General features: G+C 74.0%; 35 protein-coding genes (1 of these 35 cut by a window edge). 18 read left to right on the forward strand and 17 right to left on the reverse strand.

The genetic code is table 11. The annotated features are described in order from the left end of the window. From LPU43_RS14200 to LPU43_RS14220, 5 genes are all read left to right on the forward strand, one after another. Positions 1–2,860 carry the 3' portion of a S8 family serine peptidase gene (locus tag LPU43_RS14200; protein ID WP_229400870.1) on the forward strand. Its footprint begins 29 nt before the window's first position, so the window shows 2,860 of its 2,889 coding nt (coding positions 30–2,889); its start codon lies off the left edge, out of view; the stop codon is at positions 2,858–2,860. 18 nt (positions 2,861–2,878) lie between these two features. Beyond that, positions 2,879–3,844 (forward strand): ricin-type beta-trefoil lectin domain protein, encoded by a 966-nt coding sequence (locus LPU43_RS14205; protein WP_255685939.1) that lies wholly within the window; start codon positions 2,879–2,881, stop codon positions 3,842–3,844. Between the two features lie 132 nt (positions 3,845–3,976). Then, a complete protein-coding gene (locus LPU43_RS14210) occupies positions 3,977–5,596 on the forward strand; it encodes a sigma-70 family RNA polymerase sigma factor (protein WP_229400872.1) in 1,620 nt (539 codons plus the stop codon). A gap of 139 nt (positions 5,597–5,735) precedes the next feature. Continuing rightward, on the forward strand, positions 5,736–6,302 hold the full coding sequence (locus LPU43_RS14215; protein WP_229400873.1) for a hypothetical protein: 567 nt from the start codon (positions 5,736–5,738) through the stop codon (positions 6,300–6,302). 2 nt (positions 6,303–6,304) lie between these two features. Further along, positions 6,305–6,958, forward strand: coding sequence for a nucleotidyl transferase AbiEii/AbiGii toxin family protein (locus LPU43_RS14220; protein WP_229400874.1), 654 nt, complete (start codon positions 6,305–6,307; stop codon positions 6,956–6,958). Positions 6,959–6,998: 40 nt separating this feature from the next. On the opposite strand, the gene LPU43_RS14225 is transcribed toward LPU43_RS14220, so the two are convergent. From LPU43_RS14225 to LPU43_RS14280, 12 genes are all read right to left on the reverse strand, one after another. After that, the gene (locus tag LPU43_RS14225; protein ID WP_229400875.1) at positions 6,999–7,556 is read right to left on the reverse strand and encodes a GNAT family N-acetyltransferase; all 558 of its coding nucleotides are present in this window, start codon (positions 7,554–7,556) and stop codon (positions 6,999–7,001) included. 213 nt (positions 7,557–7,769) lie between these two features. Continuing rightward, entirely contained in the window at positions 7,770–8,351 is a 582-nt protein-coding gene (locus LPU43_RS14230) for an NYN domain-containing protein (RefSeq protein ID WP_229400876.1), read from the reverse strand. Positions 8,352–8,508: 157 nt separating this feature from the next. Continuing rightward, positions 8,509–9,726: a DNA sulfur modification protein DndB gene (locus LPU43_RS14235; protein ID WP_229400877.1), complete on the reverse strand. Its 1,218-nt coding sequence runs from the start codon at positions 9,724–9,726 to the stop codon at positions 8,509–8,511. Between the two features lie 654 nt (positions 9,727–10,380). Then, complete coding sequence (locus LPU43_RS14240; RefSeq protein ID WP_229400878.1) at positions 10,381–11,544, reverse strand: acyl-CoA dehydrogenase family protein; 1,164 nt, start codon at positions 11,542–11,544, stop codon at positions 10,381–10,383. Positions 11,545–11,546: 2 nt separating this feature from the next. After that, complete coding sequence (locus tag LPU43_RS14245) at positions 11,547–13,499, reverse strand: ATP-binding protein (protein WP_229400879.1); 1,953 nt, start codon at positions 13,497–13,499, stop codon at positions 11,547–11,549. A gap of 68 nt (positions 13,500–13,567) precedes the next feature. Then, entirely contained in the window at positions 13,568–15,169 is a 1,602-nt protein-coding gene (locus LPU43_RS14250) for an acyl-CoA carboxylase subunit beta (RefSeq protein ID WP_229400880.1), read from the reverse strand. Then, positions 15,166–16,305, reverse strand: coding sequence for an acyl-CoA dehydrogenase family protein (locus LPU43_RS14255; RefSeq protein ID WP_229400881.1), 1,140 nt, complete (start codon positions 16,303–16,305; stop codon positions 15,166–15,168). Before LPU43_RS14255 ends, LPU43_RS14250 begins: the two co-directional genes overlap by 4 nt. Next, entirely contained in the window at positions 16,302–17,999 is a 1,698-nt protein-coding gene (locus LPU43_RS14260) for an acyclic terpene utilization AtuA family protein (protein ID WP_229400882.1), read from the reverse strand. Before LPU43_RS14260 ends, LPU43_RS14255 begins: the two co-directional genes overlap by 4 nt. Beyond that, positions 17,996–18,805 carry a TIGR03084 family metal-binding protein gene (locus LPU43_RS14265; protein ID WP_229400883.1) on the reverse strand — a complete coding sequence of 270 codons (810 nt, stop codon included), beginning with the start codon at positions 18,803–18,805 and terminating at the stop codon, positions 17,996–17,998. The genes LPU43_RS14260 and LPU43_RS14265 overlap by 4 nt, the downstream gene beginning before the upstream one ends. A 27-nt stretch (positions 18,806–18,832) precedes the next feature. Continuing rightward, on the reverse strand, positions 18,833–19,423 hold the full coding sequence (locus tag LPU43_RS14270) for a TetR/AcrR family transcriptional regulator (RefSeq protein WP_229400884.1): 591 nt from the start codon (positions 19,421–19,423) through the stop codon (positions 18,833–18,835). 463 nt (positions 19,424–19,886) lie between these two features. Next, positions 19,887–20,630, reverse strand: coding sequence for a metallophosphoesterase family protein (locus tag LPU43_RS14275; RefSeq protein WP_229400885.1), 744 nt, complete (start codon positions 20,628–20,630; stop codon positions 19,887–19,889). Between the two features lie 69 nt (positions 20,631–20,699). Next, complete coding sequence (locus LPU43_RS14280; RefSeq protein WP_007466162.1) at positions 20,700–21,377, reverse strand: Crp/Fnr family transcriptional regulator; 678 nt, start codon at positions 21,375–21,377, stop codon at positions 20,700–20,702. Between the two features lie 216 nt (positions 21,378–21,593). Here LPU43_RS14280 and LPU43_RS14285 point away from each other — a divergent pair, with 216 nt between their 5' ends. From LPU43_RS14285 to LPU43_RS14310, 6 genes are all read left to right on the forward strand, one after another. Then, the gene (locus LPU43_RS14285) at positions 21,594–22,292 is read left to right on the forward strand and encodes an adenosylcobinamide amidohydrolase (RefSeq protein ID WP_229400886.1); all 699 of its coding nucleotides are present in this window, start codon (positions 21,594–21,596) and stop codon (positions 22,290–22,292) included. Positions 22,293–22,346: 54 nt separating this feature from the next. Next, entirely contained in the window at positions 22,347–23,531 is a 1,185-nt protein-coding gene (locus LPU43_RS14290; protein ID WP_229400887.1) for a CapA family protein, read from the forward strand. 58 nt (positions 23,532–23,589) lie between these two features. Further along, complete coding sequence (gene nth / locus LPU43_RS14295; RefSeq protein WP_229400888.1) at positions 23,590–24,378, forward strand: endonuclease III; 789 nt, start codon at positions 23,590–23,592, stop codon at positions 24,376–24,378. Then, positions 24,375–25,028 (forward strand): TlpA family protein disulfide reductase, encoded by a 654-nt coding sequence (locus LPU43_RS14300; protein WP_229400889.1) that lies wholly within the window; start codon positions 24,375–24,377, stop codon positions 25,026–25,028. Before nth ends, LPU43_RS14300 begins: the two co-directional genes overlap by 4 nt. A 79-nt stretch (positions 25,029–25,107) precedes the next feature. Beyond that, the gene (locus tag LPU43_RS14305) at positions 25,108–25,782 is read left to right on the forward strand and encodes an NUDIX hydrolase (protein WP_229401104.1); all 675 of its coding nucleotides are present in this window, start codon (positions 25,108–25,110) and stop codon (positions 25,780–25,782) included. A 58-nt stretch (positions 25,783–25,840) separates the two neighbouring features. Next, the gene (locus LPU43_RS14310) at positions 25,841–27,019 is read left to right on the forward strand and encodes a MarP family serine protease (protein ID WP_229400890.1); all 1,179 of its coding nucleotides are present in this window, start codon (positions 25,841–25,843) and stop codon (positions 27,017–27,019) included. Between the two features lie 78 nt (positions 27,020–27,097). Here LPU43_RS14310 and LPU43_RS14315 read toward each other — a convergent pair whose 3' ends face one another. The 3 genes from LPU43_RS14315 to eccCa form a co-directional block, all read right to left on the reverse strand. After that, a complete protein-coding gene (locus LPU43_RS14315; RefSeq protein ID WP_229400891.1) occupies positions 27,098–27,862 on the reverse strand; it encodes a phosphatase PAP2 family protein in 765 nt (254 codons plus the stop codon). A gap of 59 nt (positions 27,863–27,921) precedes the next feature. Then, a complete protein-coding gene (mycP, locus tag LPU43_RS14320) occupies positions 27,922–29,271 on the reverse strand; it encodes a type VII secretion-associated serine protease mycosin (RefSeq protein ID WP_229400892.1) in 1,350 nt (449 codons plus the stop codon). 88 nt (positions 29,272–29,359) lie between these two features. Further along, positions 29,360–33,376 (reverse strand): type VII secretion protein EccCa, encoded by a 4,017-nt coding sequence (gene eccCa, locus LPU43_RS14325; RefSeq protein WP_229400893.1) that lies wholly within the window; start codon positions 33,374–33,376, stop codon positions 29,360–29,362. A 101-nt stretch (positions 33,377–33,477) separates the two neighbouring features. Between eccCa and eccD the strand changes: the two genes are divergently transcribed. Continuing rightward, a complete protein-coding gene (eccD, locus tag LPU43_RS14330) occupies positions 33,478–34,878 on the forward strand; it encodes a type VII secretion integral membrane protein EccD (RefSeq protein ID WP_229400894.1) in 1,401 nt (466 codons plus the stop codon). A 27-nt stretch (positions 34,879–34,905) separates the two neighbouring features. On the opposite strand, the gene LPU43_RS14335 is transcribed toward eccD, so the two are convergent. Continuing rightward, a complete protein-coding gene (locus tag LPU43_RS14335; protein ID WP_229400895.1) occupies positions 34,906–35,397 on the reverse strand; it encodes an inorganic diphosphatase in 492 nt (163 codons plus the stop codon). 698 nt (positions 35,398–36,095) lie between these two features. Between LPU43_RS14335 and dacB the strand changes: the two genes are divergently transcribed. The 3 genes from dacB (at position 36,096) to tilS (ending at position 39,864) form a co-directional block, all read left to right on the forward strand. Next, positions 36,096–37,526: a D-alanyl-D-alanine carboxypeptidase/D-alanyl-D-alanine endopeptidase gene (gene dacB, locus LPU43_RS14340; protein ID WP_229401105.1), complete on the forward strand. Its 1,431-nt coding sequence runs from the start codon at positions 36,096–36,098 to the stop codon at positions 37,524–37,526. A gap of 78 nt (positions 37,527–37,604) precedes the next feature. Next, a complete protein-coding gene (locus LPU43_RS14345) occupies positions 37,605–38,669 on the forward strand; it encodes an Rv3626c family coenzyme F420 biosynthesis-associated protein (protein ID WP_229400896.1) in 1,065 nt (354 codons plus the stop codon). 10 nt (positions 38,670–38,679) lie between these two features. After that, positions 38,680–39,864 carry a tRNA lysidine(34) synthetase TilS gene (gene tilS, locus LPU43_RS14350; RefSeq protein WP_229400897.1) on the forward strand — a complete coding sequence of 395 codons (1,185 nt, stop codon included), beginning with the start codon at positions 38,680–38,682 and terminating at the stop codon, positions 39,862–39,864. Positions 39,865–39,957: 93 nt separating this feature from the next. Here the strand turns inward: tilS and LPU43_RS14355 are convergent, their stop codons facing one another. Continuing rightward, positions 39,958–40,920, reverse strand: coding sequence for a GlxA family transcriptional regulator (locus LPU43_RS14355; RefSeq protein WP_229400898.1), 963 nt, complete (start codon positions 40,918–40,920; stop codon positions 39,958–39,960). 149 nt (positions 40,921–41,069) lie between these two features. On the opposite strand from LPU43_RS14355, the gene LPU43_RS14360 reads away from it, so the two are divergent. From LPU43_RS14360 to ftsH, 3 genes are all read left to right on the forward strand, one after another. Further along, positions 41,070–41,207, forward strand: coding sequence for a hypothetical protein (locus LPU43_RS14360; RefSeq protein ID WP_229400899.1), 138 nt, complete (start codon positions 41,070–41,072; stop codon positions 41,205–41,207). A 100-nt stretch (positions 41,208–41,307) separates the two neighbouring features. After that, positions 41,308–41,883, forward strand: a complete 576-nt coding sequence (gene hpt, locus LPU43_RS14365; protein ID WP_229400900.1) for a hypoxanthine phosphoribosyltransferase — start codon at positions 41,308–41,310, stop codon at positions 41,881–41,883. A 362-nt stretch (positions 41,884–42,245) separates the two neighbouring features. Then, positions 42,246–43,751, forward strand: a 1,506-nt coding sequence (gene ftsH / locus LPU43_RS14370) for an ATP-dependent zinc metalloprotease FtsH (RefSeq protein ID WP_229400901.1), incomplete at its 3' end; no start/stop codon positions are given.

Here is a 43,751-nt window from a genome sequence, read left to right on the forward strand (position 1 = left end):
GCCCCGCCGCCGTCTCCTAACGGCGGCCGGCGGACTGCTGGTGCTCCCGGTGCTGGCCCTGACCGCTGTGGCGGTCACGCCGCACCTGGCCGGCTCCGGCGCCCCCGCGACCACGCCGGCCGGTGCCGCAGCCGCCGCCGAGACGCCCGCCGGGCGGGTGCCCGCAGCCCCGGCGGGCGGCGCTCCGGCGGGCACCCCGGCGGGCACCCCGGCCGCTCCGGCCGCCGCCGCGCCCGTGACCGCCGCCCCGGCCGCGAAGAGCGGCACCCCCACGGTCGCTCTCCCCACGCATGCCGCCGGGAAGGGCGCGGGCCCGTCAGCCGGTACGGTGATCTCCGGCAGCTACATCGTCACCGTCAGGGCGGACGAAGCCGCCCGGATCCGCTCCGACGCGCGCGACCTGGCCGCCGACTACTCGGGCACGCTCGGCGACGTCTGGACCGCCGCGCTGCGCGGCTTCTCGGTGCGGATGTCCTCGGCCGACGCCGCGCGGCTCGCGCGCGACGCGCGTGTCGCGTCCGTGCAGCCGGACCTCGTGATCGTCACCGCCGGCACCCAGGGCGACCCCTCCTGGAGCCTGGACCGGGTCGACCAGCCCGGCCGCACCCCCAGCGGCACCTACGACTACGACAACGACGGCTCCGGCGCGCACGTCTACGTGTTCGACACGGGCGTGCGCCCCACGCACTCCGAGTTCGCCGGCCGGATGGGCGCCAGCACGCCCGGCACCGACCACAACGACTGCGGCGGGCACGGCACCGCCGTGGCCAGCGCCGCCGCCGGCACCACCTACGGCGTGGCGAAGAAGGCGACCGTGCACTCGGTGCGCGTGCTCGGCTGCGACGGCGCCGGCGCGGCCGCCGACGCGTTGACCGCGATCGACTGGGTCACCAGCGCCGCGCCGCGCCCGGCCGTGGTGAACATGAGCTGGTCCACCGGCCCGCAGGATGCGCTGGACAACGCGATCCGCGCGTCGACCGCAGCCGGCGTCACCTACGTCATCGCGGCGGGCAACAGCAACAACGGTGCCTGCGAGACCTCGCCGCAGCGCGTCGCCGAGGCGATCGTGGTCGGTGCCACCGACAGCCGGGACCGTCGCGCGGGCTTCTCGAACTACGGCTCGTGCGTCGACCTCTTCGCGCCGGGCACCGACATCAAGACGGGCGCCTGGACCGGGGACGACGCGACCGTGGCGTCCAGCGGCACGTCGCTGGCCTCGCCGATCGTGGCCGGTGCCGCCGCCGTCCACCTGGCCGCGCGCCCGTCCGCCACGCCCGCGCAGGTCCGGGACGCGCTGGTCGGCTGCGCCACCACCGGCCTGATCTCCGACCCGGGCGCCGGCTCACCGGACCGGCTGCTGAACAGCCGGTGCGCGGGCGGGCCCGCCGTCACGAACCCGGGCGCGCAGTACACGGCGGTGGGGCAGGCCGTGACGCTGCGGAAGATCACCGCGCCGACCGCGGTCCGCTTCGCCGCCACCGGCCTGCCCGCCGGCCTGTCGATCGACGCCACGACCGGCGTGATCAGCGGCACCGGCACCACGGGCGGCAGCAGCATCGCGCAGGTCACCGCGACCGACGCGGCCGGTGCCAGCACCACCACGTCGTTCCGCTGGACCATGATCGTGGGCCGTGGGGCGTTCACCGGGCCGGGCTCGCTGTGCGTGGACAACGCGAGCAGCAACACCACGGACGGCAACCCGCTCCAACTCTTCCCGTGCATGAGCAACAACGGCGCCCAACTCTTCACCGCGCATGCCGACGGCCGGTTCGAGGTGCAGGGCAAGTGCATGACGGCCGGGTCCCAGGTGGTGCTCCGTACCTGTGCCGGCGCTTCCACCCAGGTCTGGAGCGCGCGGAGCAACGGCCAGGTGGTCAACCCGGCCACCGGCCGGTGCCTGACCGCCGCGTCCACGAACTGGAACGCGTTGCTGTCGCTCGCGACCTGCGGGACCGGGGCGCTCCAGGTGTTCACGCCGCCGTCCGGCATGGGCGCGGACGTGATCTCGGTGGAGAACCCCGGCTTCCAGGGCACGCTCAAGGGCAGCGCGGTCCGTAAGGCCGTGTTCGCCTCGAACCTGCACACCGCGCAGCGGCTCACCTGGTCCGCGTCCGGGCTGCCGGCCGGGCTGTCGATCAACGCCTCGACCGGCATGATCAGCGGTACGGTCACCACGAGCACGACGTCCACGGTCATGCTCACCGTGGCGAACGAGACCGGCCAGACCGGCACCGCCTCCTTCCCCTGGCAGGTCGGCGACGGCCGGCTCCTCGGCATCAACGGCCACTGCGCCGACTCGGCCAACGCCAGCGGCCAGAACGGCAGCCCGATCCAGGTCCACCCCTGCAACGGCAGCAACGCCCAGATGTGGACGGTCCGGTCCGACGGCCGCCTGGAGGTGTTCGCCAAGTGCGTCACCGTGGCCGACGACGCCGTCTCCGTCGTGCTGGGCGACTGCGGCACCGCGGCGGCGCAGGTCTGGGCCGTCGCCGGCAGCACGCTGCGGCACACCGCCACCGGGAAGTGCCTCACGGCACCGACGGGGAACACCTACGCCAAGCTCACGATCGCCGCCTGCGCCACGCGCGCCGGCCAGGTCTGGAACCTGCCGACCGCCCCGGTCGTGCTCGGCGGCGTCACCAAGCGGCAGTGGGCGACCACCACCGCCCCGACGCTGACCGCCACCGCGAAGTCGGCCAGGCCCATCAGCCGGTACGCGGCCACCGGCCTGCCGTCCGGCGTGACCCTGAACGCGTCGACCGGCGCGCTGTCCGGCACGCCCACCGCCATCGGCTCCGGCGAGGCGATCGTCACGGTCACCGACTCCGCCGGCGGCACCGGCGGCACGTCGTTCCAGTGAGGGGTCCTCCACGGCCAGATCCGCAACGGGAGCGGCTGGTGCCTGGACAACTCGCGTGGCAGGACGGTGGACGGCAACCCGATCCTGGTCTGGCGCTGCGGCGACAGCGACACCCAGCAGTGGGTCGTCCGCGCGGACGGCGGGCTGCAGGTGCAGGGTGGGTGCATGGTCGCGTCCGCGCTCGTCGAGTGGGGCGGCTGCGACGGTACCGCGAACAAGGTGTGGCAGGCGACCGCGAACGGCGAGCTGCGCAACCCGGCCTCCGGCCTGTGCCTGACCGCGCCGTCGCTGAACTACGACGTGCAGTTCACGCTCGCGGCCTGTGCGGCGACGGAGCTCCAGATCTGGGCCCTGCCGACCGCGCCGCGAATCACCACGCCGGTCCCGCAGCAGTCCGTCACCGGCACCGCCGTGTCGCTGGCGCTCGGCGTCACGTACAGCGGCGGCCCGGCGCCCACCGTGACCGCGACGGGGCTGCCGCCCGGCGTGACCGCCTCCGGCACCACGCTCTCCGGCACGCCCACCACCACCGGTAAGTACACCGTGTCGGTGCGCGCGCAGTCGGCGTCCGGCGTGGCCACCGCGTCGTTCGTCTGGCTGATCGTCACGCCGGGCGCACCCGGGCTGATCATCCACCCGGGCAGCGGCGACTGCGTCGACGCCGGCGGCCCGAACCGCACCCTGTGGCTGTTCCGGTGCAACTACACCAACGCGCAGATGTTCACGCTGCGCGCCGACGGCCGCATCGAGGTCGGAGGCCACTGCGTGCTGCCGCTCGGCGGCGGCACGGCGTCCGGCACGCAGGTCGGCACCGCCCCGTGCGGCAGCACGGACGCGGCCCAGCTCTGGACCGTCGAGTCCGGCAACGCGCTCAGGAACACCGCGTCCGGGCTGTGCCTCACCGCGCCCAACCCGACCGGCCTGGCCGGTCTCTACCTGGGCTCCTGCTCGGGTGACACCTGGGCCCTTCCGGTCCGGGCCTGACGAACGTCGGCCGGGCCACCTTTGAGCGGCCCGGCCGACCGTTTCGCGGCGGCACCGACGCCAGTTTGTGTGACCTGGACGACCGTCGGCCCATCTCCATGGCGTACGAGGATGTCTCGTGGAGGTGAGGTGGTGACCGTGTCCTATCGCGCGTACCCGAACAGGACCGACATGACGGCGGTGGTGGACGCGGCACGCCGTGGCGACCAGGCGGCCGTGGACGAGCTGGTCTCGCACTACCTGCCGCTGGTGTACAACATCGTCGGCCGGGCGCTGAACCGGTCGTCGGACGTCGACGACGTCGTGCAGAACACGATGCTGAGCGTCGTGCGGGGGCTGGCGGGCGTACGCGATCCGCGGTTGTTCCGGTCCTGGCTGGTGGCCGTCACCATGAACGAGGTCCGCGCCTCCCAGCAGCACCGGCGCACCACCCCCGCGCCGCCGGAGGAGATCGACAACCTGGTCGCCCCGGGCTCCGACTTCGAGGACCTGACCCTGACCCGGCTCGGCCTCTCCGACCAGCGCCGGGAGGTCGCCCTGGCCACGCGCTGGCTGGACGACGACCACCGGCACCTGCTGTCGCTGTGGTGGCTGGCCGAGGCCGGTCACCTCTCCCGCGCCGACCTGGCCGAAGCCCTGCGGCTGGACCCGCACCACGTGACCGTCCGCGTCGCCCGGATGAAGGCACAGTTGGACACCGCCCGGCTGGTGGTGCGCGCACTCGCCGCCCGGCCCGGCTGCGCCGGCCTGCTCGACACGGCCGCCGACTGGGACGGTCGACCGGCCCCGCTGTGGCGCAAGCGGCTGGCGCGGCACATCCGGGCCTGCCCGTACTGCCCGGACGCCACGTCCGACCTGGTCCCCGCCGAGCGGCTGCTGGCCGGCCTGGCGCTTACGCCCGTCCCGGCCGGCCTCGCCTCGGACGTCACCCACAGGACGTACACCGTCGCCGCCCTGTCGCGCGGCACCGCTCCGGCGGGCGGCGCTGCTTCGGCGGGCCGCGCTGCCCTGTCGCGCGGCGCTGCTCGGGCAGGCGTGCGCGCGACGACCGCCGGGGTGCGGCAGAAGGCCCGCGTCGCGGCCCTGTCCCTGCCCAAGACCCTGCTCGGTGCCGTCGCGGCCGTCACCCTGGCCGCTGGGGGAGGGCTCGTGTTCGCCGGGTACGACGACGGGCCGGGGCGGCCGGCGGCGAGCATCACGGACGCGCAGGTCCCGCTGGCCCAGCCTTCGACCGCGATCACCGAGTCGCCGGCCGAGGCCGCCGAATCCGCGGTCCCGTCGCCTTCCCCGAAGTCGCCCGAGGCGTCCACGACCCCCTCGCGCGCCCGCCCCACCCCGACCCGGCCGGCGACGCCCACCAGGTCGCCGAAGCCGGCCAGTTCTCCGAGCAAGTCACCGGCCAAGCCCGCCGGCACGTCGACCGGCGTCTCCGCCGCCGAACAGCGCCTGCTGGTGCTGCTCAACGAGCGGCGCCGCGCGCTCGGGCTGCCCGAAGTCAAGCTGGGCGCGACGCAGCACCGCGAGGCGGAATCCTGCGTGAAGCGGAACCTGGACGCGGGCAGCTTCGAGCACTGCGGGCACGAGGTGTTGTTCGCCTCCTCGGGCAACTCGTCGCCGGAGCAGATGATCGAGGCATGGTTCAACAGCCCCGGGCACAAGACGGCACTGACGTACGCCAGCTCCCGCTTCGCCGGGCCCGCCATCGTCTGGAACGGCACCCGCCAGATCGCCGCCATCAACATCGACTACTGAGGCTCCCGTACGCCGGAGTGGCGCGGCACCGATCAGCGCGACCGGCCCGACGCCAAGCGCCGTCGGGCCGGTCGTCCGGTTGGGGTGGTGGAGGCACGAATGCCAAGCGTGCTTGGCCTACCCTGGTAGGCTGAGGGGCATGGGCCCGTTCTCCGAGGATGATCTCCGTGCAGTCGTCGCCAGCTACGAGGCGACCCGGGCGACGGCGTTGATTGAGCGGGACGAGCAACTGCGTGCGTTCCACGCGGCCGGCTGGCGGCCGGTGGACCTGCAGCGGGTCACCGGGTATAGCCGGGAGACGATCCGTCAGGCGCTGCGGCCGGAAATCCGTCGAGCGACCAACCTCAGCCGACGCAAGACGTCACCCCAGCCGCCAGAGGACTACCGTCCCTACGGCGACAGGAAGCCCTACGTCGTGGCCGACAATCTGGCCGAATTGAACGGCCCGACACAGGGCGTGGTCGCTCTTCCGCGTCACCTGGAATGGTCCGGTCACGCCGAGTACGACCTGAGCCGGCTCGAACGCCTGGCCAGCATGTACAAGGTGGTGCTCACCGAAGCCGGCACAGTGGACGACCTGAACACCTGGCTCGACGCCGACATCCTCCGGCGGCTCTGGCCTACCCTCTGGCTACCACCCCAGCTCCGACGAAGCTGGGAGGAGGCCTTCCCTGAACTCGCCGTGACCCGCGCGAGCGCCGCATAACAATGGATGCATTTCACGAACGTCTCGCCCGCGTGGGGCTCGATGCTGCACAACAGTACGGCTTCGCCCTCGCCGGCGGTTACGCGGTCCAGGCCGCCGGTCTTCTTGAGCGGCCCAGCGAAGACGTAGACCTGTTCACCGCGTGGGATCGCCGTGGAGAGTTCACCAGCGCGCTCAACGCTGTCGTTGACGCGTACCGTGGCGATGGCCTGGTCGTCGATATCGAGCGGCAGTACGACACGTTCGCTCGGTTGACGGTCACCGACGGTGGTCGTGTTTCCAAGGTCGAACTTGGCGTGGACTGGCGTGCCAACGAACCCATCCTCATGGCCATCGGTCCGGTGCTCCACCCTGACGACGCGGTCGCGAACAAGATGAGCGCGCTGTACGGGCGGGCGTTCGCCCGTGACTTCATCGACATCGACGCCGCGCTTCAATCCGGCAGATACACCCATGAAGCTGTCCTCGATCTGGCGCAGCGTGCCGATCGTGGGTTCGAACGACGGATTTTCGCCGACGCTCTCGGGCAAGCCGAACTGCTCGACCCTGACGATTTCGCCCAGTACGGCGTCACCGGCCGAGCGCTGCACGAACTCCGCAGCCGGTTCGGCGCATGGCGTGAGGGCCTACTCCACGGGCGAGACGCGGCGAGCTGACGACCCCGTCGCGTGACGTGAGGAAACCGGCCGGGGCTGTTCAGCGGGTGAGTCGGTACGGCCACAGCCGGTTCACCTCGATGAATCCGGCCCGCTCGTACATGGCGTTGGCCGCGAGCCGAGAGCGTTCCGGGTCGTCGTCCGGCGCGTCGTCGTCGACGTAGAGGATCACCTCCCGGGCACCGAGCCCGGCCAGCATGTCCAGGGCCGCCCCGAGAAGCCCCATCCCGAGAGCCTCGCCACGGGTCCCCGGCTCCACGCCAATCCACCACAACACCCCGACGCCGTCGACCGGCTCGCCGATGCTGGCATCAGCCACCACCCGCCCGCCCCGCTCGACCTCCAGGACGTGGTCGTCCTCGTTCCGGCGGGTGCGGTACGCGCAGGTAGGCAGGTCCGGTGCGGGCAGGCCGCGACGCATGTAGCGCCACAGGTCGCTACCGGCGAAGCCGTGTTCGGTCAGGGCGGCGTGGGTGACCGGCCGATGCCGCACCGGTAGGCCCTCCAGGCCCAGGCCCAGCGCGGTGGCGAAGGAGAACGCCTCGACCGCTGGGCAGCCGGCCAGCTCGGTGAGAGCGTGATTGAGCAGCAGTCGCACGGTGGAGGCGTCCTCCCTCCCGTGCAGCCACGGGATGGCGGGTCATCCTGGACGAGGCTGCGGCGCGTGTCGCTGGCCGGTCCGTTCGGGCGGAGCCGCGTCGGAGTGTCAGGCGGCGTTGGTTGCCCAGTGGCCGGGCCGCCCGTATGCCCAATGTGACGCGAGTCAGGCCGTCTGCTGGCCTAACCCAGCATCGGCGCTCGATGCGGATCGCTACGAGACGTGTCCGGCCCAGCGATAGGTGGTAGTGGCGCGGGTGAGGTAGTCGAAGTGAGGATCTAGTTCGATGAATTGATCAGCGGTGTCACGAAGTTGGTGACTCACAGCATGTGACCACGAGACGACACGTACAGGAAATCCGCGTTTTTGCAATGACTGGACGGTGGGCAGGAAGTCGCCATCTCCGGCGGCGAGGACGGCGGTATCGGGGTTGCTCACCTTCATGTGATTGAAGGAGTCTTCTACCATTTTGGTGCTCAAAGCGATGTCAACTTGCTTCTCCTTGTTGGTGAAGGTGCTGCGGTCGAATGTTTGCAACTCAAAATCTGCGTCGCGTACGCGTTGCCAGATGCTGTCGTTCTCCGGAGGGCGTGATCCGAACAGGATGGATCTGCCCACAGATTCGCCCGCTGGGCAGAACAGTTCGTAGAGGCGACCGAAGTCGTAGGTCCAAGGTGCCGTGATCCTCTCGCGGAGGGCAGTGCGGATGTCGGGGGCCAGGCCCTGACGGACCGCCTGGATGCGCTGACCCTCGATCCAGATGTTCGAGTTGTCAACGTAGACGTAAAGCGTCATGGCATCTTCCTTCCGCCGATGGTCATGGCCTACTCCCAACTCATCGCTCTTTAGGTAATGCGCAAACTTGTGGGGAGCAATCTTGCGTCGATCGTGGCGACGATGGGGAGGCAAATTCTCATCCGGCGGGCTCAGCCGTTGACCACTGGCGTCGCCGCTAAAGCCCTAGGGTCGTCTTCACTGCGATGGCTGCAGCGTTAACGGGACCGCGTTGGGTGGAAATCTTGTTATCTCCGGAGATGATATTGTTGCGCCAGATCGGTGCGGCGCGCTTCCAATCGATCTGCGTTGCAAGGTCGATGTAGCGCTGGCGCCGGATTGACTCCGAAGGCTCTTTGTTGATCTCGTAGCCCAGCCGGCCGATAATGTTCAGTCCGGTCGCGGTCATGTTGATGTATTGGGCGCGGAAGTCGGGGATCTGGTTGGCTACGCCGCCGCTACGGGGCAGTGTAACGATTGTCGACCAGGGCTCCATGTGCTCAGTCAGGGTGCCGACTAGCAACAACGCGTCCTCGACGAACTCGTTCTGCTCCTTGGGGGTGCTCAGGCGCTGGGCCGCTTGCCTAGTCAGACTGTCTTCGGACATGGCGTAGTCACCGAAAAGTAGCTCCTTGACGAAGCCGCGTACCTGATTAAGTAGGAAGACATGCTGCGACAGCTTGGGCAGTGTCTTAGAGGTCTCGTCGATGCGCCCGTCGAACAGATTCGACTTGGAAGTGATCGCGGCTAGCACCTTATTGACCGGCTCCCGGGTGTTGTAGACCGCGAGCAGGCTCGGAGGGATCTGCTTTGTCTGCGCCGCGTCAGCGAAGTCCTGCTGTATGCGAGCGCGGTCGGTCTCGATGACGATCAGCACGGCCATGGCGTCATTAGCGAGGTCGGGTACCTCATCGAGGGCACCAGGGGCTGTGGATCGGCCGGAGGGATAGCCGGCGAGCGCTGCCAAGCGGTGCTGCCCGTCCGTGACGTAGAAGCGGGTCGCGTCGTGTACTACGAGGTAGCCGAGTCGGGTAGGTGCTCCGGAACTTTTTTGGACGTGAAGCGACGGGTACGTGTCCACGTTCAAGGTGACCGCAGGGAGGATGTAATCCTCCCGATTGGCGATGATGTACTCCTTAATTGACTTGGCGTGGTCAGGCATGAGTGGCCTGTTAAGGGTCTCTCGAGGGCTGCTGCCCTTGGCCGCCGAGTCAGACACCACCTGACGATTGATGAAGGTGTTGGGAAACGCGGTCGAAACCATCGTGCGACTGCCCTGCTTGAAGACGGTGCACGGAAAAATCCGTCCACCGATGGCGGCGGCCTCACGTGCTGCGCTCTCCATTGCGGCGAGGATGTCCGCGTGCTCGGTTGGTGCTTCGTGTGACATGGTCATAAACCCTCCTGAGTGACGACTGGTGCGTCCAGGACACTGTAGAGGTACGCGTAAGACGTGCGCAAGTGCACGTAACAGAATCGTTTGGACGCGTAAGGATGCCCGCTGGTTGAGATGGCAAGGCGTCCATCGTGTAGCTGGCGGAGGAGTTGGTCCCGTGCTGGTCATCGCGACTCAGCCCGCCTGACCGACGGTGATCTAGAACGTCGTCGGATGGCAGAATGACCCTCATGCAGTCAGGGCCGTGAGGGACGACGTCGCAGGTTCACGGGCCTAGAGGGGAGTGGGCGGGACCGTCGTCGGCGGCTGTGTGGGTCGTAAGAGTCCAAGATTTCGACACAGTGTGGTGGCGAGGGTGGGGGTGCTCGTTCCACATCCCGGCGGTCTGCATGACACCTTCCGTGGCCGGTGACCTCCGCTGCTGCGTGGCAATGGCGCCACCGGCCGGTGGCGAGGTGTGGCTTCCGAGGAGTGGGAGACTGCTCGGTTGCGATGACCGCTGTGCTGGAAACATCCGCGCACATGGCTGCAGCGCCGGTATAGGGCACGGGGTGACCCCGCCGGAGCCCCTGGCCCACCGCCTAGTGCCTCCGTTTAAGCCCGTTACCAGTCGCTCAGAAGGCAGCCATCTGTCTCACGGCCATTCGCCGCTGCTCAGTACGACTTGTCCTGTCCCAACACATGCTGGGCGACGAAGTTGAGGATCATCTCCCTGCTCACCGGGGCGATCCGCCCCGCCCGCACCGACCCCAGCAACGTCGCCACCCCGTACTCCGTGGTCATCCCCGCCCCGCCCAGCGCCTGCACCGCCGTGTCCACCGCCAGCGCCGCCGCCTCCCCGGCCGCGTACTTCGCCATATTGGCGGAGACACCCGCCTCCAGGTCCCGCCCCGCGTCGTACAGCGTCGCCGCCTTGTAGATCATCAGGCGGGCCAGTTCTACCTGCACCGCCGCGTGGGCGAGCGGGTGCGACACCCCTTGGTGGCTGCCGATGCTCCGCCCGCCCCAGACCTTCCGCGAGGCGGTGTACTCGCTGGCGCGCTCGATGGCGTACCGGCCGGTGCCCGCGCCCATCGCGGCCACGGTGATGCGCTCGGGGTTCAGCCCGGTGAAGAGGGCGGGCAGGCCGGCGTCCAGCGAGCCGCCCACCAGGGCGTCGGCGGGGAGCCGGACGTCGTCCAGGTAGAGCAGGAACTGGTTCTCCGGGGAGACGATCTCCATGTCGAGCTTCGAGCTGGTCAGGCCGGGGGCGTCGGTGGGGACGAGGAACAGGGCCGGCTTGAGCCTGCCGGTGGCCGCGTCCTCGGTGCGGGCCACCACCAGCACGAAGCGTGCCTGGTCGACGCCCGAGATGTAGCACTTGCGACCCGACAGTAGCCAGTCGTCGCCGTCGCGGCGGGCCACGGTGCCGAGGCGGTGGAAGTTGGAGCCGGCCTCCGGCTCGGTGATGGCGAAGACGACCGTGAGCGAGCCGTCGGCCATGCCGGGCAGGAAGCGTTCGCGCTGCTCGGTCGTGCCGTGCTTGGCGACGATCGTGGCGACGATGGCGGGGGAGACCACGAGCAGCAGCAGGGGGCAGCCGGCGGCGGCCAACTCCTCGCAGACCAGGGCCAGCTCGGTGATGCCGCCGCCCCCGCCGCCGTACTCCGTGGGGATGTTCACGCCGAGGTAGCCGAGCCCGGCGGCCTCCTCCCACAGCTCGGTGGTGTGCTCGCTGGCCCTGGCCTTGCGCACGAAGTAGCCGTGCCCGTACCGGCGGCCCAGCGCCCGCACGGCGTCGCGGAGCTGCTCCTGCTCGTCGGTGAGGTCGAAGTCCATCGTCAGTCCTCCTCGGGGTCGATCACGGCGAGCACGGCACCGGCCTCGACCTGGCCGCCGGGCGGGACCGGCAGCTCGGCGACCACGCCGTCCGCCGGGGCGAGCACGGGGTGTTCCAGCTTCATGGCCTCCAGGGTCAGCAGCGGGTCACCGGCGGCGACCCGCTGACCGACCTCCACGTGCACCCGGGTCACCGCGCCGGGCAGCGGCGCGAGCAGCGAGCCGGCGGCCCGCTCCGCGCCCGGCAGGGGGAAGCGGGGCAGCTCCGTGAGGGTCGCGGCCCCGTCCGGGCCGTCCACGAAGACCTCCGAACCCACCCGGTGTACGCGGTACGCGCGCCGCACCCCGGCCACGTCCAGCGTGACGCGGTCTGCGGTGGCGGCGACCAGGGCCACGCTGGGCGTGACGGAGCATTCGGCGAGGGCCCCGGACCGGTCGAGTCGGTAGCGGACCTCGACCTCGCCGTGCGGCCCCGCGTAGCGGGTGACCTGCGGGGACGAGGGCACGTTGCGCCAGCCCGAGGGGAGGCCGGCGAGCACCGTCGCCTCCGCCCGGCGCGCTGCGGCCGAGGCGAGCGCGGCGGCGAGGGCGGCCACCGGCAGCTCGTCGGCGGGCAGCAGCGGGGCGTACACCTCGGGGTGTCGGTCGAGGAAGCCGGTGTCGACCTCGGCGGCGGCGAACTCGGGGCTGCGCAGCACCTGGACCAGCAGGTCCCGGTTCGTGGTCACCCCGTGCAGCTCGGCCCGTGCCAGCGCGCCGGCCAGCAGCCGGGCCGCCTCCGCGCGGGTCGGGGCCCAGGCGATCAGCTTCGCCAGCATCGAGTCGTAGTGGACGCCGACCGTGGAGCCGTCCGCGACGCCCGAGTCCTGGCGCAGGCCCCGCGTCGGGGCGAACGCGCCGGTCACGCCGGGGACGGCGAAGCGGTGCAGGGTGCCCGTGGCCGGGCGGAAGCCCTCCGCCGGGTCCTCGGCACAGAGCCGCACCTCGACGGCGTGGCCGGTGGGCGGCGGGGTGGCCGTCAGGGGCAGCGGGTGGCCCTCGGCGACGAGGAGTTGCAGGCGGACCAGGTCCAGGCCGGTGACCGCCTCGGTGACCGGGTGCTCCACCTGGAGGCGGGTGTTCATCTCCAGGAAGTAGAACGCCCCGTCGGGCGCGAGCAGGAACTCGACCGTGCCCGCGCCGACGTAGCCGACCGCGCGGGCGGCGGCGACGGCTGCGGCGTGCAGCCGCTCCCGCACCCCGTCGGGCAGGACCGCCGGGGCCTCCTCGACGAGCTTCTGGTGGCGGCGCTGGATCGAGCAGTCCCGCTCGCCGAGCGCCACGACCGTCCCGTGGGCGTCGCCGAAGACCTGCACCTCGACGTGGCGGCCCCGCTCCACGTACCGCTCGATGAAGACCCTGTCGTCGCCGAACGCCCCGGCCGCCTCCCGTCGGGCGCTCGCCACCGCCTCCAGCAGGCCGGCGGGCTCGGCGACGATCCGCATGCCCCGGCCGCCGCCCCCGGCGGCGGCCTTCACCAGCACCGGGAACTCGGCGGTCCCGCCGGTGGCGTCCCAGGTGGGCAGCATCGGCACGCCCGCGTCGGCCAGCAGCGACTTCGCCGCCAGCTTGTCGCCCATCGCGGCGATGGCCTTCGCGGGCGGGCCCACCCAGGTCAGGCCCGCGTCGGTCACGGCCGCCGCGAACTCGGCGTTCTCCGCGAGGAAGCCGTACCCCGGGTGCACGGCGTCCGCGCCGGACCTGCGGGCCGCGTCGAGGATGAGGTCGATCCGCAGGTACGTCTCGGCGGGCGAGTGCCCCGGCAGGCGTACCGCCTGGTCGGCCTCGGCCACGAACGGCGCGTCGGCGTCGGCGTCGGAGTGCACGGCGACCGTCTCGACGCCGAGCGCCCGGCAGGTGGCGAGGACCCGGCGAGCGATCTCGCCCCGGTTCGCCACGAGCAGCCTCTGGATCATGTGAGCTGAGCCTGCCTTTCGTTCACGACTGCGGGACTCCGCTTCGCTGCGTTCCTCGCGCTCACGGGTCACATCCGGAAGACGCCGAAGCCGTCCGCGCCCCGCACGGGCGCGTTGTGGATCGCCGACAGGCAGAGCCCCAGGACGGTACGGGTGTCCCGGGGGTCGATCACCCCGTCGTCGTAGAGCCGGCCGGAGAGGAACAGCGCCCCCGACTGCGACTCGATCTGCTGCTCCACCATCGCCCGCATGGCGGCGTCGGAGTCCTCGTCGTAGTCGCGCCCCCGGGCGGCGGCGGCCTGCCGGGCGACGATCGACAGCACCCCGGCCAACTGCGCCGGCCCCATCACCGCCGACTTGGCGTTCGGCCAGGTGAACAGGAACCTCGGCTCGTACGCCCGCCCGCACATGCCGTAGTTCCCCGCCCCGTACGACGCACCGAGGTTCACCGTCAGGTGCGGCACCGTCGAGTTCGACACCGCGTTGACCATCAGCGCGCCGTGCTTGATGATGCCGCGCTGCTCGTACTCGGTGCCGACCATGTAGCCGGTGGTGTTCTGGAGGAAGACCAGCGGGGTGTCGGCGGCGTTGGCGAGCTGGATGAACTGGGCCGCCTTCTGCGCCTCGGAGCTGAACAGCACGCCCCGGGCGTTGGCGAGCACGCCGACCGGGTACCCGTGCAGCTCGCCCCACCCGGTCACCAGCGCCGTGCCGTACGCCGGCTTGAACTCGTCGAACTCGCTGCCGTCGAGCACCCGGGCCAGCACCTCGCGCGGGTCGAACGGCACCTTGAGGTCGGCGCTGGGCACGGCGAGCAGCTCCTCCGGGTCGTACCTCGGGGGCCGGGGGAGGGCGGTGCGCGGCGACGGGCCGTGCTTGCGCCAGTTGAGCCGGCGCACGCACTGCCGGGCCAGCCGGAGCCCGTCCCGCTCGTCCTCGGCCAGGAAGTCGGCCAGGCCGGACCTCGTGGCGTGCATGGCCGCACCGCCGAGGGACTCGTCGTCGGTGACCTCGCCGGTCGCCATCTTCACCAGCGGCGGCCCGGCCAGGTAGACCTGCGAGCGGTCCCTGATCATGATGACGTGGTCGGACATGCCGGGCACGTACGCGCCGCCGGCCGTGGCGTTGCCGAAGACCACGCTGACCGTGGGGATACGGTTGGCCGAGAGCCGGGTCAGATCGCGGAACACCCGGCCGCCCGGAATGAAGATCTCCGCCTGGGTGGGCAGGTCCGCCCCGGCGCTCTCCACCAGGTTCACCATCGGCAGGCGGTTCGCCAGGGCGATCTCCCCGGCCCGCCGGGTCTTCGCCAGGGACCACGGGTTCACCGCGCCGCCGCGTACCGTCGGGTCGTTGGCGACGATCAGGCACTCCACGTCCTCGACCACCCCGACGCCGGTCACCACGCTCGCGCCGACGGGAAAGTCCGTCCCGTACGCGGCGACCGGCGACAGCTCCAGGAACGGGCTGTCCTGGTCGAGCAGCAGCTCGATCCGCTCCCGGGGCAGCAGCTTGCCCCGCGCGTGGTGGCGGGTCACGTACTTCTCGCCACCGCCCGCGCGGGCGGAATCGAGGGCTGCGTCCAGCTCGGCGAGACGCTCCAGCAGCGCCTCCCGGTTGGCGCGGCAGGCCGGCGAGGCCGGATCGAGGGCGCTGGTTAGGACGGTCATAGCCCCATGCCCTTCGCGACGATCTCGTTCATGATCTCGGTGGTGCCGCCGCCGATGCCGAGGATGCGGGCGTCGCGGTAGTGCCGCTCCACCTCGGCGTCGCGCAGGTAGCCGTAGCCGCCGTGCAGTTGCAGGGACGCGTCGACCACGAAGTCGCAGGCGGCCACCGCGACGTTCTTCGCCATCGCCACCTCCGTCACCACGGGCTGCCCGGCGGCGACCCGCTCGGCGACGTCGTGCACGTACGCGCGGGCCGCCTCCGCGCGGGTGTGCATCTCGGCGAGCCGGTGCCGGACGAGCTGTCGGCTCGCCAGCGGGCGGCCGAACGTGGAGCGGTCCCGGCACCAGCGCACGGCCAGCTCGACGCAGCGCTGGGCGGTCGCGTACGCCTGCGTGGCCAGCGACAGCCGCTCGGCGGCGAAGTGCTGCATGAGGGTGAGGAAGCCGGTGTCCTCCGCGCCGATCCGGTTCGCCACCGGCACCCGCACGTCGGCGAAGGACAGCTCGGCGGTGTCCGAGCAGCGCCAGCCGAGCTTCTCCAGCCTTCGCCCCACCGTGAACCCGGGCGTGCCCCGGTCGACCACCAGCAGGGTCAGCGAGCCGCTGCCGGGGAAGTCGGTGCAGACCGCCGTGGTGACGAAGTCGGCCCGTACGCCGCTGGTGATGTAGGTCTTCGAGCCGTTCACCACGTAGTGGTCGCCGTCGCGGCGGGCGCAGGTGCGGATGCCGGCGACGTCGGAGCCGCCGTCGGGCTCGGTGATGGCCAGCGCGCCGATCGTCGCCCCGTCGAGCGTGGGCCGGACGTACCGGTCGACCAGGTCCTCGTTTCCCGACGCCACCATGTGCGGCAGCGCGATGCCGTGCGTGAAGAGCGCCGCGACCAGCCCCGACGAGCCGCCCGAGCGGATGATCTCCTCGGTCACCACGATCGAGTCGAGCAGGTCGCCGCCGCTGCCGCCGACCTTCGTGGGGAAGCCGACGCCGAGCAGGCCGACCTTCGCGGCGGTGGCGTGCAGCTCCCGGGGCACCTCGCCGGCCCGCTCCCAGTCGTCCAGGTGCGGCAGCACCTCCCGCGTCACGAACGCCCGGGTCAGCTCGCGCACCTGCCGCCGCTCGGGCGTGTCCACGATGGTCACGACGTCACCTCCTCGTCGGGGAGCAGATGGGTGGGCAGGTCGACGACGCGGGAGCGCAGCAGCTCACCCAGCGCCTTGGCCTGCGGGTCGAACCGCGTGGAGGCGGCCACCCCCGGCCCGAGCAGCCCCCGGATCACGAAGTTGAGCGCGCGCAGGTTCGGCAGCTCGTACCGCTCGACGGCCAGCGGGGCGGTCTCCGGCAGCAGCTCGGCCAGCCGTTCGACGGTCAGCCAGCCGCGCAGCCACGCCCAGGTCGCGTCGGTGCGGGCCCAGACGCCGAGGTTCGCGTCGGAGCCCTTGTCGCCCGACCGCGCCCCCACCACCTCCCCGAGCGCCCCCCGCCGGGTCGAGTGCAAGGAAGGGCCCCTTGTTATCGCTTTCTGTTGTACAGGGGGCCCTTCCTTACACCGCAGCGGCGGCGGGGGAGCGATCGGGACCCGCTCGCCCGACGGCAGCACGGCGACGTGCTCCACCGCGCCCTGCGGCACCGAGTCGACGGTGAACACCCCGTACGGGCTCGCATCGCCCGGCAGGGTGGTCAGCGTGCAGCCCGGGTAGGAGGCCAGCGCCAGCTCCACCGCCGCCGCCGAGAACGCCCGCCCGGCCCGCGCCCGGTCGCCGTCACGCAGGTGTACGTGCAGCAGCGCGCTCGCCGCCTCCGTGTCGGCGGCGTCGGCGTGGTCGGTGCGGGCCAGGACGAACTCCAGCCCGTCGGTGCCGACCGCCGCCTCGATCTGGCCCCGGACCAGGGCCGCCTTGGCCGGGACGTCCAGCCCACACAGGACGAACGTCATCGAGTTGCGGAACCCGCCGAGGTTGTTCACCCCGACCTTGAGGGTGTCGGGCGGGGGAGCGCCCCGGACCCCGCTGACCCGCACCCGGTCCGGCCCGTCCGCGCGCAGCCCGACCGTGTCCAGCCGGGTCACCACGTCCGGGCCGAGGTAGTCGGGGCCGCCCACCTCGTACAACAGTTGCGCGGTGACGGTCTCCACGGTGACCGCGCCGCCGGTGCCGGGGTGCTTGGTGAGCACCGACGAGCCGTCCGCGTGGATCTCCGCGACCGGGAAGCCGGGCCGGTGGCCCCCGTCGGGCAGCTCCCTGAAAAAGCTGAAGTTGCCGCCGGTGACCTGCGCCCCGCACTCGATGAGGTGCCCGGCCACGGTCGCCCCGGCCAGCGCGTCGAGGTCGCCGCGCCCCCAGCCGAACCGGGCGATGGCCGGCCCGACCGTCAGGGACGCGTCGGTGACCCGGCCGGTGACCACCACGTCCGCCCCGGCGTCGAGGCAGGCGGCGATCCCGAACGCCCCCAGGTACGCGTTCGCCGTCAGCGCGTCGGGCTGGGCGAGGGAGTCGCCCTCGACGTACCCGATCCGGGCCGTGAGCCCGAGCCGGTCGGCCAGCGAGCCGATCGCGGCGGCCAGCCCGGCGGGGTTCAACCCGCCGGCGTTGGTCACGATCCGCACCCCGCGCTCCAGCGCCGTGCCGAGGGTCCCCTCCATCTGGCGCAGGAACGTCCTCGCGTATCCGAGGTCGGGGTCGCGCAGCCGGTCCCGGCCGAGGATCAGCATGGTCAGCTCGGCGAGGTAGTCGCCGGTCAGCACGTCCAGTCGGCCGCCGTCGAGCATCTCCCGCCAGGCGGCGAACCGGTCGCCGTAGAAGCCGGAGGCGTTGCCGACCCGCAGTGGCGCGGTCACGCCGCCGCCCCGGCCCGCCGGCCCCGCCCGCCCAGCGACTCGCGGCCGACGCCGGGCGGCCCGGCGAACGCCTGCGCCACGTCGAGCCACTCGTCGGCGACCGGGCCGGTGGCGACCAGAGCCAGGTCGGCGCGGTGCCGCCGCTGGGTCACCAGCAGGCAGAAGTCCAGGGCCGGGCCGGCGACCCGGTCGGCGGCGTCGACCGGGCCGTGCGCCCAGGTGCCGCCGCCGGGCGCGGCGAGTTCGACCCGCACCGGCGCCGTCGGCACCGCCCGGCCGTGGGCGGCGAAACCATGCCCGAGGGTACGGAAACCGAGGTGTACGACGTGCCGGAGCCGGGCGGTCGGGGCACGGGTGACGCCGAGCGCGTCGGCCACGTCCTCGCCGTGCGCCCAGGTCTCCATGATGCGGGCGGTCACCATCGAAGCGGCCGACATCCGGTTGCCGTACCAGGGGAGCTTCTCCCCGGGCGGGACGGCGGCGAGGGCCTCGGAGAGCGCGGCGCGGCCGGCACGCCAGCGGGCCAGCAGCTCGGCGGGCGGGGCGAGGAACTCCTGCGCGCCGTCCTCGACCAGCCCGCTCGGCTCCGCCGCCGAGGTCACCGAGGCGAGGAACCCGTCGTGGTCGGTCGCGGCGAGCAGGGCGACGTGGTCGGTCCAGGCCAGGTGTGCGACCTGGTGGGCGACCGTCCAGCCGGCCGCCGGGGTCGGGCGTGCCCAGTCGGCCGGGGACAGGGGCGCGACCAGGGCGTCCAACTGCTCGGACTCGTCGGTCAGATCCGTGCGCAGGGCCGTGAGGTCGACCATGGAACCTCCAGGGTGGGCCGGTGCGAGTCAGGGGGTGAGCAGGGCGGCGAGCTGGCGTTTCCAGGTGGCGAGCAGGGCGGCGCGGCGGGCCGAGTCGTCGGTGAGCAGGTTGGCCACGCCGAGCCCGCGCAGCAGGTCGAGGGTGGCCTGCACTGCCTCCCGTACGCCGGGACGCCGCTCGTCGACCCCGAGCAGCGCGACGGTCAGCCGGTGCATCTCCCGCCCCACCTGGGCCTCCAGCGGCACCAGGGCGGCCCGCAGCTCGGAGTCCGTGCGGGCGGCGACCCACAGTTCGAGCGCGGCGACGAAGAGCGGCCCGGTGAACGCCGCGGCGAGCAGGTCGATCACCCGGTCGAGCCGCTGCGGCCCGGCGGGCAGCGCCTCGGCCTCGGTGCGCAGCTCCCGCCCCCGGCGCTCGGTCAGGTGCGCGACGGCGGCGGTGACCAGGGCGGCCTTGGTGGGGTAGTGGTGCAACTGGGCACCCCGGGAGACGCCCGCCCGGGCCGCCACCGTCGTGGTGGTCGTGCCGGACCAGCCGTGCTCGACCAGGCAGTCGACGGTCGCCTCCAGCAGCCGGGCCTGGGTGGCGCGGCTGCGCTCCTGTCGAGCGACACGCATCGATGGGGCGGGCACGGAAACAGCGTGCCGCCGCCGAAACAAACAGTCAAGCCTGACTTTTTCCCTGCGGCACCGTGCCGCCGGTGCCGGTGCCGGTGCCGGCGGCACGGCGTCGGTGCCGCTCCGTGCGGCGCGGTCCGTGCCGTGCCGTGCCGTGCCGTGTCGGTGCCGCGCCGGTGCTGCGCCGCGCCGTGTCGTGCGGCGCAGTGGGCTGCATGCGGCCGGCCCGGCGGGTTCTTCCGGCCCCTTTGGAGCTGATGTCGTGGATGGATCGCGTCCCATGACGACGCAGCCGACTGTGCCCGGATGGCACAGCCCGCTGTTCCCCGATGTCACAGACGACTCAGCTCCAAAGGAGCGAAGAGGTGACTGGCCGGCGACCGAGGAGCCCGGCTTGGTGACGATCAAAAGGTGGCGGGCGGCGGGACTGCCGGTCGAGGCGTGGCGGCCCGAAGGGTTGGGGTCAGCGGCCGTCGCGGGGGGCGAAGGCGGCCAGCGCGTCGGTGTCGCTGTGGCGGGAGCGAAGGTACTCGTCGGCCCACGCGGCGGCGTCCGGGAAGCCCGACTCCGCCGCCACCCGGGCGCACGCGGCGTCGACGTCGAACGCCGTGCGCCGTAGCTGCACGCCGGGGCCGAGCAGCGCCCAGTCGGCGCCCGGCCCCCCGTACGGCATGCCGACGCTGCCCGGGTTGACCACCAGGCGGCGGTCGACCAGCCGGGCGTACGGCATGTGGGTGTGGCCGCAGACCACGGTGCGGACGTCGGCCGGGACGTCGGCGAAGATCTCTGCCCAGCGAGCCAGCCGTGAGTCGACGAGGACGACCTCCTCGTCGTCGCGGGGCGTCGCGTGGCAGAACAGCACGTCGCCCAGCCCGGCGACGGGCAGGGTCAGCGTCGGCGGGAGCGCGGCCAGCCGGGCCACCTGGTCGTCGCGGAGCTGCCCTGCGGCCCAGTTCGACACCTCGAACGGGGACAGCTTACCGGCTCGGGCCTCGACCAGCTCGCGGTCGGCGTTGCCACCCACCCAGCGCGCCCGGTCGCCGAGCCCGGCGAGCAGGTCGAGCACCTCGACGGGCTGGGGGCCGGCGGCGATGTCGCCGGTGAGCACGATCAGGTCGGCGGCGGCGACGTCCGGCTCCGCCAGCACGGCCTCCAGCGGAGGCAGTGCGCCGTGGACGTCGGACAGGACGGCGACACGTTCCAGCATCGTCCCACCGTCCCGCCCGCCGGCCGCTCCGTCCAGCGTTTCTGCTCCCGGCAGATCGGGAGGGAGGACTCAGACCCGCGCGCGGCGGGCCAGGCGCTCCGGGTCGAGGATGATGATGCTCTTGCCGTCCAGCCGCAGCCAGCCGCGCGAGGCGAAGTCGGCCAGCGCCTTGTTGACGGTCTCCCGGGAGGCGCCGACGAGCTGGGCGATCTCCTCCTGGGTCAGGTCGTGGGTCACCCGCAGCACGCCGCCGTCGCGGGTGCCGAACCGGCCGGCCATCTGGAGCAGGTTCTTCGCGACCCGCCCTGGCACGTCGGTGAAGATCAGGTCGGCCAGCGAGTCGTTCGTCCGGCGCAGCCGGCGGGCCAGCACCCGCAGCAACTGCTCGGCGATCTCGGGCCGGTTGTTCAGCCACGGCCGCAGGGCCTGCTTGCGCAGGCGCACGAGCCGGGTGTCGGTGACCGCGGTGGCCGTCGCCGTGCGCGGGCCCGGGTCGAAGAGCGACAGCTCGCCGACCATGTCCGAGGGGCCCATCACGGCGATCAGGTTCTGCCGGCCGTCCGCCGCCCGGCGACCGACCTTGATCTTGCCGGACAGGAGGATGTAGAGACTGTCGCCGGGCTCGCCCTCGTTGAACACGATCTCGCCCTTGCGGACCTCGATCGTCTCCATCTCCTTGGCGAGCGCCTCGGCAGCCTCCGGGTCGACTCCCTGGAAGATCCCGCTGCGGGCCAGTACCTCGTCCATCGCGCTCCTCCGCCTACGCGTGCCGTCCGTCGGCCGGGTTCTGCCGCCGCTGATCTCTCGCGCCTGGTCAGTCTAGGCGCACGTGAGCGGTAATCAGAGGTGCACCCCTGGAATCTTGATCGTTGGATGTAACCTGCCCGCCCTGATCAACCACTATGATCCGCCTCCCGACGGGCCCCGGGCACCCCGCCCGGGGCGGGACGTAGGGTCTGCGGCGTGTTGACCGAACCGACCCTGACCACCCGCCCCGAGGACGGGCTGGACGTCCCGCTGCTCGTCTGGTGCGCCGCCCGGCCGGTGCTGGCGGTCAGCTCCGCGCCGCTCGGCGGCGGGATCGGCGTACGGAACTGGGTGGTCAACGCGACCGTGCCGATGTCGTACCACCGGGACGACCCGGCCGCCCACCTGGCCGAACTGGCCGACCTGCTCGACCTGGACGGGCCCGGCGTGGGCCTGCTGACCGGGGTCGACGTCGCCGAGGTGGTCAGCCGGACCGACGGCGGGGTGCGGGCCTGGGCGACCGTCGGGCTGGGCACCCCGGTCCAGGCCGCCGCTCTCGCCGAGACCGGCTCCGCCGAGGCCGTTCCCGCCGGGGGCCCGGTGCCCGCGCCGCGGGTCGGCACCGTCAACATCGTCGTCCAGGTGCCCGCCCGGCTGGCCGACGCGGCACTGGTCAACGCGGTGGCCACGGCGACCGAGGCGAAGGCGCAGGCCATCCGGGAGCTGGGGCTGGCCGCCACCGGCACTCCCACCGACGCCGTCACCGTGCTCTGCCCCGCCGAGGGCCCGGCCGCCGCCTACGGCGGACCGCGCTCCGCGTGGGGGGCGCCGCTGGCGCGGGCCGTGCACGCCGCCGTGCTGGCGGGTGGGGCGGGGACCGTCGTCCCCTGGTCGGATCGACGGACGGCCCGATAATCCGGCCGATCGGCCATCGTCAGCGCGCAGCCCCGCTCGGTAAGGTCGCGGTCGATGTCTGCCGACGCCCGCCCCGGACCCCGCCCCCGCCGCACCGGCGCCGGTGGCGGCCCTCCGCGCCGCCGCGCCGCCCTGGCCCTCGGCGTGCTGGTCACCGCGCTGCTCGCCGCCGGCTGCGCCGAGTCGGGCACCGCCCCGACCTGGCAGCCCGGCGCCCCCGCCGGGGCGGCCGGCACCGGCGCGCCGGGCTCGACCAAGGCCACCCCGAAGGCCGAGGCCAAGAGCGTGTCGCTCTCGGCGACCGGCGACATCATCCTGGGCAACGCCCCGAACCGGCTCCCGCCCAACGGCGGGAAGGGCTTCTTCGACTCCGTCAAGGAGGCGCTCAAGGCCGACCTGGTGATGGGCAACCTGGAGGAGCCGCTGACCGTCGACACCGGGACCGGCAAGTGCGGGGCCAACTCGACCCGGTGCTTCCAGTTCCGCGCGCCGCCCGAGTACGCCGCGCACCTGCGCGACGGCGGGTTCGAGCTGCTCAACCAGGCCAACAACCACGGCAACGACTACGGCCCCAAGGGGTACCGGAACACGCAGGACGCGCTGGAGGAGCACGGTCTCGAGCACACCGGCGCGCCCGACCAGATCACCGTGGTCGAGGTCGAGGGCGTCAAGGTCGCCGTCGCCGGCTTCTCGTCGTACGCCTGGTCGAACAGCCTCGTCGACATCGCCGCCGCCCGGAAGGTGGTGGAGAAGGCGGCCACCCAGGCCGATCTGGTCGTCGTGCAGGTGCACATGGGCGGCGAGGGCGCCGACAAGACCCGGGTGCGGCCGGGCACCGAGATGTTCCTCGGCGAGAACCGGGGCGACCCCATCAGGTTCTCCCGGGCCATGATCGACGCCGGAGCTGACCTGATCGTCGGCCACGGGCCGCACGTGCTGCGGGGCATGGAGTTCTACCAGGGCCGGCTGATCGCGTACAGCCTCGGCAACTTCGCCGGCGGCGGCAACTCGCTGAGCAACACCGGCCGGCTCGGCTGGGGCGGCGTGCTGAAGGTGTCGCTGAGGCCGGACGGCAGCTTCGCGGGCGGCTCGTTCGTCTCGACGTACATGAACTCCATCGGCAAGCCGGTCATGGACCCGGACGACCGGGGCCTCGGGCTGGTCCGCGAGCTGACCCGGCTGGACTTCCCGACCACCGGGGCCCGCTTCGACGACCGGGGTCGGATCACCGAGGACTGACCCGCCGGGGGCGCGTGGGCCCGACGGTCCGCGCGTGACCCGACGTAGGCTTTCCGTCGTGACCACGAGTTCCCCCGGAGCCACCGAGACCGACCTCGGCCGCACGCGCCGCGCGCGGAAGATCGGCCGGGTGCTGACCGAGACCCATCCCGACGCCCACTGCGAGCTGGACCACGGCAACGCCCTGGAGTTGGCCGTCGCCACGATCCTCTCCGCGCAGTGCACGGACAAGAAGGTCAACGAGGTCACCCCGAAGCTGTTCGCCCGCTATCCGAGCGCCGCCGACTACGCCGGGGCCGACCGCGCCGAGATGGAGGAGCTGATCCGGCCGACCGGCTTCTACCGGAACAAGACGGACTCGCTGATCAAGTTGGGTCAGGCCCTCGTCGAGCGGTACGACGGCCAGGTGCCGGGGAAGCTCGCCGACCTCGTGACCCTGCCCGGGATCGGGCGCAAGACCGCCAACGTCATCCTCGGCAACGCCTTCGACGTCCCGGGGATCACCGTCGACACCCACTTCCAGCGGCTCGTGCACCGCTGGCGGCTCACCGCCGAGACCGACCCCGTCAAGATCGAGCACGCGATCGGCGCGATGTTCCCCAAGCGCGACTGGACGATGCTGTCGCACCGGATCATCTTCCACGGCCGGCGGGTCTGCCACGCCAGGAAGCCCGCCTGCGGGGCGTGCACGCTGGCGAAGCTCTGCCCGTCCTACGGGACCGGGCCGACCGAGCCCGCGCCGGCCGCGAAGCTGCTCAAGGGCCCCCGCGCGCGGGACCTGGCCATCGCCGCGGGCGTCGACCCGGAGCTGGTGCCCCAGCAGGCGGTCGCTGCGGAGGCACCGTGACCCGCCGCCTCGCCGCCCTGCTCCTCCCGCTGGCCCTGCTCGCCGCCGGCTGCACGGCCGAGGCAGAGAAGCCCGCGCCCACCGAGCCCCGGAAGAACAGCCGGCCGTCGCCGTTCGCCGCCTGCGCGCCCCTGACCGCGCCACCGGCCTCGGCCGAGCCCTCCGCCTCCGCCCCGACCGGCTCTGCTGCCGCCCCGACCGGCTCTGCTGCGGCCGGCTCCGGCGGGGCGGAGTTGCCGGAGCTGACCCTGCCCTGCTTCACCGGCGGCGAGCCGGTCGCCCTGCGGGACGTCCGGGGGCCGGCGGTGATCAACCTGTGGGCGTCCTGGTGCCCGCCCTGCCGCAAGGAGCTGCCCGCCTTCCAGCGGCTCAGCGAGCGGGCCGCCGGTCGGCTCCAGGTGCTCGGGGTGAACACCCGGGACAGCCGGGAGGCCGCCCAGTCGATCGGGGAGGACTTCGGGGTGCGCTTCCCCGTCCTGTTCGACCAGGGGGAGAGCCTGCGCCGGGGGCTCAACCGCAACGCGATCCCGCTGACCGTGCTCGTCGGCGCGGACGGCCGGGTGCGGCACGTCGACACCTCCGGCGCGCTCGACGACGCCCGCCTGGCCGAGCTGGTCCGCGAGCACCTCGGCGTGACGGTGAAGTCGTGAGCGTGAGGAGTGAGCCGGTTTTGCGAGCCCCGCGGTCGCGAACTGAGGTGGCACCGTGAGCGGCGCCGTCCCGGCCTGGATGGGTCCGCTGCTGGCCCGCGTCGGCAGCGCCCGCGTCGAGGACTTCACCCGGCTCGCCACCCCCGCCAGCGGCGGCCGGGAGAGCGCCGTGCTGGTGCTGCTCGGCGAGGAACCCGGGGCCGGGCCCGACGTGCTGGTCCTTCAGCGCGCCGCGACGCTGCGCAACCACGCCGGGCAGCCGGCCTTCCCCGGCGGGGCGGCCGACCCCACCGACGCCGACTCCGCCGCCACCGCCCTGCGCGAGGCGAACGAGGAGGTCGACCTCGACCCGGCCAGCGTCACCGTCCTGGCCGAGCTGCCGAAGCTGTGGATCCCGGTCAGCGACTTCGTGGTGACCCCGGTGCTCGGCTGGTGGCACCGGCCCCACCCGGTGCACCCCCGGGAGCCCGCCGAGGTCGCGCACGTCGCCCGGCTGCCGGTCGCCGAGCTGGTCGACCCCGCGAACCGGATGCGCGTACGACATCCGAGCGGCTGGGTCGGCCCCGCCTTCTCGGTGCGCGGGATGCTGGTCTGGGGCTTCACCGCCGGCGTGCTCGCCACCCTGCTGGAGATGGGCGGCTGGGCCCGGCCCTGGCCGCGCGACCGGGTGGTGGACCTGCCGCCGACCGGGGCCACCCCGGCGCCCTCCGCCGGCACCGACTCCATCGACGAGATGGCCGGCCCGTCGACCTGACCGTCACGTTCCGCTAGCGCCGCTCCTCCGGCGGGCCCCGTGCCCGTACCCTGGGGGCGTGTCCGCCGTGGATGTCGTCCTGCTCCTGCTCATGCTCGTGTTCGCGATCAGCGGATACCGGCAGGGGTTCGTCGTCGGGGTGCTGTCGTTCTCCGGCTTCTTCCTGGGGGCGCTGGTCGGCCTCCAGGCCGGCCCGCTGCTGGCCCGCCAGTTCACCGACAGCGGCACCCGGGTGCTGATCTCCCTGGTGGCGGTCTTCGGGCTGGCCGTGGTGGGGCAGGCGCTGGCCGGCTGGATCGGCTCCCACCTGCGCCAGACCATCACCAGCCACATCGGCCGGCGGGCCGACGACATCGGCGGCGCGCTCGTCTCGCTCCTCGCGGTGCTGCTGGTCGCCTGGCTGGTGGCCGTGCCGTTGGGCTCGTCGTCGCTGCCCTGGCTGGCCTCCTCGGTGCGCAACAGCGCCCTGCTCACCACAGTCGACCGGGTGCTGCCCGACCAGGCGCAGAAGCTCTCCACCGCGCTGCGGGACACCGTCGACACCAACGGCTTCCCCGATGTCTTCGGCGACCTCGCGCCCACCCGGGCCCGGCAGGTCGAGCCGCCCGACCCGGCGCTGGCCGGCTCCGAGGTGGTGGCCGACGGCCGGCGCTCGGTGGTCAAGGTGCTGGGCTCCGCGCCGAGCTGCTCGCGCCGCATCGAGGGCTCCGGCTTCGTGTACGCGGACGACCGGGTGATGACCAACGCGCACGTGGTGGCCGGCACGCGCTCGGTGGCGGTCGAGCTGAACGGCGACCGGTACGACGGTGAGGTCGTCGTCTACGACCCGAACCGGGACCTGGCCGTGCTGCGGGTGCCGGGGCTGCCCGGCCCGTCCCTGCGCTTCGCCGCCGGCAACGCGGGCAGCGGGGCGGACGCGATCGTGCTGGGCTTCCCGCTCGACGGGCCGTACAACGCCCAGTCGGCGCGCGTGCGCGACGTCGACCGGATCACCGGCCCGGACATCTACGCCTCGGGCGACGTGACCCGAGAGGTCTACACGATCCGGGCGCTCGTCCGCAGCGGCAACTCGGGCGGCCCACTGCTCTCCTCGAACGGCCTGGTGCTCGGGGTGATCTTCGCAGCGGCGGCGGACGACCCGAACACCGGCTTCGCGGTGACCGCGGCGGAGGCCCGGCCGGTGGCGCTGGCCGGTGCGGAGCGCACCCGGCCGGTCGGCACCGGCGCCTGCACGTAAGGAAGGGCACCCCGTCAACGCCTCCGGTAGAGAAGGGCGCCCCTCTCACGCGTACCGCCGGGCCGGGGGAGGGGGCGCTCACCCCGCCGGCGGGGCGGCGGGACGGGGCGGGGTGGCGGAGCCGGGCCGGGGGATGGTCCAGGTGCGGAACGCCGCCGCCGTGGCGGCCACCGTCGCCGCGCCGAGCAGCCACCCGGCGACCACGTCGCTGGTCCAGTGCACACCCAGCGCCACCCGGCTGACCCCGGTCAGCCCGGCGAGCACGACGGCGGCGGCCCAGAGCGCCCACCGCGCGGCGGGGCGCTCCCGGGCGTACGGGAGGAAGACCACCAGCAGCACCCCGGCGGCCAGGGCGGCGTTCACCGCGTGCCCGGAGGGGAACGAGTAGCCGGCGGCGTGCGCCACCGGGTCGAGCAGGTCCGGCCGCTCCCGGCCGACCAGCAGCTTGAGCAGCGGGCTCAGCAGCCCGCCCACGGCCATCGTGGTGGCGGCCCACCAGGCCAGCCGTCGGGCGCGGCGGGAGAGCAGCCACACCACCACGGCGAGCACGGCCGCCCGCAGCGGCCAGGGGCCGAGGGTGTGGGTCCAGACGGTCATGAACGTCACCCAGCCGGGGTGGTCGAGGGCGTAGCCGTGCAGGGCGTCGGTGACCGAGGCGTCCAGCCGCCGCAGCGGCCCCCGGGCGTCCAGCAGCAGGACGAGTAGGGCGAACGGCACCAGCCCCAGGAGCACCGCGACGACCGCCAGGGTGAGTCGCAGGCCCGGCGACCGGTCGGGGTCGAGCCGACGGGCCCGCCACGACGGGGACGCGGACGGGTGGGTGCGTCGGCCGGACGTGCTCATGCTCCCATGCCTACCCAGTGGAACGCCGGATCAGACCGGCCGGAATCGATCGACCCCGGTCAGCGGGGCCGCCGCCGGAAGCGCCGCAGCGTCAGCGCCGCCCCGACGCCGAGGGCGGCGAGGAGAGCCGTGCCGGCCCAGATCCGCTCCCGGCCGGTCTCGTCCCCGCCGCCGGCCGGCTGGGCCGTCCAGCGGGTGTGCTGGCGGGGGGCGGTGAAGCCGAGCGGGTCCGTGCCCGCGCCCTCGACCGGGTCGTCCCGCTGCGCGCCGGGGGCCGCGCCGAAGCCCACCACACCGGGGGAGGAGCGGTCGTCGAGCGGGTTGTGATCCACCGGCGGCACGTCGGCGGTGAGGGCGGCGACGGGGTCGACCACGCCGTACCCGAAGCGGTCGTCGCGGCCGGCGGGCCCCAGGTCCCGGGCGGTGCTGATCAGGCGGTTGACCACCTCGCCGGCCGACATCTGCGGCCAGCGAGAGCGGATCAGGGCGGCGGTGGCGGCGACGAGCGGGGCGGCGAAGCTGGTGCCCTGCACCCGCCAGTACCCGCCGGGTCGGGCCCCGACCAGGCCGGTGGCCGGCGCGGTGAGGACCGTCGTGGGGCCGGTGATCGAGCCGGGCCAGAGGTTGTCGCTGGCGCGCTCCAGGCCCGCGACGGCGATGACGCCCGGCTCCCGGGCGGGGTACCAGACCGTCGTGTCGGAGGAGGCGGCCACGTTGCCGGTGCAGGCGACGACCACGACGTCGCGGGCGAACGCGTAGTCCAGCGCCGCCGCGAGGGCGGGGCTGTCACCGCTGCCGCCGAGGGACAGGTTGACCACCCGAGCCCCGTTGTCCACGGCCCACCGCACGCCCTTGGCGACGATCAGCGCGTCGTCGTAGCGGTTCTCGCCGTCGAGGACCCGCACCGGGAGGATGCGGGCGTCCGGGGCGAGCCCCACCGCGCCCCGCCGGTCGTCGCTGCGCCCGGCGATCAGGCCGGCGACGGTGGTGCCGTGCCCGACCGGGTCCGGCCCCTCGCCGGTGCCCCCGTCGTCCACCAGGTCGATGCCGGGCAGCACCCGGCCCGCCAGGTCCGGGTGGGAACCGTCCACCCCGGAGTCGACCACCGCGACGGTGACCCCGCGCCCGGTCGAGGTGCGCCACGCGGTCGACGCCCGCAGCTCGTCGAGCTGCCACTGCTCGTCGCGGGCCTGGTCGGCCCGCGCCGGGGTGTCGACCGGCGCGACCCGCCAGAGCGCCGGCGCGGCGGGCGGGGCGGCGACGGGGAGGGCGGGCGCGGCCAGGGCCGGGGGTGCGACCGGGCCGACGAGCGACACCGCGAGCGCCGCGACGCCGACGAGCGCGCGGCCGGTGGACCGTCGCGCCGTCGCCAGCCTGCCGTGCCGAACCCCTGTCACGTTCCCAGCCATTCATCGCGGCGGACATCTGCTGCTCGGAGATTACCGGTTTTCCACTGCGTCCCGTGGTAAACCGAAAGCCTGGCCACCGGGTCGCCCCCTACTGCGCCGGAAGATGTGCCAACTGGACGAGGCGTACCCCCTCGCGCCGGGTCACCAACCGTGCCCGCCCCGGCGGGAGCGGCCCGGGGCGTACCTGCCCCACCAGTGGCCCCTCCTCGGGGCTGCCGGCCATCACCAGGCCCGGGGTGGACAGTTCCTTCAACCGCTGGAGGAACTGGTCGTAGCCCCGGCCGGCCCCGCCGGCGCGGCGGGCCAGCACCAGGTGCAGGCCGATGTCCCGGGCCTGGGGGAGGTACTCCTCCAGCGCCCGCAGCGGGTTGGTCGGCCCGCTGGCCACCAGGTCGTAGTCGTCGACCAGCACGAACAGCTCCGGCCCCGACCACCACGACCGCGCCCGCAACTGCGCCGGGGTGACGTCCGCACCGGGCAGCCGGCGCTGCATGTACCCGGCGGCGGACTCGATCAGGTCGGCGGTGGGGGCGGCGGCGGTGCCGTAGCCGATCCGGTGCTCCGTCTCGATCGCGCCGAGCAGGCTGCGCCGGTAGTCCACCAGGATCACCCGCGCCTGCGCCGGGGTGAACCGGCCGACGATGGTCGCGGCCAGCGCCCGCAGGAACGACGACTTGCCGCACTCGGCATCGCCGAAGACCAGCAGGTGCGGCTCGGCGGCGAAGTCCAGCACCACCGGCCGCAGGTCCGCCTCGGCGATCCCGACCGGCAGCGCCAGCCCGGCCGTCGCGCTCAGGTCCAGCTCCGCGTACGGCAGCACCGGAGGCAGCAGCCGGACCGCGGGCGCCGCCGGCCCCGGCCACGCCCCGCCGACGGCCTCCACCAGGTCGGCGGTCCCGCCGTCCGGGCGCCCGGGGGCGTCGGGGTCGGGGTGGCCGCCGGAGAGCCGGGGCAGCGCGGTGAGGAAGTGCAGGCCGTCCTCGGTCATGCCCCGGCCGGGCGTCTTGTCCGGCACGGTCGCCGCCGACGCGCGGCGGACCAGCAGCGAGTCCGACGGGTCGCCGAGGCGCAGCTCCAGCCGGGAGCCGAACAGGTCCCGGATGGCCGGTCGGAAGTCCGTCCAGCGGATCGCGCTCGCCACCACGTGCACCCCGTACGACAGGCCCCGGGTGGCCAGCTCGGTGATCAGGGGCTCCAGGTCGTCGTACTCGCCGCGCAGCGTGCCCCAGCCGTCCACCACCAGGAACACGTCGCCGAACGGGTCGGTGGCCGGCTGGCCGGCGGCGGCGAGGGCCGCGCGGCGCTGCCGGTACGCGGCCATCGACTCCACCCCCAGCTCGGCGAAGCGGCGCTCCCGGTCGACCAGCACGGTGGCCACCTCCCCGACGGTGCGCCGCACGGAGGTCGGGTCGGCGCGGCCGGACACCCCGCCCACGTGCGGCAGGCCGCGCAGCGCGGCCAGCGCGCCGCCGCCGAAGTCCAGGCAGTACACCTGCGCCTCGACGGGGGTGTGGGTGAGCGCCAACGCGCAGACCAGGGTGCGCAGCAGGCCCGACTTGCCGCTCTGCGGCCCGCCGACCACACCCACGTGCCCGGCCGACCCGCCGAGGGTGAGCCAGAGCAGGTCGCGGCGCTGCTCGAACGGCTTGTCGACCACGGCCACCGGCACCTGGAGCGCGCCGTGCAGCTCCGGGTTGGCGAAGGTCAGCCCGCGCGCCGGGTCGGTGCCCACCGGGCCGAGCAGGTCGTCCAGGGTGGGCGGGGCGTCCAGCGGCGGCAGCCAGACCTGGTGCGCCGGCGGGCCCTGCCCGGCCAGCCGGCCGACCAGCACGTCGAGCAGGCTGTCGGCGGCCGGCCCCTCCTCGGGCGTCGCCGTCAGCGCGCGGACGGCCGGCTCCGGCACGGGCACCAGGTGCGTGGAGAAGGCCAGCAGCCGGGGCGGGTCGGCACCGCCGGCCCCCGCCGCGCCGCCCCGGCGGCGCGCCGGCCCGGAGACGTACGCGGCCTTGAAGCGCGTCAGCGGCTCGGTGCCGAAACGCAGGTAGCCGTGCCCCGGCGAGCGGGGCAGCTCGTGGGCGTCCGGCACCCCGAGCACCGTCCGGGACTCCAGGGCCGAGAAGGTCCGCAACCCGATCCGGTACGACAGGTGGGTGTCCAGCCCGCGCAGCCGCCCCTCCTCCAGCCGCTGCGAGGCCAGCAGCAGGTGCACGCCGAGCGACCGGCCCAGCCGACCGATCTGCACGAACAGGTCGATGAAGTCCGGCTTCGCCGACAGCAGCTCGGAGAACTCGTCGCAGACCAGCAGCAGCGACGGCAGCGGGGCCAACGAAGCGCCGGCCGCCCGCGCGCGTTCGTAGTCGCGCAGGCTGGCGTAGTTTCCCGCGCGGCGCAGCAGCTCCTGGCGGCGGACCAGCTCGCCGTTGATCGCGTCGACCATCCGGTCGACCAGCGGCAGAGCGTCGGCCAGGTTGGTGATCACCGCGGCGGTGTGCGGCAGCCGGTCGAACGAGGCGAAGGTGGCCCCGCCCTTGAAGTCGACCAGGACGAAGTTGAGCTGCTCCGAGCTGTGCGTGGTGGCCAGCCCGAGGACGAGGGTGCGCAGCAGCTCGGACTTGCCGGAGCCGGTGGCCCCGATCAGCAGCCCGTGCGGGCCCATCCCGTCCTGGGCGGACTCCTTGAGGTCCAGCTCGATCGCCCCGCCGTCGGTGCCCACCCCGATCGGCACGCGCAGCCGGTCCCGGGCCGACCGGGGGGCCCAGCCCTGCTCGGCGGTGAAGCCCTCCGGGTCGCCGATGCCGAGCAGCTCGGGCAGGCCCAGCTCGGCGTTGACCGGGGCGTCCGGCCCGCGTACGGCGGTGGCGAGCCGCAGCGGGGCCAGCCGGCGGGCGACCGCCTCGGCGTCGGCCGGGTCGAGCCGGTCGGCGACGCCGACCTCGGCGTGCCCCTCGGCGGAGTGCGAGTGCAGCCCGCCGCCGCGCACGTCGAGCAGGAGGGCGTACCGGTCGAGCAGCCGGGGCGGCGGGGTGTCCAGGTCGACGACGGTGACCGCGTCGACGCCGCCGTCGCCGACCAGGTCGGTGGCGCCGGTGAGGTCCCCGCCGTCGAGCACCACCACGACGTGCGGCCCGTCGGCGAGCGGGCCGGCGGGGCTGAACCGCGACCGGCTGGCCAGCACGTCGTCGAGGAGCCGCTCCAGCCCGGCGGCGGAGCTGGTGACGAGGCGGACGGGGCCGAGGGCGTCGGCGCGGGTGGGGTGGTGGGCGTGCGGCAGCCACTTGACCCACTCCCACAGCGCCCGCCGCTCGGGGCCGGCGCAGACCGCGACGAGCAGCTCGTCCGGGGCGTGGAAGACCGCGAGCTGCGTGAGTACCGCGCGGGCCAGCGCCTGCGCGTCGGGCGAGCCGGTGCCGGGCCGGACCCGCCCGTCGGGCGGCTGGGGGGCCGGCTCGCCCCGCACGAAGACCCGGGCGAAGCTGCGCAGCGACAGCGCCACCGGCAGGTCGGGCACCACCGAGTACGCGTCGAGGAACCGGCGCAGCGCCCCCGCTGTCATCGGCTCCAGCTCCTCCAGCGGCCGGGTGACCGGGGGGACCAGCGGGGTGGCCAGGGTCTGCGGGCCGACGCCCACCCGCACCACGGCGAAGTCGGGATCGGCCGGCCGGCGCTCCCAGACCCGGTGGCTGTCCACAGTCGACCAGAGCCGGCCCGGGTCGGGGTGCCGGTAGTGCAGCCCCGCCCGCTGCCGCGCGGCGGTCTGCCGGACCCGGCGGCGCAGCGCGCCCAGGTGCCGCAGGTACTCCCGCCGGGCGGCCATCATCTCCGACTTCTTCGGGGTGCCGGAGGCGCTGCCCCACGAGGTCACCAGCATCGCCAGCGAGGAGAGCCCGAACATGCCCCCGACCACGTACGAGTACGCCCCGCCGCCCCGGCCGAACATCATCGCCATGGCGACCGTCCCGCCCAGCATGGGCAGCATCATCAGCGCCTGCTGCCAGCGGCCCCCGGTGACGGCGGGGATCTCCGGCGGCGCGTCGACGGGCAGCTCGCCCACCGGGATCTCCGGCGCGGGACGCCGGGGCGGTCGCTTGACGACGACAGTGGACACACGCCCTCCCCAGAGCGCTCGGTAACCCGAGCCTGGCTCATCGTAGGTAAAGTCCTGTCGTTCCCGCAGCCACCGTTCCCCTTCGATAGGGAGAAGTGTCGATGTCGATCGGGCTGGCCCGTGTCACGATCAGCGCGCCCCGCCGCCGGGTCGACGTCGCCCTTCCCGAGCAGGTTCCCCTGGCCGAGCTGCTGCCCGAGGTGCTGCGGCACGCCGGGGAGGGGCTGGCCGACGACGGGGAGCGGCACGGCGGCTGGGTGCTGCGCCGCACCGACGGCGCGGTGCTGCTCGCCGCCCAGGCGCTGCTGCCGCAGGGGGTCCGCGACGGCGAGGTGCTGCACCTGGTGCCGGCGCGTGCCGAGTGGCCGGAGCTGGAGTACGACGACGTGGTCGAGGCGATCGTCGACGGGGCCCGCCGCCGGGGCGCCGCCTGGTCCCCGGCCGCCACCCGGGCCGCCGCCCTGGCCGGGGCCGGCGTGCCGCTCGCCGTCGGGCTGCTCGCCGTGCTCGCCGCCGGCCCCGGGGCGAGGGCCGCCTGGCCCGTCGCGGTCGCGGTGGCGCTGCTGCTCGCCCTCGCCGGCACCGTCGCCTCCCGGGCGTACGGCGACGGGGCGAGCGGCGCCACCCTCGGTGGCTACGCGTTGCCATACGCCGCCGTGGCCGGTGCCCTCGCGGTCAGCTCCGGCGACCCGGTCGGCCCGGTCGCCGCCCTGCGGTGGCTGGGTGCCCCGGAGCTGTTGGCCGGCGCGGTGGCGCTGCTGCTGGTGGCGGTCCTCGGCCTGCTCGGCGTGGCCAGCCGGGTGCGGGTCTTCGTGGCCGGCGCGACCGTCGGGGTGGCCGGGGCGCTCGCCGCCCTCGGCGGGCTGGCGCTGCCGGCCGACGACGCGGCGGCGGTGCTGCTGTGCGCCCTGGTCTTCGCGCTGGGCGCGCTGCCGCTGCTGGCCATCCGGCTGGGCCGGATGCCGCTGCCGCCGATCACCCTGCCCGGCGACGGGGGCCCCGGCGGGCGGGCCGCCCGGGACCTGCCGGACCGGGGCCGGGTGCACGCCGCGGTGGCGCGCACCGAGGAGATGCTGACCGGGATGCTGCTCGGGCACGGCGTGCTGGTCGCCGGGGCCGCGGTGGTGCTCGCGGCGACGGGCGGCACGGCCGGGCGGCTGCTGGTCGCGGTCGTGGCCGGCGTGCTCCTGCTGCGCTCCCGGCTGTTCGTGGCGGTCCGCCACCGGGTGCCCCCGGTGGTCGCCGGGCTGGCCGGGTTCACCCTGCTCGGCGGGGTGCTCGCGGCGGGCCAGGGCGCGCCGGGTCGGCTGCTGCTGGCCGCCGGAGGGCTCGCCGTCGCCCTGGTCGCGGTGGCCGCCGGCACCACGTACGCGCAGCGGCCCGTCTCACCGTACGTCGGCCGGCTGGCCGACCTGACCGACACCGCGCTGGTGGTCTCCGTGGTGCCGGTGGCCTGCGCGGTGCTCGACCTGTACGAACGGGCCCGGGGGCTGCTCGGTTGAGCGGCCCCCGGGCCCGTCGACGACGCGTCAGTGCTCGCCCTGCTCCTTGGCCCGCTTGTACGAGGCAACGATCTCGGCCTCGGCCTCGACCCGGCCGACCCACGTCGCGCCCTCGACCGACTTGCCGGGCTCCAGGTCCTTGTACACCTCGAAGAAGTGCTGGATCTCGAGCCGGTCGAACTCACCCAGGTGGTGGATGTCGCGCAGGTGCTCCTGGCGCGGGTCCTCGTAGGGCACGCAGAGGACCTTGTCGTCCCCGCCCTTCTCGTCCGTCATCCGGAACATGCCGATGGTGCGGCAGCGGATCAGGCAGCCCGGGAACGTGGGCTCGGGGACCAGCACGAGCGCGTCCAGCGGGTCGCCGTCCTCGCCCAGGGTGCCCTCGATGAACCCGTAGTCCGCCGGGTACTGCGTGGACGTGAAGAGGGTGCGGTCCAGCCGGATCCGGCCGGTCGCGTGGTCCACCTCGTACTTGTTGCGGTGACCCTTGGGGATCTCAACCGTGACGTCGAAATCCATCTCCCACGCTCCCTCGTTTGCCCACGTTGGCTAACCGGAACCAACGACGCCGCTTCGGGACGGGTGAATGCCACCCGGCCGCTCCGGCCGCCGCATAGTGTTCGGACCGAAGTAGTGTCACCCAAGCTGTTTTCGACACGGGGAGGAGGGGGGTCGTGGGGAGGGAAGATTCACACTACCGCCCGGACGGCGTCGACGGGCGGAAGAATCCGCAGCCCGACTCCGGGAGCGTGAGCGGCCGGTTTCCGGTGCCCGAGGCGCACGTGCCGCGCGCCCCCGAGCCAGCTCGCGCCCCCGAGCCGCCCCGCGCTCCTGAGCCGCCCCGCGCTCCTGAGCCGCCCCGCGCTCCTGAATCGGCCCGCGCTCCCGAACCGCCCCGTGAGGGCGGCTTCGACCCGGACGCCACGGCCCGGCTCGCCGTGCCCGGGGACCGCCCCCCGCCGCCGGTGTGGCGGCCTCCGGCCCCCGCCGGCGCGGCCCCCTCCCCGGTGGGCCCCGCCGCTCCGGCCTCTGCCCCCGCCGCCGTCCCGCCCGCTGTCGTTCCGCCCTACGCCGGGCCGCCCTCGGCCGTTCCGGCCGCCGCCGGGCCGGCGCCCGGCCCGGCCGCCGCCGGGGCGGCGCCCGGCCCGGCCGCCGCCGGGGCGGTCCCCCCGCCCCCCGGGGAAGCTCCGCCGCCCGCCCGTCGCCGGCGCCTCCCGCTGGCCGTGCTGGCCGTGGTGGTGCTGCTCGCCCTGGTCGGGGCAGGGCTGGCCGTGGTCCGGCCCGGTCCGGTCGCCGGTTGGCTCGGCGAGGAGCAGGCCGGGCAGCCGACTGCCGAGGCCGCCGAACCGGCCCCCGCGCCGGTGCTCGCCGGCCCGGACGCCAACGCGCCCGAGCCCACCCCCGAGGGGGTGCGGGCCGCGATCGAGGGGCTACTGCGGGCTCCCGAGCTGGGCAGCCGGGTCAACGTCTCGGTGGCCGACGTGACCACCGGCCGGTCGCTCTACGAGCGCGGCGGCGACGACGCCACCGTCCCCGCCTCGGTGACCAAGCTGGCGACCGCCGTCACCGTGCTGGAGGCCCGCGGCCCCGACCACCGCATCCCGACCCGGGTGGTGGCCGGTGCGAAGCCGGGCGAGGTGGTCCTCGTCGGCGGCGGCGACCCGACCCTCGCGATCGACGGCGACGGCTTCTACCCAGGGGCGGCCCGCCTCGACGAGCTGGCCGAGCAGGTGAAGCAGGCGCTCGCCGGCGTCGCGCCGACCCGGGTCACGGTCGACTCCTCGCTCTTCTCCGGCCCCGTGTACGAGCCCGGCTGGGACTCGGACATCCCGACCGGGGGGTTCGGCGCGGCGATCACCGCCCTGATGGTCGATGGGGCGCGGGTGGACCCGCGTGCGGCGCGGAAGAACTTCGAGGCCAGCCACGGGTGGGCGGAGCGCAGCCCGCAGCCGGATCTCGCTGCCGGCCGCGCCTTCGCCCGGCTGCTCGGGCTCTCCGGTGCCGCCGCCGACGTGAAGCGGGGCGGCGCCCCGGTCCCCGTCGGCGCCGCGGCGGGCGTGACCCCGGCGCCCGGCACCGAGCTGGGCAAGGTCGAGTCGCTGCCGATCACCCGGCTGGTCAGCATGATGATCACCGACAGCGACAACGTGATCGCCGAGGCGCTGGCCCGGCAGGTCGCGCTGGCCCGCGAGCGGCCGGCGTCCTTCGTCGGGGCGGCCTCGGCGATGGACATCGTCGTCGGCGAGCTGAACCTGGCGGCCGACGAGGTCACCCTCGCCGACGGCAGCGGGCTGTCCCGGAGCAACCGGATCAGCCCGTCCCTGCTGACCGACCTCGTCGCCCTCGCCGGCGACGGCACCCACCCGGAGTTGGGCACGATCTTCGGCGGCCTGCCGGTGGCCGGGTGGTCGGGCACCCTCGGCGGCCGGTACCGGACGGACGCGACCGCGGGTGGCGCCGGCGCGGTCCGGGCCAAGACCGGGACGCTGACGGGGGTGCACGCCATCGCCGGGCTGGTCACCACCGCCGAGGGGCGGCTGCTCACCTTTGCCGTGCTCACGGACCGCGCCCCGGCGGGCAGCCTCGACGACACCCGCCGCGCCCTCGACCGGGTCACCTCCGCGCTGGCCCGCTGCGGCTGCCGCTGACCCCGGCGGGTTTTTCGTCCGGTCTCGTCCCGTCTCGGGCGAAAGGTGGGGGTGTCCGGGCGCGGGTACGGTGGGTGCATGGCGCAGTTCGTGGACTGGGATCTGGCCGCCGCGACCGCGGGGGCGTTGGGCAAGTCGGGCCCCCGCGTGTCGTACGCCGAGGCCACCGAGGTGGTCTCCGAGCTGCGGCGGCTGACCGACGAGGCGGCCGGGCACGTGGCCGACTACACCGGGCTGCGGTCCCAGGTGGCGCAACCGCCCGTGCGGGTGGTGGACCGGCGGGACTGGGCGGCGACCAACATCGCCGGCCTGCGGGAGGTGATCACCCCGCTGGTCGACCGGCTCTCCGGCGACAAGCGGCCGGGCCCGCTCACCGAGGCGATCGGCTCCCGGGTCACCGGGGTCCAGGCCGGCACCGTGCTGGCGTACCTCTCCGGCCGGGTCCTCGGCCAGTACGAGGTCTTCTCCGGCGACCCCGGCCAGCTCGTGCTGGTCGCGCCGAACATCGTCGAGGTGGAGCGGAAGCTCGGGGCCGACCCGCGCGACTTCCGGCTCTGGGTCTGCCTGCACGAGGTGACCCACCGCACCCAGTTCACGGCGGTGCCGTGGATGCGGGCGTACTTCCTCGGCGAGGTGCAGGCGTTCGTGGACGCCTCGCAGGGCGGCGAGCACCTGCTGGAGCGGCTGCGGCGCGGCGTGGCCACCCTCGCCGACGCGGTGCGCGACCCGGAGAGCCGGGCCAGCGTGCTGGACATCGTGCAGACCCCCGCCCAGCGGGCCGTGCTGGACCGGCTCACCGCCCTGATGACCCTGCTCGAAGGGCACGCCGAGTTCGTGATGGACGGCGTCGGCCCGCAGGTCATCCCCAGCGTCGCGTCGATCCGGGCCGCGTTCAACCGGCGTCGGGAGACGGGCAACCCGCTGGAGAAGGCGATCCGCCGGCTGCTCGGCGTCGACGCCAAGATGCGCCAGTACGCCGAGGGCCGCAAGTTCGTCCACGGTGTCGTCGAGCGGGTCGGCATGGACGGCTTCAACAAGATCTTCGGTTCCCCGCTGACCCTGCCCCGGCTGGACGAGCTGGGCGACCCGGACGCCTGGGTCGCCCGCGTGCACGGGCCGGCCGCCACCCCGACCGCCGGCTGACCGTACGCCGATGGCCGCGCTCGCCCCGCCGGTCGCCGCGCTCCGGCTCGCGGTCCGCCGCGCGCTGACCGGGCTGGCGGGCCGGGGGCCCGTGCTGGTCGCCTGCTCGGGCGGGGCCGACTCGCTCGCCCTGGCCGCCGCCACCGCGTTCGTCGCGCCCCGGCTCGGCCGCGGCGTCGGTCTGGTGACCGTCGACCACGCCCTCCAGGACGGCTCCGACCGGCGGGCCGCCGACGTCGCGGCCTGGGCCGTCGGGGCCGGGTTCGCCCCGGCCGAGGCGGTACGCGTCGACGTCGCCGGCCGCCCCGGCGGCCCCGAGGCCGCCGCCCGCGTCGCCCGCTACGAGGCGCTGGCCGACGCGGCCCGACGGCACGGGGCGGCGGCCCTGCTCACCGGGCACACCCGCGACGACCAGGCGGAGACCGTGCTGCTCGCGCTGGCGCGGGGCGCGGGCCCGCGCGGGCTGGCCGGGATGCCGCCCCGCCGGGACCTGGCCGGGGTGCCGCTGCTGCGCCCGCTGCTCGACGTCAGCCGGGAGGAGACGCGCAAGGCGTGCGCGGCGCTCGGGCTGACCCCGTGGGACGACCCGCACAACACCGACCCGTCGTACGCGCGGGCGCGGGTGCGGGCCGACGTGCTGCCCGCGCTGGTCCGGGCGCTCGGCCCCGGGGTGCTGGACAACCTGGCCCGCACCGCCCGGCTGGTGGCCGCCGACACGGCAGCCCTCGACGCCCTGGCCGCCGCCGCCCTGTCCGCTCCGGCGGGGGAGCCCGCTGCCGCGTCCGCCTCGGTGGCGGAGCCCGCCGCACTGTCGGCTCCGGCGGCACCGGATGCCAGGTCCGCCTCGGCACCGGATGCCGGGTTCGCCTCGGTGGCGGAGCCCGGAGCCGCGTCGGGCGCGGCCGGTCCGGTTCCGGCCGCCGTCGGCGGGTCGGTGCCGGCCGGCGTCCGCGCTCCGGGCGGCGGGCTGGCGGTGGCGGCGCTGGCCGGGCTCGCCCCGGCCGTGCGGACCCGGGTGCTGCACGCCTGGGCCCGGGAGCTGGGCGCGCCGCCGGCCGCGCTGTCGCACCGCCACGTCGAGGCACTCGACGCCATGGTCACCGACTGGCACGGCCAGGGCGAGGTCCACCTGCCCGGTGGCCTCCGGGTGGCCCGCCGCGTGGGCCGGCTGACCGTCGCCGCGCGGGCTGGCTGACCACGCGGGCCGGCTGACCGCACGGCACCGGTGGGCTGATCGCCGCGCGAACGGGGCCGGGGCCGTGGGCCGTGCGGATCGGCCCGGTGGCGGTCAGTTCGCCGCCACGCGGTCGCGGAAGGTGGTCCGGTAGGCGAGCGGGGTGGTGCCGATCCGGCGGGCGAAGTGGTGGCGCAGCGCCGCCCCGTCGCCGAAGCCGGCCTGACCGGCGATGGTCTCCACGCTCAGCCCGGTCTCCTCCAGCAGCCGCCGGGCGAGCAGCACCCGCTGGCCCGTCAGCCAGTCGTGGGGCGTGGTGCCGGTCTCGGCGCGGAACCGCCGGGCGAAGGTGCGCGGGGTCATCCCGGCGCGGGCGGCCAGCTCGTCGACGGTGACGGTGCGGTCCAGGTGCCGGGTCAACCAGTCGAGGACCGGCCCCAGGGTGGGCGCCTCGGGGGCCCTCGCGATGGGGGCCTCGACGTACTGGGACTGGCCGCCGTCGCGGTGCGGCGGGACGACCATCCGGCGGGCGAGCCGGGTGGCGGTGGCCGAACCGTGCTCCGCGCGTACCAGATGAAGGCAGGCGTCGATGCCGGCGGCCGTGCCGGCGCTGGTGAGCAGGTTGCCGTCGGTCACGTAGAGCGAGTTGCAGCGGACCCGGGCCCGGGGGTGGCGGCGTTGCAGCTCGTCCACGTACCGCCAGTGGGTCGTGCACTCCCGGCCGTCGAGCAGCCCGGCCGCGCCGAGGACGAAGGCTCCGGAGCAGACGCTCAGCACGTACGCGCCGCGCGCGTCCGCCCGGCGCAGCGCGTCCAGCATCTCCGGCGGCACGGCCGCCCCGTCGGCGTGCGCCGGCACCGCGACCAGGTCGGCGTCCTCGACCGGCCCGAGGCCGGCGTGCGGGACGAGGTGGAACCCCGAGGAGGTGCGCACCGGGGCGCCGTCGACCGCGCAGACGGTGAACCGGTAGCCGGGGAAGCCGTCGGCGGTGCGGTCGGTGCCGAAGACCTCGGCGAGCACGCCCAGCTCGAACGGCGCGACCCCGTCCAGGGCGAGGACGGCGACGGAGCGGAGCATGTGACGAGGGTAACCCGAAACGTGGCAGGAAATCGATGCCCAGTGGCATCGCTGCCACTGTCCGGGGCCCGACGGGGAGCGCAGACTGAGCAGGTCCGGTGCGCACCGGCGGCGAAACCATCTCAGAACCCTCGAAAGTGAGCGCCGCCATGGAATCCCTGCTGCTCCTTGTCTTCCTGCTCCTCCTGGCCGCCGCCTCGGCCGGCGGACTCACCGCCGACACCCGCGACTCGGCGGACTGGAAGCCCACCGACGAGGGTCGCCGGTGGCGGTCCCGCCCCTCCTGACCCGGTTGGTGCGGGATGTGCGGAAAAATCCCCGGCGGGTCGCGCCGAAAGGGGCGGCCCCGCCGACGGGGGGCATCCGGCGTACGGCAGGCTAGGAGTCATGGCTGACGGCTCCTGGTACGACGCCGACATCGACCACGTGATCATTTCCGAGGCGCAGATCCGCGAGAAGATCGCCGAACTGGCCAAGCAGGTCTCGGCGGACTACGCCCACGTCGATGACGGACTCCTGCTGGTCTGCGTGCTCAAGGGCGCGGTCATGTTCATGGCCGACTTCTCCCGGGCGCTCGGCCGGCAGGGCCCTCCCGCCGAGCTGGACTTCATGGCCATCTCCTCGTACGGCCAGGGCACCACCTCCTCCGGCGTGGTGCGGATCCTCAAGGACCTGGACCGGGACATCGCCAACCGGCACGTGGTCGTCGTCGAGGACATCGTCGACTCCGGGCTGACCCTGTCCTGGCTGCTGCGCTACCTGGAGTCGCGGTCGGCGGCCAGCGTCGAGGTCGTCGCCCTGTTCCGCAAGCCGGACGCCGTGAAGGTGCCGGTGCCGGTGAAGTACGTCGGGTTCGACATCCCCACCGAGTTCGTCGTCGGCTACGGCCTCGACTTCGGTGAGCGCTACCGCGAGCTGCCCTACGTCGGCGTGCTCAAGCCCGAGGTGTACGCCCGGAGCTGAGCCCGCCAAGCGGACGTTCAGCGCATTCTCAGCTCATCGGACTACGGTAGAGGCCGGTGGCGTGGAGGAACCCTCCCCGCCCGACCCCTCGACCCGCGTGACCGGGCGGTCGGGTGGCCGGGTGCGGAGCTTGCGTCATGCCGGCTGAAACCCGGTTCGCGTTACGCGTAACTGCTGGCCTCGCAAGGCCACATGTCGCCTGCACGGTGTACCGTCGAGTGACCGTGGCGCGGCAGGGACGCGCCCCGGGGTCGAGGCCGGCCCGCACGGCGGCTCCGGCAGCCGCCGCGGCGGCGACAGCCAAATCAGACGGTCAGGACGTCGATCAGGAGGATGCGGGCGCCTCGGCGCTCGACAACAGCATGGAACGTACGCGTTTCTTCCGCCGACCGGTGGTCTGGATCATCCTGGTCATCCTCGGCGCCGTTGTGCTCAGTCAGCTGTTCACCGCTGGTCCCAGCTACCACCGCGTGGACACTTCCGTTGCGCTCGACCAACTGCACACCGCCAAGATCAAGAAAGCGGTCTTCCAGGACAAGGAGCAGACGCTCCAGCTCGACCTGGAGAGCAAGACCAAGTTCGGCGACACCACCACCGACCGGATCGAGGCGCAGTTCCCGTACGAGGTCGGCGGCCAGGTCTGGAACGAGGTCCTCGACGCCAAGGCGGCGAACCGGGTCACCGGCCCGGCCGACACCAAGGTGTCGTCGGACAGCATCTGGGTGAGCCTGCTGGTCAACCTGCTCCCCATCGCGCTGCTCGTGCTCCTGCTGCTGTTCTTCATGTCGCAGATGCAGGGCGGCGGCTCCCGCGTGCTCAACTTCGGCAAGTCCAAGGCGAAGATGATCACCAAGGACACCCCGAAGACGACCTTCGCGGACGTCGCGGGCGCCGAGGAGGCCGTTGAGGAGCTGCACGAAATCAAGGACTTCCTGCAGAACCCGGCGAAGTACCAGGCCCTCGGCGCGAAGATCCCGAAGGGCGTGCTGCTCTTCGGCCCGCCCGGTACCGGTAAGACGCTGCTCGCCCGCGCCGTCGCCGGCGAGGCGGGGGTGCCGTTCTACTCGATCTCCGGCTCCGACTTCGTCGAGATGTTCGTCGGTGTCGGCGCCAGCCGGGTCCGCGACCTGTTCGAGCAGGCCAAGTCGAACGCCCCGGCCATCGTCTTCGTCGACGAGATCGACGCCGTCGGCCGGCACCGCGGCGCCGGCATGGGCGGCGGCCACGACGAGCGCGAGCAGACCCTCAACCAGCTCCTCGTCGAGATGGACGGCTTCGACACCAAGGGCGGGGTCATCCTGATCGCCGCCACCAACCGGCCGGACATCCTCGACCCGGCGCTGCTGCGCCCGGGCCGGTTCGACCGGCAGATCCCGGTGGACGCCCCCGACATGGAGGGCCGCAAGGCCATCCTGCGGGTGCACGCCAAGGGCAAGCCGTTCACCCCCGACGTCGACCTCGACGCGGTGGCCCGGCGCACCCCGGGCTTCAGCGGCGCCGACCTGGCCAACGTGATCAACGAGTCCGCGCTGCTCACCGCCCGCAAGGACCAGCGGGCGATCACCAACGACTCCCTGGAGGAGTCGATCGACCGGGTGATCGCCGGCCCGCAGCGTCGGACCCGGGTGATGAGCGACCAGGAGAAGAAGATCACCGCGTACCACGAGGGCGGGCACGCGCTGGTCGCCTGGGCGCTGCCGCACGCCGCCCCGGTGCACAAGGTGACGATCCTGTCCCGTGGCCGCTCGCTGGGCCACACCCTGGTGCTGCCCACGGAGGACAAGTACACCCAGACGCGCGCCGAGATGGTCGACACCCTGGCGTACGCGCTGGGCGGCCGGGCCGCCGAGGAGCTGGTCTTCCACGAG

Source organism: Micromonospora okii (genome assembly GCF_020884795.1).
Classification (GTDB): domain Bacteria; phylum Actinomycetota; class Actinomycetes; order Mycobacteriales; family Micromonosporaceae; genus Micromonospora; species Micromonospora okii.

What these genes read in the sequence shown, in the direction of transcription:
- LPU43_RS14215 (WP_229400873.1), top strand. Translation starts at nt 5,736, where the DNA reads ATGGGCCCGTTCTCCGAGGATGATCTCCGTGCAGTCGTCGCCAGCTAC.
- LPU43_RS14220 (WP_229400874.1), top strand. Translation starts at nt 6,305, where the DNA reads ATGGATGCATTTCACGAACGTCTCGCCCGCGTGGGGCTCGATGCTGCA.
- LPU43_RS14230 (WP_229400876.1), bottom strand. Translation starts at nt 8,351, where the DNA reads ATGACGCTTTACGTCTACGTTGACAACTCGAACATCTGGATCGAGGGT.
- LPU43_RS14235 (WP_229400877.1), bottom strand. Translation starts at nt 9,726, where the DNA reads ATGACCATGTCACACGAAGCACCAACCGAGCACGCGGACATCCTCGCC.
- LPU43_RS14240 (WP_229400878.1), bottom strand. Translation starts at nt 11,544, where the DNA reads ATGGACTTCGACCTCACCGACGAGCAGGAGCAGCTCCGCGACGCCGTG.
- LPU43_RS14245 (WP_229400879.1), bottom strand. Translation starts at nt 13,499, where the DNA reads ATGATCCAGAGGCTGCTCGTGGCGAACCGGGGCGAGATCGCTCGCCGG.
- LPU43_RS14250 (WP_229400880.1), bottom strand. Translation starts at nt 15,169, where the DNA reads ATGACCGTCCTAACCAGCGCCCTCGATCCGGCCTCGCCGGCCTGCCGC.
- LPU43_RS14265 (WP_229400883.1), bottom strand. Translation starts at nt 18,805, where the DNA reads ATGGTCGACCTCACGGCCCTGCGCACGGATCTGACCGACGAGTCCGAG.
- LPU43_RS14270 (WP_229400884.1), bottom strand. Translation starts at nt 19,423, where the DNA reads ATGCGTGTCGCTCGACAGGAGCGCAGCCGCGCCACCCAGGCCCGGCTG.
- LPU43_RS14275 (WP_229400885.1), bottom strand. Translation starts at nt 20,630, where the DNA reads ATGCTGGAACGTGTCGCCGTCCTGTCCGACGTCCACGGCGCACTGCCT.
- LPU43_RS14280 (WP_007466162.1), bottom strand. Translation starts at nt 21,377, where the DNA reads ATGGACGAGGTACTGGCCCGCAGCGGGATCTTCCAGGGAGTCGACCCG.
- LPU43_RS14290 (WP_229400887.1), top strand. Translation starts at nt 22,347, where the DNA reads ATGTCTGCCGACGCCCGCCCCGGACCCCGCCCCCGCCGCACCGGCGCC.
- LPU43_RS14305 (WP_229401104.1), top strand. Translation starts at nt 25,108, where the DNA reads ATGGGTCCGCTGCTGGCCCGCGTCGGCAGCGCCCGCGTCGAGGACTTC.
- LPU43_RS14315 (WP_229400891.1), bottom strand. Translation starts at nt 27,862, where the DNA reads ATGAGCACGTCCGGCCGACGCACCCACCCGTCCGCGTCCCCGTCGTGG.
- mycP (WP_229400892.1), bottom strand. Translation starts at nt 29,271, where the DNA reads ATGGCTGGGAACGTGACAGGGGTTCGGCACGGCAGGCTGGCGACGGCG.
- eccD (WP_229400894.1), top strand. Translation starts at nt 33,478, where the DNA reads ATGTCGATCGGGCTGGCCCGTGTCACGATCAGCGCGCCCCGCCGCCGG.
- LPU43_RS14335 (WP_229400895.1), bottom strand. Translation starts at nt 35,397, where the DNA reads ATGGATTTCGACGTCACGGTTGAGATCCCCAAGGGTCACCGCAACAAG.
- LPU43_RS14345 (WP_229400896.1), top strand. Translation starts at nt 37,605, where the DNA reads ATGGCGCAGTTCGTGGACTGGGATCTGGCCGCCGCGACCGCGGGGGCG.
- tilS (WP_229400897.1), top strand. Translation starts at nt 38,680, where the DNA reads ATGGCCGCGCTCGCCCCGCCGGTCGCCGCGCTCCGGCTCGCGGTCCGC.
- LPU43_RS14355 (WP_229400898.1), bottom strand. Translation starts at nt 40,920, where the DNA reads ATGCTCCGCTCCGTCGCCGTCCTCGCCCTGGACGGGGTCGCGCCGTTC.
- LPU43_RS14360 (WP_229400899.1), top strand. Translation starts at nt 41,070, where the DNA reads ATGGAATCCCTGCTGCTCCTTGTCTTCCTGCTCCTCCTGGCCGCCGCC.
- hpt (WP_229400900.1), top strand. Translation starts at nt 41,308, where the DNA reads ATGGCTGACGGCTCCTGGTACGACGCCGACATCGACCACGTGATCATT.